General features: G+C 56.0%; 43 protein-coding genes and 2 rRNA genes (1 of these 45 cut by a window edge). 10 read left to right on the plus strand and 35 right to left on the minus strand.

Going from position 1 to position 49,818, the window contains the following annotated elements:
* The 5 genes from tyrB to dnaB form a co-directional block, all read right to left on the minus strand.
* On the minus strand, positions 1 to 1,134 hold the 5' portion of the coding sequence (gene tyrB, locus C3451_RS17330) for an aromatic amino acid transaminase (RefSeq protein WP_022646748.1). Its footprint begins 60 nt before the window's first position; only the first 1,134 of its 1,194 coding nucleotides appear in the window; it begins with the start codon at positions 1,132 to 1,134; its stop codon lies off the left edge, out of view.
* 71 nt (positions 1,135 to 1,205) lie between these two features.
* Positions 1,206 to 2,219: an AAA family ATPase gene (locus C3451_RS17335; protein WP_038415072.1), complete on the minus strand. Its 1,014-nt coding sequence runs from the start codon at positions 2,217 to 2,219 to the stop codon at positions 1,206 to 1,208.
* A complete protein-coding gene (gene pnuC / locus C3451_RS17340) occupies positions 2,216 to 2,773 on the minus strand; it encodes a nicotinamide riboside transporter PnuC (protein WP_045620927.1) in 558 nt (185 codons plus the stop codon). The genes C3451_RS17335 and pnuC overlap by 4 nt, the downstream gene beginning before the upstream one ends.
* Positions 2,774 to 2,794: 21 nt before the next feature.
* On the minus strand, positions 2,795 to 3,874 hold the full coding sequence (alr, locus tag C3451_RS17345) for an alanine racemase (protein ID WP_032627027.1): 1,080 nt from the start codon (positions 3,872 to 3,874) through the stop codon (positions 2,795 to 2,797).
* A gap of 16 nt (positions 3,875 to 3,890) precedes the next feature.
* Entirely contained in the window at positions 3,891 to 5,303 is a 1,413-nt protein-coding gene (gene dnaB, locus C3451_RS17350; RefSeq protein WP_003860298.1) for a replicative DNA helicase, read from the minus strand.
* A 66-nt stretch (positions 5,304 to 5,369) separates the two neighbouring features.
* Between dnaB and C3451_RS17355 the strand changes: the two genes are divergently transcribed.
* Positions 5,370 to 6,353 (plus strand): quinone oxidoreductase, encoded by a 984-nt coding sequence (locus tag C3451_RS17355; protein ID WP_022646744.1) that lies wholly within the window; start codon positions 5,370 to 5,372, stop codon positions 6,351 to 6,353.
* Positions 6,354 to 6,538: 185 nt separating this feature from the next.
* Here the strand turns inward: C3451_RS17355 and pspG are convergent, their stop codons facing one another.
* The 4 genes from pspG to C3451_RS17375 form a co-directional block, all read right to left on the minus strand.
* On the minus strand, positions 6,539 to 6,781 hold the full coding sequence (gene pspG / locus C3451_RS17360; protein WP_017382623.1) for an envelope stress response protein PspG: 243 nt from the start codon (positions 6,779 to 6,781) through the stop codon (positions 6,539 to 6,541).
* A gap of 136 nt (positions 6,782 to 6,917) precedes the next feature.
* Entirely contained in the window at positions 6,918 to 7,913 is a 996-nt protein-coding gene (dusA, locus tag C3451_RS17365) for a tRNA dihydrouridine(20/20a) synthase DusA (RefSeq protein WP_003860304.1), read from the minus strand.
* A gap of 82 nt (positions 7,914 to 7,995) precedes the next feature.
* Complete coding sequence (gene traF, locus C3451_RS17370; protein WP_023299091.1) at positions 7,996 to 9,306, minus strand: conjugal transfer protein TraF; 1,311 nt, start codon at positions 9,304 to 9,306, stop codon at positions 7,996 to 7,998.
* 168 nt (positions 9,307 to 9,474) lie between these two features.
* Positions 9,475 to 9,963, minus strand: coding sequence for a cupin domain-containing protein (locus tag C3451_RS17375; protein WP_022646741.1), 489 nt, complete (start codon positions 9,961 to 9,963; stop codon positions 9,475 to 9,477).
* A gap of 117 nt (positions 9,964 to 10,080) precedes the next feature.
* Between C3451_RS17375 and zur the strand changes: the two genes are divergently transcribed.
* Entirely contained in the window at positions 10,081 to 10,593 is a 513-nt protein-coding gene (gene zur, locus C3451_RS17380; RefSeq protein ID WP_006810484.1) for a zinc uptake transcriptional repressor Zur, read from the plus strand.
* Between the two features lie 47 nt (positions 10,594 to 10,640).
* On the opposite strand, the gene C3451_RS17385 is transcribed toward zur, so the two are convergent.
* The 4 genes from C3451_RS17385 to C3451_RS17400 form a co-directional block, all read right to left on the minus strand.
* The gene (locus C3451_RS17385; protein ID WP_003860314.1) at positions 10,641 to 10,850 is read right to left on the minus strand and encodes a CsbD family protein; all 210 of its coding nucleotides are present in this window, start codon (positions 10,848 to 10,850) and stop codon (positions 10,641 to 10,643) included.
* Positions 10,851 to 10,969: 119 nt separating this feature from the next.
* Positions 10,970 to 12,307 (minus strand): MATE family efflux transporter DinF, encoded by a 1,338-nt coding sequence (dinF, locus tag C3451_RS17390; RefSeq protein ID WP_045620925.1) that lies wholly within the window; start codon positions 12,305 to 12,307, stop codon positions 10,970 to 10,972.
* Between the two features lie 63 nt (positions 12,308 to 12,370).
* Positions 12,371 to 12,979: a transcriptional repressor LexA gene (lexA, locus tag C3451_RS17395; RefSeq protein WP_003860318.1), complete on the minus strand. Its 609-nt coding sequence runs from the start codon at positions 12,977 to 12,979 to the stop codon at positions 12,371 to 12,373.
* Positions 12,980 to 13,087: 108 nt separating this feature from the next.
* The gene (locus C3451_RS17400) at positions 13,088 to 13,456 is read right to left on the minus strand and encodes a diacylglycerol kinase (RefSeq protein ID WP_006810487.1); all 369 of its coding nucleotides are present in this window, start codon (positions 13,454 to 13,456) and stop codon (positions 13,088 to 13,090) included.
* Between the two features lie 154 nt (positions 13,457 to 13,610).
* On the opposite strand from C3451_RS17400, the gene plsB reads away from it, so the two are divergent.
* On the plus strand, positions 13,611 to 16,031 hold the full coding sequence (plsB, locus tag C3451_RS17405; protein ID WP_124304358.1) for a glycerol-3-phosphate 1-O-acyltransferase PlsB: 2,421 nt from the start codon (positions 13,611 to 13,613) through the stop codon (positions 16,029 to 16,031).
* An 89-nt stretch (positions 16,032 to 16,120) separates the two neighbouring features.
* On the opposite strand, the gene ubiA is transcribed toward plsB, so the two are convergent.
* The 5 genes from ubiA to malK all read right to left on the minus strand — a co-directional run bounded on the left by ubiA (position 16,121) and on the right by malK (position 21,242).
* On the minus strand, positions 16,121 to 16,990 hold the full coding sequence (gene ubiA, locus C3451_RS17410; RefSeq protein ID WP_022646737.1) for a 4-hydroxybenzoate octaprenyltransferase: 870 nt from the start codon (positions 16,988 to 16,990) through the stop codon (positions 16,121 to 16,123).
* Positions 16,991 to 17,002: 12 nt separating this feature from the next.
* Positions 17,003 to 17,500, minus strand: a complete 498-nt coding sequence (gene ubiC / locus C3451_RS17415; protein ID WP_022646736.1) for a chorismate lyase — start codon at positions 17,498 to 17,500, stop codon at positions 17,003 to 17,005.
* A gap of 172 nt (positions 17,501 to 17,672) precedes the next feature.
* Complete coding sequence (gene malM, locus C3451_RS17420; protein ID WP_022646735.1) at positions 17,673 to 18,611, minus strand: maltose operon protein MalM; 939 nt, start codon at positions 18,609 to 18,611, stop codon at positions 17,673 to 17,675.
* Between the two features lie 111 nt (positions 18,612 to 18,722).
* On the minus strand, positions 18,723 to 20,090 hold the full coding sequence (locus tag C3451_RS17425) for a maltoporin (RefSeq protein ID WP_032621777.1): 1,368 nt from the start codon (positions 20,088 to 20,090) through the stop codon (positions 18,723 to 18,725).
* Between the two features lie 42 nt (positions 20,091 to 20,132).
* Positions 20,133 to 21,242, minus strand: a complete 1,110-nt coding sequence (gene malK / locus C3451_RS17430; protein ID WP_003860329.1) for a maltose/maltodextrin ABC transporter ATP-binding protein MalK — start codon at positions 21,240 to 21,242, stop codon at positions 20,133 to 20,135.
* A 371-nt stretch (positions 21,243 to 21,613) separates the two neighbouring features.
* Here malK and malE point away from each other — a divergent pair, with 371 nt between their 5' ends.
* The 3 genes from malE to malG all read left to right on the plus strand — a co-directional run bounded on the left by malE (position 21,614) and on the right by malG (position 25,375).
* Positions 21,614 to 22,804: a maltose/maltodextrin ABC transporter substrate-binding protein MalE gene (gene malE / locus C3451_RS17435; protein ID WP_022646733.1), complete on the plus strand. Its 1,191-nt coding sequence runs from the start codon at positions 21,614 to 21,616 to the stop codon at positions 22,802 to 22,804.
* Between the two features lie 121 nt (positions 22,805 to 22,925).
* Positions 22,926 to 24,470 (plus strand): maltose ABC transporter permease MalF, encoded by a 1,545-nt coding sequence (gene malF / locus C3451_RS17440; protein WP_023299085.1) that lies wholly within the window; start codon positions 22,926 to 22,928, stop codon positions 24,468 to 24,470.
* A gap of 14 nt (positions 24,471 to 24,484) precedes the next feature.
* Positions 24,485 to 25,375 carry a maltose ABC transporter permease MalG gene (malG, locus tag C3451_RS17445; protein WP_003860332.1) on the plus strand — a complete coding sequence of 297 codons (891 nt, stop codon included), beginning with the start codon at positions 24,485 to 24,487 and terminating at the stop codon, positions 25,373 to 25,375.
* 96 nt (positions 25,376 to 25,471) lie between these two features.
* Here the strand turns inward: malG and psiE are convergent, their stop codons facing one another.
* From psiE to pgi, 6 genes are all read right to left on the minus strand, one after another.
* Positions 25,472 to 25,882 (minus strand): phosphate-starvation-inducible protein PsiE, encoded by a 411-nt coding sequence (gene psiE / locus C3451_RS17450; protein ID WP_000202963.1) that lies wholly within the window; start codon positions 25,880 to 25,882, stop codon positions 25,472 to 25,474.
* A 178-nt stretch (positions 25,883 to 26,060) separates the two neighbouring features.
* Positions 26,061 to 28,157, minus strand: coding sequence for a YjbH domain-containing protein (locus C3451_RS17455; protein ID WP_023299084.1), 2,097 nt, complete (start codon positions 28,155 to 28,157; stop codon positions 26,061 to 26,063).
* Positions 28,157 to 28,894 (minus strand): capsule biosynthesis GfcC D2 domain-containing protein, encoded by a 738-nt coding sequence (locus C3451_RS17460; protein ID WP_063139318.1) that lies wholly within the window; start codon positions 28,892 to 28,894, stop codon positions 28,157 to 28,159. Before C3451_RS17460 ends, C3451_RS17455 begins: the two co-directional genes overlap by 1 nt.
* Positions 28,891 to 29,529 carry a YjbF family lipoprotein gene (locus C3451_RS17465; RefSeq protein WP_003860339.1) on the minus strand — a complete coding sequence of 213 codons (639 nt, stop codon included), beginning with the start codon at positions 29,527 to 29,529 and terminating at the stop codon, positions 28,891 to 28,893. The genes C3451_RS17460 and C3451_RS17465 overlap by 4 nt, the downstream gene beginning before the upstream one ends.
* A gap of 63 nt (positions 29,530 to 29,592) precedes the next feature.
* Complete coding sequence (yjbE, locus tag C3451_RS17470; protein ID WP_045620923.1) at positions 29,593 to 29,835, minus strand: exopolysaccharide production protein YjbE; 243 nt, start codon at positions 29,833 to 29,835, stop codon at positions 29,593 to 29,595.
* Positions 29,836 to 30,201: 366 nt separating this feature from the next.
* Positions 30,202 to 31,851, minus strand: a complete 1,650-nt coding sequence (gene pgi, locus C3451_RS17475; protein WP_022646728.1) for a glucose-6-phosphate isomerase — start codon at positions 31,849 to 31,851, stop codon at positions 30,202 to 30,204.
* Positions 31,852 to 32,225: 374 nt separating this feature from the next.
* On the opposite strand from pgi, the gene lysC reads away from it, so the two are divergent.
* The 3 genes from lysC (at position 32,226) to C3451_RS17490 (ending at position 34,936) form a co-directional block, all read left to right on the plus strand.
* On the plus strand, positions 32,226 to 33,575 hold the full coding sequence (lysC, locus tag C3451_RS17480; RefSeq protein ID WP_022646727.1) for a lysine-sensitive aspartokinase 3: 1,350 nt from the start codon (positions 32,226 to 32,228) through the stop codon (positions 33,573 to 33,575).
* A 93-nt stretch (positions 33,576 to 33,668) separates the two neighbouring features.
* Positions 33,669 to 34,613 (plus strand): ketopantoate/pantoate/pantothenate transporter PanS, encoded by a 945-nt coding sequence (gene panS / locus C3451_RS17485; RefSeq protein WP_045620922.1) that lies wholly within the window; start codon positions 33,669 to 33,671, stop codon positions 34,611 to 34,613.
* A 50-nt stretch (positions 34,614 to 34,663) separates the two neighbouring features.
* Positions 34,664 to 34,936, plus strand: coding sequence for a DUF3811 domain-containing protein (locus tag C3451_RS17490; RefSeq protein ID WP_045620921.1), 273 nt, complete (start codon positions 34,664 to 34,666; stop codon positions 34,934 to 34,936).
* Here C3451_RS17490 and rluF read toward each other — a convergent pair whose 3' ends face one another.
* The 5 genes from rluF to metH all read right to left on the minus strand — a co-directional run bounded on the left by rluF (position 34,937) and on the right by metH (position 41,857).
* Entirely contained in the window at positions 34,937 to 35,809 is an 873-nt protein-coding gene (gene rluF / locus C3451_RS17495) for a 23S rRNA pseudouridine(2604) synthase RluF (RefSeq protein WP_022646725.1), read from the minus strand. It abuts the gene before it with no gap.
* Positions 35,810 to 35,863: 54 nt separating this feature from the next.
* Positions 35,864 to 36,037, minus strand: coding sequence for a CcdB family protein (locus C3451_RS17500; protein ID WP_080339265.1), 174 nt, complete (start codon positions 36,035 to 36,037; stop codon positions 35,864 to 35,866).
* On the minus strand, positions 36,037 to 36,330 hold the full coding sequence (locus tag C3451_RS17505; protein WP_045620920.1) for a type II toxin-antitoxin system CcdA family antitoxin: 294 nt from the start codon (positions 36,328 to 36,330) through the stop codon (positions 36,037 to 36,039). The genes C3451_RS17500 and C3451_RS17505 overlap by 1 nt, the downstream gene beginning before the upstream one ends.
* 95 nt (positions 36,331 to 36,425) lie before the next feature.
* Positions 36,426 to 38,057: a Na/Pi cotransporter family protein gene (locus C3451_RS17510; RefSeq protein ID WP_022646722.1), complete on the minus strand. Its 1,632-nt coding sequence runs from the start codon at positions 38,055 to 38,057 to the stop codon at positions 36,426 to 36,428.
* 116 nt (positions 38,058 to 38,173) lie between these two features.
* Positions 38,174 to 41,857: a methionine synthase gene (metH, locus tag C3451_RS17515; protein ID WP_022646721.1), complete on the minus strand. Its 3,684-nt coding sequence runs from the start codon at positions 41,855 to 41,857 to the stop codon at positions 38,174 to 38,176.
* A 193-nt stretch (positions 41,858 to 42,050) separates the two neighbouring features.
* On the opposite strand from metH, the gene iclR reads away from it, so the two are divergent.
* Positions 42,051 to 42,878 carry a glyoxylate bypass operon transcriptional repressor IclR gene (iclR, locus tag C3451_RS17520; protein WP_074142973.1) on the plus strand — a complete coding sequence of 276 codons (828 nt, stop codon included), beginning with the start codon at positions 42,051 to 42,053 and terminating at the stop codon, positions 42,876 to 42,878.
* A gap of 505 nt (positions 42,879 to 43,383) precedes the next feature.
* Here the strand turns inward: iclR and aceK are convergent.
* The 6 genes from aceK to C3451_RS17550 all read right to left on the minus strand — a co-directional run.
* The gene (gene aceK, locus C3451_RS17525; protein ID WP_045622437.1) at positions 43,384 to 45,123 is read right to left on the minus strand and encodes a bifunctional isocitrate dehydrogenase kinase/phosphatase; all 1,740 of its coding nucleotides are present in this window, start codon (positions 45,121 to 45,123) and stop codon (positions 43,384 to 43,386) included.
* A 48-nt stretch (positions 45,124 to 45,171) separates the two neighbouring features.
* Positions 45,172 to 46,476, minus strand: coding sequence for an isocitrate lyase (gene aceA, locus C3451_RS17530; protein WP_023299080.1), 1,305 nt, complete (start codon positions 46,474 to 46,476; stop codon positions 45,172 to 45,174).
* 31 nt (positions 46,477 to 46,507) lie between these two features.
* Complete coding sequence (aceB, locus tag C3451_RS17535) at positions 46,508 to 48,109, minus strand: malate synthase A (RefSeq protein ID WP_023299079.1); 1,602 nt, start codon at positions 48,107 to 48,109, stop codon at positions 46,508 to 46,510.
* 270 nt (positions 48,110 to 48,379) lie between these two features.
* A complete protein-coding gene (metA, locus tag C3451_RS17540; protein WP_022646716.1) occupies positions 48,380 to 49,309 on the minus strand; it encodes a homoserine O-succinyltransferase in 930 nt (309 codons plus the stop codon).
* 224 nt (positions 49,310 to 49,533) lie between these two features.
* Positions 49,534 to 49,649, minus strand: a 5S ribosomal RNA gene (rrf, locus tag C3451_RS17545).
* Between the two features lie 71 nt (positions 49,650 to 49,720).
* Positions 49,721 to 49,818: ribosomal RNA gene (locus tag C3451_RS17550) — 23S ribosomal RNA — on the minus strand; the annotation flags it as partial.

Consider the following 49,818-nt stretch of genomic DNA (forward strand, 5'->3'; position numbering starts at 1 on the left):
CACACACATACGGCCGCTGGCGATCAGGTAGACACCGAACTCTTCGCGCAGGCGATCGACCTGCGCTGCGCTCAGTCCGGTATAGCTGAACATCCCGCGCTGCTTGAGAAGATAATCAAAGTTATGTCCAGGCACGGCCTCTTTCAGAACGTTAACCAGCTCCTGACGCATCGACAGGATGCGCTTACGCATGCCTTCCACTTCCGCAAGCCAGGTGGCTTTCAGCTGATCATCGCCCAGTACGGTCGCGACCACCTGCGCACCAAAGTTCGGCGGGCTGGAGTAAATACGGCGGACCGTCGCTTTCAACTGACCGAGTACGCGTCCCGCGGCTTCGGCGTCTTCACACACCACGGACAGACCGCCGACGCGCTCGCCGTAGAGGGAGAAGATTTTTGAGAAAGAGTTGCTGACCAGCGCAGGCAGACCCGCGCTGGCAATCGCGCGAATGGCGTAGGCGTCCTCCTCCATGCCCGCCCCAAAGCCCTGATAGGCGATGTCGAGGAACGGGATCAGGTTACGCGCCTTCAGTACCTCGATCACCGCATCCCACTGGGCATTGGTGAGGTCCGCACCGGTCGGGTTATGGCAGCACGGATGCAGCAATACGATACTGCGCTCCGGCAGGGTGTTCAGTTTTTCCAGCAGCGCATCAACGCGTACGCCGTTGGTTTCGCTGTCGAACCATGGATAGGTCGCAACCTTAAAGCCCGCGCCTTCAAAGATGGCCACGTGGTTTTCCCACGTCGGGTCGCTGACCCACACGCCGGAATCCGGGAAGTACTTTTTCAGGAAATCTGCGCCTACCTTCAGCGCACCCGAGCCACCCAGCGTCTGGATAGTCGCCACGCGCTTTTGCGCGAGCACCGCGTGATCCGCACCAAACAGCAGCGGCGCAATGGTATTACGGTAGGTATTTAACCCTTCCATCGGCAGATAAAGCGAAGCCCCGTGCGGGGTTGCGTTAAGACGCGCTTCGGCTTCGGCAACGGCTTTCAGTTGAGGAATGATGCCGTCCTCGTTGTAATAAAGACCGATGCTGAGGTTCACTTTGTCGCTGCGAGGATCTTCTTTGAAACGCTCCATCAAGGAGAGGATAGGGTCGCCGGCGTAGGCGTCTACTTTCTGAAACACGCGATGTTCTCCGGATTGTTATGAGGCAGGATTTTCAACAATAAACCGGAAGCAGGAGAAGGTCGAGAAGGTTATGAAAACCGTTTCTGGATATGCCCACGAATTTGTTCGATACGCTCAGACGTCGACCCTGTGACGCGTAAATACGGGATGTTTCGGCGCGCCAGTTCAGCGATATACCACGACTGCTGCCTGCGGCGAAACGCCGCGCCTTGCCTGGTACCGTCCTGTACAAAGGGAAATTCATCGCCGCACAGTACAACCAGCGAGTAGTCCCGCCCGGCTAAGTCGTGCAGCGCCTGAGGCGCCGAGCCATACTGGTCGAGGGTATAAAACAGCGTGGTTAAGGGCGACGTATCACAAATCAGATAAGGCGCCGTGCTGGCTGCGTCCTCACGCCGCACCTGCTCGCGCGCAATATGCAGGAGATCGTCGCATTCCAGTACTCCGTTCTTTTCTTCCCAGTATTCGCGCCCGAACTCAGCGACATAGGGCGCGTTAAGCGCTGCTGCCAACGCCCGGGAAAGCGTGCTTTTGCCCGTCGACTCGCCGCCCAATAAGCAAATTCGAAAGACAAAACTCCGGTAAACCTCCGCCGAGAGCATCTCGCGGTAGCGATGAACATCAGAGCGAATAAGCGTGCCTGAGGGCGCATCAGGGCCCTCCGGGCGCTGAAGCCGCACGTGCGTGACCGGTTTGCCAAAACGCTGGCTTAATACGCGGGCAAAGCCATCGCCGTAATCCTCCGCAGTGAATACGGCGTCCGGTCGGCAGTGAAAGAAGCGTTCGCACAGGGTAGCCACGTAGTGTCGGTGGCGATCGGCATCTGCGTCGTTGGGCGGCGGCGGTTCAATATCATGGCCCGCCGCGATCTCTGGCGAAAACACCAGGTGACGACACCGCGGGAAACGCGTCTGTAGCCACTGAAGGCGCTTTTCGGGTTCGCACCCCGGCATTTCCGGTAGCGAATAGCTGATGATAAACACCGTCTCGCACCGGGCAAGCGCAGCGTTGATAAGCAATTCATGTCCTGCGTGTAAGGGCGCGAACTTGCCGACAATCAGACCCTCTGCGTAAGGTTTCATCGCGCGCGGATCTCCTTACGCCATTGATATAAACCGTGCCAGGCGTTAAACCAGAACACCAGATACAGAACCGCGGTCAAATGCAGGCCCCTCATCGCATACAGCGGCACGGCAAGGGTATTGACGGCAAGCCAGACGTACCAGTTCTCCAGGCGTCGGCCCATTAGCATGAACTGCGCCAGGATGCTGAAGGTTAAAATAATGGAGTCCAGCCAGGGCGCCCAGGCGTTGGTATACCGATGCAATAAAAGCCCGTACAGCGCCGCTACTGCCACGGCACAGGCCAGCAGAAGGAGAAAATGTCTGGGGTGGGTTCGCCGCACCGGCAATACCTCTCCGCGGTTTCCTTTCAGCCAGTGCACCCAACCCGTTATGCTCGTGATAATGAAAAAGAGCTGTAGGGTAACATCGGCATAGAGCTGCACTGAATAGAAGACCCAGGCGTATAGCCCGCTGCCGAGAATACCGATCCACCACGTGTTGATATTGTTTCTGGCCGCCAGCCAGACAGAGAGCGCATAGGCCAGACAAGCAGCCATTTCAGATGGTGGCATATCCCTTCCCGGATACTGTGATTAGTCGACGTATTTCATCGCTACCCTTGAGGTTAGGCGCGTGATAAGTTCGTAAGCACTCACTTTTGTTATTTCAGCAATACGCTCTACCGGCAGGCCTTCGCCCCACATCACCGCATCGTCCCCCGCTTTATCCTGCGCGTCGGGTCCCAGATCGACACAAATCATGTCCATCGCCACACGGCCGACAATCTTCACTTCGCGACCATTGACCAGTACCGGCGTACCCGTTGGCGCGGCGCGCGGATAGCCGTCGCCGTAGCCCATCGCTACCACGCCAAGCCGCGTGTCGCGCTCACTCGTCCAGGTGCCGCCGTAACCTACCGGCTCGCCTGCTTTGTGCTCACGCACGGCAATCAGCTTTGAAACCAGCGACATCACCGGCTTAAAGCCGAAGTCCGGTCCCCAGGGTTTGTTCTCAAGCGGGGAAACGCCATACAGGATAATCCCCGGACGCGCCCAGTCGAAGTGCGACTGCGGCCACAGCAGAAGGCCGCCGGACGCCGCAATGGAGCGCATCCCCGGTTTGCCTTCGCAGAAGGTGGTGAAGATATCAAGCTGCTGTTCCGTTGCGCCGCATTCAGGCTCATCGGCGCGGGCAAAGTGGCTGACGATATTCACCGGTTGACGCACGTTCTTGCACTGGCACAGCCGCTGATAAAACGCTTCGGCATTCTCCGGGCGCACGCCCAGGCGGTGCATGCCCGTGTCGAGCTTCATCCACACGGTGACCGGCTCGCTCAGTTCGGCCGTTTCCAGCGCGGCCAGCTGTTCTTCGTTATGCACCGCCGTGTGCAGGTGCTGATCGGCAATGGTCGGCAGGTCCGAGGCTTCAAAAAAGCCTTCGAGGAGCAGAATCGGTTGCGTAATTCCACCTGCGCGCAGGCGGAGAGCTTCTTCGAGACGGGCGACGCCAAAAGCGTCGGCATCGGGGAGCGTTCGCGCGGTCTCAAGAAGACCGTGTCCGTAAGCGTTCGCTTTCACGACTGCAACGAGCTTACTGGCGGGCGCCAGTTCTCGCAGACGTTGCAGGTTGTGTCGCAGAGCGCGGCGGTTAATCACAACAGTTGCCGCTTGCATTTGAATTCCTTAGAAATTACTCATCATCATATTGAGGACCGGCATAGTTGTCGAAACGCGACCACTGGCCGTTAAAGGTCAGACGTACCGTACCGATGGGGCCGTTACGTTGCTTACCAATAATAATTTCGGCGATCCCTTTCAGATCGCTGTTCTCGTGATAAACCTCATCACGGTAGATGAACATGATTAAGTCGGCATCCTGCTCGATGGAGCCGGATTCACGCAGGTCGGAGTTGACCGGGCGCTTGTCTGCACGTTGTTCCAGAGAACGGTTTAGCTGCGACAGCGCCACCACCGGCACGTGCAGCTCTTTGGCTAACGCTTTGAGCGAGCGGGAAATTTCGGCAATCTCCAGCGTACGGTTGTCGGAAAGCGACGGAACACGCATCAGCTGGAGGTAGTCAATCATGATAAGGCCGATGCCACCGTGTTCACGGGCGATACGGCGCGCGCGGGAGCGCACTTCCGTCGGCGTCAGGCCGGAGGAGTCATCAATATAGATGTTCCGTTTTTCCAGCAAAATCCCCATGGTGCCGGAGATCCGCGCCCAGTCCTCATCGTCGAGCTGACCGGTACGGATGCGGGTCTGATCCACGCGCGACAGGGATGCCAGAGAACGCATCATGATCTGTTCTGAGGGCATCTCAAGACTGAAGATAAGAACCGGTTTATCCTGCAACATCGCCGCGTTTTCGACGAGGTTCATCGCAAATGTCGTTTTACCCATCGACGGACGCGCCGCGACGATAATCAAATCCGATGGCTGAAGACCTGCCGTTTTCTTGTTGAGATCGTCATAACCGGTGTTCACCCCCGTCACGCCATCGTGCGGCTGCTGGAAAAGCTGCTCAATACGCGCAACGGTGGCGTCGAGCACATCGGCGATGTTTTTCGGGCCTTCGTCTTTGTTCGCACGGCTTTCGGCGATTTTAAAGACACGGGACTCGGCAAGATCAAGTAGATCTTCGCTGGTGCGCCCCTGGGGATCGAAACCGGCCTCGGCGATCTCATTCGCCACCGAGATCATCTCGCGGACAACGGCACGTTCACGGACGATATCAGCGTAAGCGCTGATATTCGCGGCACTTGGCGTGTTTTTTGACAGTTCTGCCAGATAGGCAAACCCGCCGACACTGTCGAGCTGTCCCAGACGCTCCAGCGATTCTGCGAGTGTAATCAGGTCGATCGGGCTGCCCGACTCCTGCAAACGCGCCATTTCAGTAAAGATGTGGCGGTGCGGGCGGGTATAGAAGTCTTCCGCAACAACGCGCTCGGCGACGTCGTCCCAGCGTTCGTTATCCAGCATTAAACCGCCCAACACCGACTGTTCCGCTTCAATCGAGTGCGGCGGGACTTTTAACCCGGCGACCTGATAATCACGTTCACGGGGTTCAGTCTGTTTGTTGAAGGGTTTGTTTCCTGCCATAGTGAATGGAGTTACCGAGATAAAGAGTGGGTCGAAAGATTACCATAATTTTCTAACGGAGGGAGCATGGCAACACGCATTGAGTTCCAGAAACATGGCGGGCCAGACGTACTGCAAGCCGTGGAGTTTACCCCCACGGCACCTGGCGAGAACGAAATCCAGGTTGAAAACAAAGCGATCGGCATTAACTACATCGATACCTATATTCGCGGCGGTCTCTATCCGCCTCCGTCGATGCCGAGCGGACTGGGCACCGAGGCGGCCGGTATCGTCAGCAAAGTGGGCAGCGCGGTTAAGCACATTAAGGAAGGCGATCGCGTGGTGTACGCGCAGTCGGCGCTGGGCGCTTACAGCTCCATCCATAACGTTCCGGCCGAGAAAGCGGCGCTTTTGCCAAATGCGATCGGCTTCGAGCAGGCTGCCGCCTCATTCCTGAAAGGGCTGACGGTCTATTATCTGCTGCGCAAAACCTACGAAATTAAGCCTGACGAGCAATTCCTGTTTCACGCAGCCGCAGGTGGCGTAGGGCTGATTGCCTGCCAGTGGGCGAAAGCCCTGGGGGCGAAGCTGATCGGCACCACAGGCAGCGCGCAAAAAGCGCAGCGCGCGCTGGACGCGGGCGCATGGCAGGTGATCAACTACCGGGAAGAGAGCATCGTTGAGCGGCTGAAAGAGATCACTGGTGGCAAAAAGGTACGCGTGGTGTATGACTCGGTGGGGAAAGACACCTGGGAATCTTCGCTGGACTGCCTGCAACGTCGCGGGCTGATGGTGAGCTTCGGTAACGCCTCCGGGGCTGTCACCGGCGTGAACCTGGGCATTCTGAATCAGAAAGGGTCACTGTATGTCACCCGCCCTTCCCTGCAAGGTTACATCACTAATCGGGAAGAACTTGAGGAAGCCAGCAACGAGCTGTTCTCGCTGATCGCCAGCGGGGTGATCAAAGTGGATGTGGCAGAAGCGCAGAAATATCCGCTGACCGATGCGCAACGTGCGCATGAGGTGCTGGAGAGCCGGGCAACCCAGGGCTCAAGTCTGTTAATTCCCTGAGCCATAAAAAGAAATTGGGCTTCCCATGGGAAGCCCTTTCTTTTTTTTAGTTCGGCTGTATGTAGGGTACAGCTCGATGAATTCTTTAGCGGCAGCCATAGTGACAGATTCGATAAGTAAATCCTATTCTGTTCTAAAGATTGCTGCCGGAAAAGTTGCAGGTATGTGACGTACCCCTCAATACCTTAGTAACGGAAGCGGTTATTACGCTGATAAGTCGGCAGTTTTGGTGATTTAATCGCCCGTATGGCCCATACCACCGCAATCGCCAGAAGTAACCACGGCAAGAGTTTAATCGTCAGGGCAAATAAACCGCCGACAAACATCACCACCGTGGCCACAACGAGCGCGGCCAGAATACCGAGCAGCGACACGCCCGTGACCATCAGCATGATAAAGAAGCCAATCACAAAAAGTAGTTCCAGCATGGTGCTCTCCCACGAGTTCCCGAATGATGCTGCGATCATTACAAGAATCATGCCAAAAATAAGTTGTTGATCTGAAAGCAAAACGCCCCGCAATGTGTTGCAGGGCGTGGCGTATTTGACCATCTTTTAGCGAAATTTAACGTTTATCCGCAACCAGACGCAGCGCGTGTTCCAGTACCTCAATATCCGCACCGGCTTTATGCGCGTTCTCGCTGAGATAACGACGCCACTGGCGCGCACCAGGAATGCCCTGGAACAGGCCAAGCATATGGCGGGTAATGTGGCCCAGATACGTACCATGACTCAGCTCGCGCTCAATGTACGGATACATGGCGCGCACTACGGCCACGGGATCGGTGTCAGCACCCTCAACGCCAAAGATTTCCCGGTCAACCGTCGCCAGAATGCCCGGATTCTGATACGCCTCGCGTCCGACCATCACGCCATCCATATGTTCGAGGTGCGCTTTGGCCTCGTCCAGCGACTTAATACCGCCATTGATCGACATGGTCAGGTGTGGGAAGTCGCGTTTCAGCTGGTACACGCGCGGGTAGTCCAGCGGCGGGATCTCGCGGTTTTCTTTCGGGCTGAGGCCTGAGAGCCAGGCTTTACGGGCGTGGATGATAAACATCTCGCATTCACCCTTCCCTGATACCGTGTTGATGAAATCACACAGAAACTCATAGCTATCCTGGTCGTCTATGCCGATACGGGTTTTGACCGTGACCGGGATAGAGACGACGTCGCGCATCGCTTTGATGCAGTCCGCCACCAGGTGCGCATTTCCCATCAGACACGCGCCGAACATGCCGTTTTGCACACGGTCGGACGGACAACCGACGTTGAGGTTAATCTCGTCATAGCCGCGTTCTTCGGCCAGCTTCGCGCACTGCGCCAGCGCAGCCGGATCGCTGCCACCGAGTTGCAGCGCAACCGGATGCTCCTCTTCGCTGTACGCCAGATAGTCGCCTTTGCCGTGAATAATTGCGCCGGTAGTGACCATTTCGGTGTATAGCAGCGTATGGCGGGAGAGCTGACGCAGGAAATAGCGGCAATGTCTGTCCGTCCAGTCGAGCATTGGCGCAATGGAAAAACGGTGTGCAGGGAAAGCGGTCTGGAATTCTGACGACATGGCGAACTTTTAAGCATCTGGTGGAAAAGGGGCGCTACTATAGCACAAAGAAAAGCCGGAGGCGCAGCGCCTCCGGTGTACTTTAGAACGTCATGCTCAACTGTGCCCCTGCGCCCCAGGTCTCGTCTTCGCCATAAAGCCCCATCAGGTCAACATGGACGGAGTTGAACGGCGCAAAACCGACACCGCCGGTAAAGACGTTGCTGTCGTTCCCCTTCATATCCGCACGATAACCGGCGCGCACTGCCAGCCAGCTCAGCGGCGTGACTTCAGCACCAATGCCGGCGTATTGGGAGGTATCTTCGCTTTTAAAGCCCTTGGTTTCGGTCAGATCCCCGTCCGCGGTCAGCGTCACCAGATCGTTGTGCCAGGCGGCCCCGGCAGTGACCAGCGGACGGATCTGATAGGTGTCTTTATAACTCACCACCTCTCCTGTGCGCCCGTTGCGAATGCGGATATCTTTGGTATCGATATCGCGCGACATCAGGTTTTGCCCGCTCACGCCGACCGTCCAGTTTTCACCGAAATCAGCAGCAATACCGGCATCGACGTTGAAGCCAGTGTCGTCGGTACGGTAGCGGCTGTCGTTCCACTTATTACTGTCGTAATCGTAGATTGAGGTAGTGTAGTTATAGAGCCAGGTTTTTTGCAGCTTCGGCGTGACGCCAACGGAAACCGGAACGCCGCCAAGATCGAACTGACGGGCTACCGCAATACCGTAGTCGGACACAATCGCCGCCCGACCAGACGCCGTAGAGTTAAGGTTTTTGGTGATCTGATCGGAACCGTTTAGCGCGGCATCCAGCGCCACACCGGCAGCCACCGCATCGCTTCGTTGTATACCGCGCAGATAATCAATGTCCTGCTGATCGATTGAAGAGCTGACGCGGCCATGTGCATAGCCTTTGGCCATAAAGGCCACGGAAAGGACATCGTTAGGGATACTGACGGCAATCCCCGCCCCTGCGGTGGCGTGTGCGGTTTTGCCTTTCAGGTAGTCCAGCTCATCAGCGAGATCTTTCGCTGCGCCCTGGAACTGATTGATCGAACCTAATGGATTCGTGATGATATCAATGGGGGTCAGACTATCAACCACGTCCTTGTAATGATTGATTTTATCGTTAATGGTATCAATCTCGTCCTGAAGATTGTCTTCATCGGTCACCTGCACGCCAACGGACGGCAAAATGACCGTCACATCATCCTCGGGCTTAGATTTTGCCAGTAACGCGGGGTTGATTAACGCCCCGCTGCCATAGCTCCCTGCCGCGACACCCGTTCCGCCCATTGCGTCGCTACGCGCTTCCGTCCAGGTATTGGCTGCTCCCGCCTGATTTGCCATAAAAAAGGAGACAGCAATGCTAACCATCGAAAATTTAAAATGTTTTTTCACAGTGTGCTCGTAAATAGTTTGTTATTAGTTAACCCTGTCTGTTATCACCCAAACAGGAACGAACTATTGCTGTGAATAAGTACAAAAAGACCCGCTATTTCCCTAAGTTAAATTCCATCCCGGCCTGTTCTAATGTGTGACGACCATCAATATTTATAGAAGAGGAAATTATTTTCGCCCAGGTTTTCCATCGTGCGGGCCAAAAAACTGAGGCGGATGGTCTACCCAGTGGTCTTCGCGCGTCACGGCATACACCGGATTGAGGGGATAGTAGATGCGGTTATGTTTTTTATTAGCCTCACCCACCACCAGTAAGCGCACCTCTTCATCGGTGTTGTTGATAAAGGTATGGCACACGCCCGTGCCGGCAGGAAATCCCACGCTGTCTCCGGGTTCAAGCTTCCACAGATAACCATTGATCCAGGCCTCAGGGTAACCCTCCAGAACGTAAACAAACTCCTCTTCGTCGCTTTCCGCATGCGGATAAGAAGTACGGCGTCCGGGCGGCAGCCGTTCATGGTGAATACCAATGCGGCCGAGACCCAGCTTGCGGGCCAGCGGCGCGCCAATAGAAAACCGTTCATTGCTGTCCGGATACGTTGCGTCATCGGCGCCTTCCACGTCCCGCCAGTGCCGAATACAGTCAGGTCTTTTCATCATGCGATCTCCCGATTTGCGATGCGTCAGGTATAGCACAGCCCGGCGGATCTCGGTGTTTTTAGCAGAACATGATAAAGTGAGGGTTTTCACCCCTTACCACATCCGAGGTGCCCGATGGACAAGTCCACAAAAGAGCTGTTAGCGCAAGCTGAAAAGCTCTGTGCGCAACGCAATGTGCGCCTGACCCCGCAGCGCCTTGAGGTACTGCGTCTGATGAGCCTGCAACAGGGTGCCATCAGCGCTTACGATCTGCTCGACCTGCTGCGTGAAAGCGAGCCGCAGGCAAAACCGCCGACCGTCTATCGGGCGCTGGATTTTCTGCTGGAGCAAGGGTTTGTGCATAAAGTGGAATCAACAAACAGCTATGTGCTGTGCCATCTTTTTGACCAGCCTACTCACACGTCCGCCATGTTTATCTGCGATCGCTGTGGCGTGGTGAAGGAAGAGTGTGCGGAAGGTGTGGAAGATATTATGCATACGCTGGCAGCCAGAATGGGCTTTGCGCTGCGCCATAACGTGATCGAAGCCCACGGCTTATGTTCTGCCTGCGTGGAGGTGGAGTCATGCCGTCATCAGGATGCCTGTCAGCACGATCACTCTATCCTGGTGAAGAAAAAGCCGCGTTAAGGCCAAAGAAAAAGGCGGCTCAGAGCCGCCCTTGGGGATAGTGCCGGTTACCAGCGGTAGTCGTTACGGGTTTCCCAGTCTTTGACTTCATTTTCCGCCTGATCTTTTTCGTAACCGTAGCGCTCCTGGATTTTACCTACCAGCTGATCGCGCTTACCTTCAATGACGGTCATATCGTCATCTGTCAGCTTACCCCACTGTTCTTTCGCTTTACCTTTGAATTGCTTCCAGTTGCCGCCGATTTCATCTTTATTCATAATCGTGTCCTCGTGTTAAGCGTCTATGAGTATCGTCCGCTTCGTTCTTTTCTGCTGGACGTGATTATTATTATAGTTAAGGATTCGGCATTTATTTTTATATTCGGAATCTTTAACCGTTACGATATATCGTGCGGGGCTGGAAACCAGGTATTGTTTCGCCAGTGACGACGCCAGATAACGGCCAGCGAAAGGCCACGCAGTGAGAGAAACACCGCCAGCGCGAGCCACAGACCATGATTGCCGAGATACGGCAAGGTCAGCAGCGTCAGGCCGAACCCCGCCGCAGCGACGGCCATGCTGTTGCGCATCTCCGCCCCGCGCGTCGCACCAATAAACATGCCGTCCAGCAAATAGCACCACACACCCACCACCGGTAATACTACCAGCCAGAGGATGTAGCGATCGGCCAGCTCACGTAGCGCGGGCAACGAGGTGAGAAGCGCGACAATATGCCCACCAAAACAGGCGTAAACCAGAGCAAAGACCAGCGCCACCAGACCCGCCTGACGACAGGCTGCACGCCAGACTTCGCGTAACTGGCCGCTTTCACGCGCGCCATAAGCCTGCCCTGAATGCGCCTCGACGGCGTAAGCAAAACCATCCAGCGCGTAAGCGGTAAAGGTCAGTAACGTCATGAGCACTGCGTTGACGGCGACGATCTCAGGCCCAAGACGCGCACCAAAAACGGTTAATGCGCCGAAGCAGAGTTGCAGCAGGAGCGAACGGAGCATGATGTCGCGATTAAGCGCCAGCAGCTTACGCATATTGCCGCGCCAGGCCGATTTCAGCAGATCCAGGGTGATACCGCGCATCGCCAGCACGCGCCAGACCATCCCCAAACCGATCAGCAGCGTCCCGTACTCGGCAATTGCCGTAGCCAGCGCCGCGCCCCGGACGTTCATGTGCAGCCCCATTACCAGCCAGAGATCGAGGACAATATTGAGAAGGTTACCCACCACAAGCAGGATCACCGGCGCGCGGGCATACTGCACGCCCAGCAGCCAGCCCAGCAGGACCAGGTTTGCAAGTGAAGCGGGCGCGCTGAGCCAGCGAATTTCGAGGAACCGACGGGCTTGTTCCAGTACGGCATCGCTGCCGCCTACAATATGGAGCGCAAGATCAATCAGTGGCGTACGCAACAGAACGATTAACGCGCCAGCACCGAACGCCAGAATGAGCGGCTGAACCAGCGCACGCGCCAGACGCAGGGGATCTTTTGCACCATACGCCTGGGCCGTCAGGCCTGTCGTACTCATGCGCAGAAAAAGTAGCAGCATAAAGAGGAAGCTGGTCGCCGTTGCGCCGATCGCGACGCCGCCGAGATAAATCGGCGAATCGAGATGCCCGATAACTGCCGTATCCACCAGCCCCAGCAGAGGAACGGTAATATTGGAAAAAATCATCGGTAGCGCAAGACGCCACAACGCCTTATCGGCAGAAGTTAGCAATGCCATGGAAATTACCGGAATCAGAAAACAGGCCAGGCTGTAGAGGAACTACAGCCTGTCAGGAAGAGATTACAGCCATTCACCGTTGCGGATAACGCCGACCGCCAGCCCTTCAATAGAGAAGCTCTGCTCGCGGAGATCCACCACAATCGGGGAGAATTCATTGTTTTCAGGCAGAAGCTGCACGGTATTGCCTTGTTTTTTCAGGCGCTTAACCGTCACTTCATCATCAATGCGCGCCACCACGACTTGCCCGTTACGCACGTCCTGCGTTTTGTGTACCGCCAGCAGATCGCCATCCAGAATACCGATATCTTTCATGGACATTCCGCTAACGCGCAGCAGGAAATCGGCGCTCGGCTTGAACATGCCTGGGTCAACCTGATAGTGCCCTTCGATGTGCTGCTGCGCCAGCAGAGGTTCACCTGCGGCTACGCGGCCCACCAGCGGAATACCGCTCTCTTCTTCCACCAGCAGACGGATGCCGCGTGAGGCGCCGGAAACAATCTCAATCACGCCCTTACGCGCAAGCGCCTTAAGGTGCTCTTCGGCAGCATTAGGAGAACGGAAGCCCAGACGCTGCGCAATTTCTGCACGCGTGGGTGGCATACCCGTCTGGCCGATATGATCCCGAATGAGATCAAACACCTCTTGCTGCCTGGTCGTTAACGCTTTCATACCGCCCCCTGGGTGTATATACAGTTATGCTGTGAGTATATACAGTCCAAGGCGATTTTGGAACCAAAAACTGCACAAAAAACCAGGGACTTAATTATTCCTCGAGGCTCATCGGAAATGCGACCAAAGTAGCGTGACCCAGGTGATCGCCGCCGTGATAATCGACAGCAGTACGGCAGCGGAACCCATGTCTTTCGCCCGGCCAGACAGTTCATGGAATTCCGACCCGATTCGGTCAACAACGGCCTCAATAGCGCTATTCAGAATTTCCACTATCATCACCAGAAGGACAGATCCGATGAGCAGTACGCGGGTGATAGCATCAACATCAAGGAAGCAGGCGATGACAACGGCAACGATTGCGGCAACCGCTTCCTGGCGGAAAGCGGCTTCATTAACCCATGCGGCGCGGAAACCTTTCCATGAATAACCGGCAGCTTTAATGATTCGAGTTAACCCAGTGGTATTATTGGCCATTAAAAGAACCTTTTATGATAAATAGCGTCAGTAACTAAAGCCGCAGCGCGTTTTGCTGCGACCTGAAGTATGACGGGTAACAACAGAAATTTTGCGCGCTTTCTGTTATCCTTGCGCCGCAATTGCATTATTAACCAGAGGCTTTACATCGTTTATGTCCGGCTGGCCACGAATTTACTACAAATTACTTAATTTACCATTAAGCGTACTGGTAAAAAGTAAGTCTATCCCAGCAGAACCTGCGCTGGAATTAGGGCTCGATACGTCGCGCCCTATTATGTACGTTTTGCCTTATAACTCGAAGGCAGACCTGCTAACGCTTCGCGCTCAATGTCTGGCGCACGATTTACCTGACCCGCTTGAACCGCTGGAAGTCGACGGTACGCTGCTGCCGCGCTACGTGTTCATCCATGGCGGACCGCGCGTGTTCACCTATTACACGCCGAAAGAAGAGTCCATTAAGCTGTTCCATGATTACCTCGATCTGCACCGCAGCAACCCCGATCTGGACGTGCAGATGGTGCCGGTGTCGGTGATGTTTGGCCGTCGTCCGGGGCGTGAAAAAGGGGAAGAGAACCCGCCGCTGCGTATGCTCAACGGCATTCAGAAATTCTTCGCCGTCTCATGGCTGGGACGCGACAGCTTTGTTCGCTTCTCGCCTTCCGTTTCACTGCGCCGCATGGCGGATGAACACGGTACTGACAAAATCATTGCGCAAAAGCTGGCGCGCGTTGCGCGTATGCACTTTGCACGTCAGCGTCTGGCGGCCGTTGGGCCACGTCTCCCGGCGCGTCAGGATCTGTTTAACAAGCTGCTGGCTTCCAAAGCGATTGCCCGTGCCGTAGAAGACGAAGCGCGCAGCAAGAAGATTTCGCACGAGAAAGCGCAGCAGAACGCAATCGCGCTGATGGAAGAGATCGCCGCGAACTTCTCCTACGAGATGATTCGTCTCTCTGACCGTATTCTCGGTTTCACGTGGAACCGCCTCTATCAGGGGATTAACGTCCACAACGCCGAGCGCGTGCGTCAGTTAGCGCATGACGGCCACGAGATTGTCTATGTGCCCTGCCACCGCAGCCACATGGACTACCTGCTGCTCTCTTACGTGCTCTATCACCAGGGCCTGGTGCCGCCGCATATTGCTGCCGGTATCAACCTGAACTTCTGGCCAGCAGGTCCGATTTTCCGCCGTCTGGGTGCGTTCTTCATTCGTCGTACCTTCAAGGGTAACAAGCTCTACTCCACCGTCTTCAGGGAGTATCTGGGCGAGCTGTTCAGCCGCGGTTATTCCGTGGAGTACTTTGTTGAAGGCGGTCGCTCCCGTACCGGTCGTCTGCTCGATCCGAAGACCGGCACGCTGTCGATGACCATTCAGGCCATGCTGCGTGGCGGTACGCGTCCTATCACGCTGGTGCCTATTTACATCGGTTATGAACACGTGATGGAAGTGGGCACCTACGCGAAAGAGCTGCGCGGTGCGACCAAAGAGAAAGAGAGTCTGCCGCAGATGCTGCGTGGTCTGAGTAAATTGCGCAACCTCGGTCAGGGCTACGTGAACTTTGGCGAGCCCCTGCCCCTGATGACATATCTGAACCATCATGTTCCGGAGTGGCGCGAGTCTATTGATCCTATCGAAGCGGTACGTCCGGCCTGGCTGACGCCAACGGTCAACGGCATTGCATCCGAGCTGATGGTACGCATCAACAATGCTGGTGCGGCAAACGCCATGAACCTGTGTTGTACCGCGCTTCTGGCCTCTCGCCAGCGTTCACTGACCCGTGAACAGCTGACCGAGCAGATTGATTGCTATCTGGATATCATGCGCAACGTGCCGTATTCCGTGGATTCGACCGTGCCGTCTGCCACCGCCAGCGAATTGATCGATCACGCGTTGCAGATGAACAAGTTCGAAGTCGAGAAAGATACGATTGGTGACATCATCATTCTGCCGCGCGAGCAGGCCGTGCTGATGACCTACTACCGTAATAACATCACTCACATGCTGATGCTGCCGTCACTGATGGCTGCCATTATTACCCAGCACCGCCGTATTTCGCGTCAGGAGCTGCTGCGCCATATTCAGGCCATCTATCCGATGCTGAAAGCGGAGCTGTTCCTGCGCTGGAGTAAGGATGAGCTGGCGGCAGAGCTCGATAAAATGTCCGCAGAGATGCGTCGTCAGGGGCTGATTACCATCAGTGATGACGAACTGCATATCAATCCGTCACGTTCCCGAACCTTGCAGCTCCTGGCTTCCGGTGCGCGTGAGACGTTGCAGCGCTACGCCATTACCTTCTGGTTATTGAGTGCTAACCCGTCAATCAACCGCGGTACGCTGGAAAAAGAGAGTCGGACGCTGGCCCAGCGCCTGTCCGTTCTGCATGGCATTAACGCCCCGGAATTCTTCGACAAAGCGGTATTCAGCTCCCTGGTGCTGACGCTGCGCGACGATGGTTACATTAGCGATACGGGCGATGCTGAGCCGGAAGAGACGATGAAGGTTTACCAGATGCTGGCAGAGCTGATTACCGCGGATGTGCGTTTAACGATTGAGAGTTCGACGCAGGGCGAGTGATGTTAAAGCCGGGTGGCGCTAACGCTTACCCGGCCTACATATTCTGCTAAATCGTAGGCCGGGTAAGGCGAAGCCGCCACCCGGTTTTTTTATGACCAGTAACTCATCGCCAGCCCCATAAACAGCACCAGCCCGACGTAGTTATTATTCAGAAACGCTTTAAAGCAGGCTTCACGCTCGCGCTTCACGATCAGCTTCTGCTGATACGCAAACAGCAGACCCGCCACCAGCACGGACCAGTAAAACTCCCAGTTCAGCCCGTTCAGGCGACCAATCGCCACCATCAGCGCCAGCACCGCCACCTGCAATATGCCGATGATCAGTTTGTCGTGACGGCCAAACAGGATCGCCGTCGATTTGATGCCAATCTTGAGATCGTCATCGCGATCGACCATCGCGTATTGGGTATCGTACGCAACGGCCCAGAGAATATTCGCCAGGAACATCAGCCAGCAGCTGAGCGGAACGGACTCGCTGACCGCGGCAAACGCCATGGGAATCGACCAGCCAAACGCCGCACCCAATACCACCTGCGGCAGATGGGTGTATCGCTTCATAAATGGGTAGACCCAGGCCAGCGCCAGAGCAGCGACGGACAGCAGAATGGTCATGGTGTTAAGGGTTAACACCAGCATGAAAGAGAGAAGCACCAGCACCACAAACAGGATGCGCGCCTCTTTCCCGGTCACCTGACCGCTCGGCAAAGGACGATTCGCGGTGCGCTTAACATGTCCATCAAATTTCCGGTCAGCATAGTCGTTAACCACACAGCCCGCAGCGCGCATCAGCCAGACACCCGCCACAAACACCGCCAGGATCCACAGCGGCGGTACGCCCGGCGTGGCAACCCACAGCGCCCATAAGGTCGGCCACAGCAGCAGCAGCGCGCCAATGGGTTTATCAGTACGCATCAGGCGGTGATAGGCCAGCAGCTTATTCTGCGTCAGACTCCACTCCATTTTTTCTCCCTCTTAATACAACGGCGATGCAGGCAAAAAGAGTTCCGTCAGTATTAACGGCTTGCCACTCAAACGAAGGCGGGAACGGCGCCCCCACAAATCGGCATCGCAACCAATTTCAATAAAATCACGGGTCAGTTCAGACGAGGTGAACAGATATCGCCCCAGCGGCGTTTTGCCGAGGCGTTGCAGTGCCAGCTCCGGCCCGGAAAGTGTAGACTCAGGAACCACCGTTCGCCCGGCAAGCCACGGCTCGCCATCCGCACAGAGTAAAATTTCACGCAGCCAGTAGCGTTCTTCCTGCGGCAGCAGCGGCAGCTCGCTGGCAATCTCCGCAGGCGAGACAAACCCTTCCTGAATCATCGTCACCGTGACCGTTTTACCCTGTTGCTCAAAACGTTTTGTCATGGAATCTTCCAGCAGCAGCCAGTCCAGCTGTTCCGGGTCAAGCGCAGGGATGTGGTCGAAATAGCGTAGCGCACGCAGCTGCGTTAGCGCGGGGTGTGACATGCCAGACTCTCCGATACATAACGTAAAAGCATTGTATCGCAGATTGGCAAAATGAGGACGGACAAACAGAATTTAACGATCACTATCGCAACAAAGGTGCAACTTAGCCAAAAAAAGTGCGCCCGCGAAGGCGCACCAAACGACTAACAAAATCAGCACTGTGGGGAGACGGTTACCCCTTGCCTTTTACACTGCTGATAAAGGTGGAACGGGCAGTGGTTGAACCTAAACGCTCGGCTTCATCAAGCAGTTTCAGCGCTTTATCGACATCGCCGTTTTTAACTGCCTGCTTGATGGCGTTGTTAAAGTAAGTTTCAGTATCGTTAAGCACCGGCTCGGCTTTTTTCGCCGGGGCCGGGGCTGCGGCTGGTGCTGCGGCCGGCGCGGCATACACAGGCGCGGCAGTATTACCCACCGTTACCGGACCCGGGCCAGATGAGCCAAACAGTGGGCCTACGAGTACGCTGGAGCTGCTGTTGGTTTTCACCTTCAGCTTAAGCAGGCCGTCGGTGGTATGGCGCGCAATCGGATCGGGAATATCGGGAATGGCGTTACCAACCCCTTTGGCATAGGCTTTTGCCGGATCGAGCAGAGTGGTGGTTTGCTGCAAATCTTTTTCAGTGGTGAAGACCAGTACGTAGAGCTTTTGCTGCCCGAGCGCCGGGGTCAGACGCATTACCCCTTCCAGGCGGTCCGCGCTCATTACACCCGGCTCTTGATAGGTAAAATAGCTGCTGGGGAAATAGGCGGAAGGCGTCATGTTCTGATCGAGGATCAGAACGTTCGGCGCAAAAACGCTGGTCTGTTTGTTAACTTCACTGGATAAAGTCAACGTTAGCTCACCGATATTAGCCGGTACGCTATAGGCGGCTACCGGCCCGGTAATGCCAGCCACATTGAGCTGTTGGCCACCCGTCGCAAGCTGTGTGCTCTGCGTTTTGGACTGATCCACCGGCGTCCAGGTTAATTGCTGTAGAGCGGCTGTCGGAATGGCAGGCGCTGCGCTGGTATTCTGCGGGACATAATTGACGTCAGCGAGCGTGACGCCAGGCACACAGGCCAGCAGACCCGCTGACAGGCACAGCGCGACGAGATTTTTCTTCATTTTCATTGTTATCACCTCAGAAAGCGTAAGCACTGCGGTGGCCAGGCAATAGCGCGCAGTACCTCAGGAATTGAGGGGCTCTCGCCCCCCAGATTACATCGTCAGATCAGGATGCGGTTACCACCAGATTTCCATCTGGGCGCCGAAGGAGAACTCATCGTCATCGCCGCGGCTGGTAGAGAATCGACCGTTACCGGTGGAGTCAGAGATCGCGTAACGGGTGGCATCGCCGTTACCGTTCTTCGCGTAGCCCCATTTCTCATCCCACTTCGCGTAGGTTGCGAAGACACGGATGGCCGGACGAGACCAGATGCTGTCGCCAGCCTGCCACTGTTGCGCCAGGGTGATTTTGTACTGGCTGTTGCGATCGCCGGTTTCCTGGGATTTGACGTTGTCGTAGCCCACTTCCAGCAGGGTGCTCATGATTGGCGTCCATTTGTACATCGGACGTACACCCACGGTCCACCAGTCACTCCCCTGGTTATCATCCATGTCGAGTTTCTGGTACATACCGACATACATCAGGTCCCACTTGTCGGCCAGGGTGATTGCACCGTGGTCCAGGATGCGCCAGAGGCTGCCGTTGTTGTTAATCACATCGTTGGCGTAATTGGTCGTCGTGCCATCAGGATTCGTGATGGTAAAGCTGGAAGAACCATAGGAACCCTGGCTCAGACCTTTACCCTGCGTGGTCATTGAGTCCATCGCATACTGCAGCACAAACTTGTTGTAGCCTTTCAGCATGCTCTGGGTATGTTCAGCGGTGAACATCCAGCCATCTTTCGACGCGCCGTCGGCAAGATCATAGCCGTCGGTCGTGTTCGCGCGGCCATAATCCACACCCAGTTCCAGCACGCCGTCCGGGTTAGTTTCCAGGCCCGCTAAACGCACGTCAAATACGTCGTTCGCGGTATCTTTGGTACGGTCATAGATGTTCTGGCTGCTGAAGGCATAAGAACCGCCAGCTTCCTGGGAACGCGTCGCTGCCAGAGACAGTTTACCGAAGCCCAGATCGATGTTTTCAATACCGGCACCAGGACCAGAGATATCCCAGTAGTAGAAGTCGATCATGTGTACGTCATGACGCTGATAGAAGCGCTTACCGGCCCAGATGGTAGAGCCAGGCAGCCATTCAATCAGGTTTTTACCCTGCACGTTAGCTTCACGGAACGCCGGATCGGTACCTTCCCAGTCATTCTGCTGTGCCACGGAGTACGCTACGTTGGTGTCGAAATAGAAGCTCTTGTCGCCTTCTTTCCACACTTCCTGGCCCAGTTTCAGTTCGGCGTAGGTTTCACATTCGTTACCGAGACGGTATTTACTTTGTGCGCCTGTTGCCTGGAAACATTGTTGTTCACCGCCACTACCCGTCCAGCCGATACCAGAACGAGCATAACCATGGAAATCCACTGCCAGTGCCTGAGCAGACATTACGCCCGCTGCGACGGCAACTGCCAAAGGAAGTTTGCGCAGAGTAATCATTATTCTATCTCCTGAGATCATTGCTTTTCTTTGTAATTGGAATGCTTAAACGCCTGGCTCTTTGTGCAACCGACGACATGCAGTGCCATCCTCACGGAACAGATGGCAACGCTCTGGCGGCAAACCGATAGCGAATGTGGCACCCTCTTCTACCAACACCACGTCATTCTGGCGGTAGACCAGGTTCTGACGGATGGCGGGGATCTGGATATGAATCTGTGTTTCGTGACCAAGCTGTTCGACGACCTGAACTTCACCTTCCAGCGTCACATCAGCGATGTGGCTCGGCAGTAAATGCTCAGGGCGGATACCGAGGGACATATTGGCCCCCACCTGTACGTTGGCGCTGTCGACCGGCAGCCAGACTTGCTGACGGTTTGGCAGCTCCACCTGTACCTGTTCGATTGCCGTCGCGGTCACTTTTACGGGCAGGAAGTTCATCTTTGGCGAGCCAATAAAGCCCGCAACAAAGCGGTCTGCCGGGTAGTGATACAGCTCCAGCGGTTTGCCCACCTGCGCCACGCGACCGGCGTCCAGTACCACGATTTTGTCGGCCAGCGTCATCGCTTCGACCTGATCGTGGGTGACGTAAATCATCGTGCGTCCAAGACGCTTGTGCAGACGGGAGATTTCGATACGCATCTGGACGCGCAGGGCGGCATCCAGGTTAGAGAGAGGTTCATCGAGCAGGAACACGCGCGGCTCGGCCACCAGCGTACGGCCGATCGCCACACGCTGACGCTGACCACCGGAGAGCGCCTTCGGTTTACGCTCCAGCAGATGTGCCAGCTGGAGCACTTCCGCCACCTGGGTGACGCGCTGGTTAATGGTCTCTTTTTTCGCGCCGGCCAGCTTCAGGCCAAAGGACATGTTCTCGGCAACGGAAAGATGCGGATAAAGCGCATAAGACTGGAACACCATGCCCACGCCGCGTTCAGCTGGCGGGATGTCGTTCATTCGGGTATCACCAATAAATAAATCGCCACTGGTGATGGTTTCAAGACCGGCAATCATACGCAGCAGAGTAGATTTACCACAGCCTGATGGACCAACGAACACCACAAACTCACCTTCGTGGATGTCCAGATTGATGTCTTTTGACACCACAACGTCGCCCCAGGCTTTCGTTACATTACGCAGCTGTACGCTCGCCATGCCCTTCTCCCTTCGTTACAACCTGTCACCGACAGAAACATTCAAGATAAGTTCACTATGCGTGTTCCATTACTTTCGTGAATCCTCCACCCCCCGGCTTTTTTATGGGGGAGGAGGCGGGAGGATGAGAGAGCAGGCTCTGCGACCGCAGCGGAGGGGCTAAGGCGAAAATCGTGAAGCGGCCTGCAAAATTCAGTGGGTTTTTATGTGCGCCAGCACTCATAACTTAAATTTATGTTACAGGGATCACACAAACAGGGGGTGGGGCGTAGGGACTGGGAGGATGGAAAGAGGATGTCAAATAAGGAGACTGAGTCACGTTGAACCACCTTATGTATCCACGAGCACATCACCAATAAAGGATGGCAGATATGAAGATCAAGACTGGCGCACGCGTTTTCGCATTGTCCGCCCTCGCAGCAATGATGATTTCCGCACCGGCTCTCGCCAAAATTGAAGAGGGTAAGCTGGTTATCTGGATTAACGGCGACAAGGGCTATAACGGTCTGGCCGAAGTGGGCAAAAAATTCGAGAAAGACACCGGTATCAAAGTCACCGTAGAACACCCGGACAAACTGGAAGAGAAGTTCCCGCAGGTTGCGGCAACCGGCGATGGTCCGGACATTATCTTCTGGGCGCATGACCGTTTCGGGGGCTACGCGCAGTCTGGCCTGCTGGCAGAAGTTACGCCAGACAAAGCCTTCCAGGACAAACTGTTCCCGTTCACCTGGGATGCCGTTCGCTATAACGGCAAGCTGATCGCTTACCCAATCGCGGTTGAAGCCCTGTCACTGATTTACAACAAAGACCTGGTGCCAAATCCACCGAAAACCTGGGAAGAGATCCCTGCTCTGGATAAAGAGCTGAAGGCGAAAGGTAAATCCGCTCTGATGTTCAACCTGCAAGAGCCGTACTTCACCTGGCCGCTGATTGCTGCCGACGGCGGCTACGCGTTCAAGTTTGAAAACGGCAAATATGACGTGAAAGACGTGGGCGTGGACAACGCGGGCGCGAAAAAAGGCCTGACCTTCCTGGTTGACCTGATTAAGAACAAACACATGAACGCGGATACCGACTACTCCATCGCGGAAGCGGCGTTCAACAAAGGCGAAACCGCGATGACCATCAACGGTCCGTGGGCCTGGACCAACATCGACAAGAGCAAAGTCAACTACGGCGTGACCCTGCTGCCAACCTTCAACGGCAAGCCGTCTAAACCGTTTGTTGGCGTGCTGAGCGCGGGTATCAACGCCGCCAGCCCGAACAAAGAGCTGGCGAAAGAGTTCCTGGAAAACTACCTGCTGACCGATCAGGGTCTGGATGAAGTGAACAAGGACAAACCGCTGGGCGCCGTTGCGCTGAAATCCTTCCAGGATCAGTTAGCGAAAGATCCACGCATTGCGGCCACCATGGATAACGCCCAGAAAGGCGAAATCATGCCGAACATCCCACAGATGGCTGCGTTCTGGTACGCCACCCGTACCGCCGTCATCAACGCTGCAAGCGGTCGCCAGACTGTTGATGCCGCGCTGAAAGATGCTCAGGGTCGTATTACTAAGTAAGTCTGAAAAACGGCGGGTGGCGCGTGCGCTTACCCGCCCTACGACTACGGCACGATCCGTAGGTCAGGTAAGCGCAGCGCCACCTGACGATAAGTTTCCACCGTTGTAGAGGAAGAACCCCATGGATGTCATTAAAAAGAAACGCTGGTGGCAAAGCGACGCACTGAAGTGGTCAGTGATAGGTCTGCTGTGTCTGCTGGTGGGTTACCTTGTTGTTTTAATGTACGTGCAAGGGGAATACCTTTTTGCCATCATGACGCTGATTTTAAGCTCGGTTGGCCTGTATATTTTCGCCAACCGTAAAGCGTATGCCTGGCGCTATGTCTACCCCGGTGTTGCCGGGATGGGGCTGTTTGTCCTCTTTCCGCTGATCTGCACCATCGCGATTGCCTTTACTAACTACAGCAGCACCAACCAGCTCGCGCAGGAGCGTGCCACCCAGGTGCTTCTGGATCGTTCTTATCAGGCGGGTAAAACCTTTAACTTCGGCCTGTATCCTGCGGGAGATGAGTGGAAGTTAGCGCTCACTGACGGTGAGAGCGGCAAAAACTATCTTTCCGACGCGTTCAAATTTGGCGGCGAGCAGAAGCTGGTCTTAAAAGAGGCCGCGGCCCTGCCGGAAGGTGAACGTGCCAACCTGCGTATCATCACTCAAAATCGCCAGGCGCTGACCCAGCTCACCGCCGTGCTGCCCGATGACAGCAAAGTAACCATGAGCTCGCTGCGCCAGTTTTCCGGCACGCAGCCGCTTTATACTCTGGCGGATGACGGCACGCTGACCAACAACCAGAGCGGCGTAAAATACCGCCCGAACAACGATATCGGTTTCTATCAGTCGGTGAATGCCGACGGCAGCTGGGGCGACGACAAGCTCAGCCCGGGCTATACCGTTACCATCGGCTGGGATAACTTTACCCGCGTGTTTACCGACGAAGGCATCCAGAAACCGTTCTTCGCCATCTTCGTCTGGACGGTAGTCTTCTCCATCCTGACCGTGATCCTGACCGTGGCCGTGGGCATGGTGCTGGCCTGTCTGGTCCAGTGGGAATCCCTGAAAGGGAAAGCGATTTACCGCGTGCTGCTGATTCTGCCGTACGCCGTGCCGTCGTTCATCTCGATTCTGATTTTCAAAGGGTTGTTTAACCAGAGCTTCGGTGAAATCAACATGATGCTGAGCGCGCTGTTCGGCATCAAACCGGCCTGGTTCAGCGACCCGACCACCGCTCGCTCGATGATTATCATCGTGAACACCTGGCTCGGTTATCCGTACATGATGATCCTGTGCATGGGGCTGCTGAAGGCCATCCCGGACGACCTGTACGAAGCCTCGGCGATGGACGGCGCGGGTCCGTTCCAGAACTTCTTCAAAATTACCCTGCCGCTGCTCATTAAGCCGCTGACGCCGCTGATGATTGCCAGCTTCGCCTTTAACTTTAACAACTTCGTGCTGATTCAGCTGTTGACCAACGGCGGTCCGGACCGTCTCGGCACCACCACGCCGGCAGGCTATACCGACCTGCTCGTGAGCTACACCTACCGTATCGCCTTCGAAGGCGGCGGCGGTCAGGACTTCGGACTGGCGGCGGCGATTGCCACCCTGATCTTCCTGCTGGTGGGCGCCCTGGCGATCGTGAACCTGAAAGCTACACGTATGAAATTTGACTAAGGAGGGCACTGAACATGGCTATGGTACAACCCAAATCTCAGAAACTGCGCCTCCTCGCGACGCACTTAGGCCTGCTGATTTTCATCGCGGCGATCATGTTCCCGCTGCTGATGGTTATCGCCATCTCCCTGCGTTCGGGGAACTTCGCCACCGGGAGCCTAATCCCGGATGAAATCTCCTGGGAGCACTGGAAACTCGCGCTGGGCTTCAGTGTGGAACACGCGGATGGCCGAGTCACTCCGCCGCCGTTCCCGGTGCTGCTGTGGTTGTGGAACTCGGTAAAAGTGGCGACCATTACTGCCATCGGCATCGTGACGCTCTCCACCACCTGTGCTTACGCCTTCGCCCGTATGCGTTTCCCGGGCAAAGCGACGCTGCTGAAAGGGATGCTGATTTTCCAGATGTTCCCGGCGGTGCTGTCACTGGTGGCGTTGTATGCCCTGTTTGATCGTCTTGGCCAGTACGTGCCGTTTATCGGCCTGAACACCCACGGCGGCGTGATCTTCGCCTATCTTGGCGGCATCGCCCTGCATGTGTGGACCATCAAGGGCTATTTCGAAACCATCGATGGTTCACTGGAAGAAGCCGCCGCGCTGGATGGCGCCACCCCGTGGCAGGCGTTCCGCCTGGTGCTGCTGCCGCTGTCGGTGCCGATTCTGGCGGTGGTGTTCATCCTGTCGTTTATCGCGGCGATCACCGAAGTACCGGTCGCCTCTCTGTTGCTGCGCGATGTGAACAGCTACACCCTGGCCGTCGGTATGCAGCAATACCTCAACCCGCAAAACTACCTGTGGGGCGACTTTGCCGCGGCGGCCGTACTCTCTGCCATCCCGATTACCGTGGTGTTCCTGCTGGCCCAGCGCTGGCTGGTCAACGGCCTGACGGCGGGCGGTGTGAAAGGTTAAGTTTCATCTGTTATGCCACTGCAACCCTCAACTTTAGACGTATTGTATTGAACCAACTTGTGACTGTTGTTAGGCGCTCTTCGGAGCGCCCTTTTTTTATTCGCGTTTCAGCCGCTTTGAGTTGCACAGCCAGAGGGTGATCACCAGCAGCAGGATCGCCGCCGAGTAGATCAGCACGTCGAGCGGGGATTTATGATCGACGATGATCAGCCGCACAATGGCGGTGATGCCAATATAGACAAAATAGCGCAGCGGGAAGTGAAAGCCGGACTGAAAGTACTTCACAATCAGGGCGATAAATTCAAAGTAGAGAAAGTAGACCACCAGGCCTTCCACCAGCGCGTATTTGCTGGTTTGCTCAGGTGCGAACAGCACATCCGCCAGATGCACCGTCTCTTTACCCAGAAACACGACCAGGATCAGGCCAAGGCTCAGCAGACCGAGGTTCAGCACGGTCTGGAGTATCGTTGAGATAAACTCAACACGCGGACGAGTCAGGGATGTCATACAGCACCTCATTCTCCAGGGCGAGGTTCCTGTATAACGCAAAAATGTGACGGGGATCTATATTTTTTGTTTATGTTTTGTCCACATGAACATTCTTGCCGGGCGGCACTGCGTTTGCCCGGCCTACAAAAATATTCTTGTAGGCCCGGTAAGCGCAGCGCCACCGGGCAAACAAGCATCAGCGGAAGTTAATGTTCTTATCGCTGGTCATATCATACAGCTGGAACTTACGTCCAAGCTGCTGACCGCCGTCGCGCGTCAGCGGCGTCCAGCCCACTGCCGCACGGCTGCGGGTTGGGCCTGACGAGAACAGATCCAGCGGAATCGACACGTACACCCCTTTGGTGAAGTCCCCTTCCCCGTACTCGTCTGGCGAAACGTTGGTGATGGTGGCATAACCGCCTACCACTACGCCGCTGTCGAAGTGTTTGGAGATATCCAGCGTGCCGCCCTTATCGCCCGCCAGGTACTGCCCGACGCTGGCTTTCACCAGCACATCCTGTGCGAACGACGGCGTCCAGTAGGCGGTCAGGTGGCCGGTTTTGACGCTGTAGTCGGTGAACTTCATCATGTCCTGCGCGCTGCGCCAGTCACGCTGTTTCACGTAGTTGGCATCAATCCCAAACGCCCAGTTGCTGTCGACGGGACGATAAAGCACCTCCGCCCCCGCGCCGCCGAACATGGTTTCCAGATAGCCACCGTAAACCTGGCCGTAGAAGCCGTTACCGAAGTACTGGAAGTAGTTGGCCTGCAGGTTATTCACGTAGATATCGTTCTGCACATATTCGCGAACGCGGGTACGCACGCGCGGCAGTTTTGAATCGTTCGGCGGGTTGGTGTAGTTAAATTTGTCGTAGTTGTTGGCAAGGTTGCCGAACAGACTACCGGTGGTCAACAGGTGGTCGGTCACCCACAGATCCGCCGTCGCCATCGCGCCCAGCTGATACATGTAGAAGTTTTCCGGCCCACCCACGGACTGGTTCAGCACCGGATCGATATGGAAATCGAAGCGGGATTTATCGATATACCAGCCCTGCTCGGTGCTCTCTGGCACCACCGGCTCAACGCGTTTTTGCACCAGCTCGGTTTCATGTCCCAGCGGTTCGCCTTCAAGATGACGCTTAAGGCTGGCAACATCGGTTTCAGTGGTGACCTGCGGCAGGTTGAGACGGTTCTCCGTCACGCGGATCGTGCGGATCCCCTCCGGCAGATCGTTCATGACGATCCGGTTGGCGCGCTCGATCCCTTCGCGGGAGTCGCGGTATTTTACCTGCTCGCCGGTGACGTACAGCGTATCGCCTTTGGTCTGGATCTTCGGATCCGCCAGGCCTGCGTTATATTTCAGCAGCGTCAGCTGGTTCGCTACCACGGAGTGCTGAATGATCGCATCCTGCGGCTCCGGCTGGTATTTGGGCCGCGGGTTATCATTGTAGCGCGGCCGCATGTCGTTAAAGTTGGTGCGCAGCGTAAAGCCAAACATCAGGGTATTACCGCGCTCATAGCTGAGGTTAACGTCGGCCCAGTCGGTGACGCGGTAAATGGCGCCGACGTTAAACTTGCTCTTCTGCTCAATCTTGCCGGCAAAATCTTCGCTGTAGTTATTGCCTTCGTACTCCAGCTTCAGGCGCAGCGGCTGCCATGGCGTTTGATACTCTACGCCTCCAAACAGCGAGGCCGGGCCGTGGAACATCTGGTCGCCGTTGATGGAACCCGCTTTTTTATAGCTGTTATCGCGGTAGCAGTATTTGTCGCTGTAGGTACAGAACGGGTTGGTTACGTTGCCGCTGGTGCCGAGGTAGCCCCAGCCAAGACCCAGCGAGAAATCAAACGGTCCCCAGGCTTTGCTGGCAACGATGTATTCCGCATCAAACAGGCCGGTCCCGCCAATGTCTTTCGCCCCGACGGAGACCTGCGGCATCCAGTAGCTCTCTTCCCACAGGCGCAGCTTCACGTCGAAGGCTTTGTCTTTATAGGTCTGATCGCCGGAGAAGGCGTCCACGCTGCTGTACTGTTTTGTACGCACGTCGGTGTAGCGCAGCGTGGTCTCCAGCCAGGGGAACAGCTGCACGGACGCAGAGTAGTAACGGTACTGATCGTTATCGCGATAGTTAAGGCTGATTTCCCCCTCGCGGGCCATACGCGCGGTCGGGGTTTGCAGTAAGCCCACGCCGCCAAAATCGGACTGCGACGGGCCGATGGGTGCCGGATACGTTTCTGCATGACAGGCGGCACTCACGCACAGTGCAAGCATGCTGTAGAGATAGGTTTTTTTCATTATTCCGGTATCCGCTGTATCAGGGAGCGAAGGATATCGGCATTAAGCCCGTCATACGCTTTCGTCCAGAAATGGTCGGCAAAACCGACAAAAATGATGCTGCCTGGCATAGGTTCGATATGGCGTTTATTCCAGTAAGCCACCGGCGCTTTCTGCGTATGCCCGTCCGGATAGACCACCCAGGCATAGCTGTTATCCGCACCGCTGAGCAAGCTTTGCTCGTCGAGATAGCTCACGACGTCCCGGCCCGGCGTAAACGGCTTTTTGCCAGGGCTGCTGATAAGCCCCATCACGGTGACGGTGGAAGGCTGAGCTGGCAGCCACAGGGTATAGTCCCCTTCCAGCGACGGATTGCCGTTTTCGGCGACGCGCACCTCATCCGGATCGAGATTCACCTTCTGGCGACCCGTCACCTTAACCGCCTGAAGCTGCTGACGCAGGCTAGTAATGGCCGCGGCATCGTCAGCATCTTCCTGTTGTGCCAGCCCGCTCAGTCGGGCGAGCAGCCCCTGATGTTTTTGTTCCGCTACAATCGTCGCCTGACGCTCGCTGATAACCGCCCCGGTCCACCAGCTTTTCGCCAGCCTCGGCTGCCCCACCAGATCGAGCAGATGCCCGGCATTGGTTAAGGTTTTAGGTTTTTCGCTGTCCGGGGTGTAGACCTGTACCGTTCCCGCAGACCACGCCAGCGGCGAGGCCAGGCTGGCGAGAAGCGCAACGTGAATGAACATTTTCATGATTTCGCCGCCTTGATCAGGGTGGTCTTCACCGGGAAGAAACCGGCACCGAGATACTGTAAGGACTGGCGGATTTGCCCCTCTTCGTCCACCCAGAAGCGGTTATGCCAGGTGGCCTGATCGGTTGTCACCTCTTCATCCAGCACGCGCACCTGCGTTTCGTCGCTGCCCACTTTGACGCTGTCCGTACCATCCCAGCGGAAGGTGGAGCGGGCCGTGGCGTAGCGCACCTGTTTGTGCTCGGTCCAGCCCATTGTGCGCGTCCAGCTTGCGCCATCGACGATCTGATTCGGCTTGATGAGCGGATCTTCAGCCAGGTTGTTTACCTCAAGCAGGTTGTCGCCGCCGAGCAACGTTTTCACGATTCGGGAATGCTGAGTCACGATGGTGGCCTGATCCTGAGTCACCCATTTCTGCTGCCCGTTTTCATCGAAAGCGAGCACCACAAACAGTTGCGGACCATCGTTTAGCTGCATGTACTGGCTGGCATACGGCATGTTCTGAAGTTCGTCATCGGTCAGATGCACGCCCGGCGTGCCGAACATGCTGTCCCACAGTGAGTGGCCCAGCCCTTTGGTGGTAGCTGAGCACGCCTGCAACAGCAGGCAAATCAGGATGATTGCAGGTCGCTTCACGACTCTTCTCCGAAGGGGCGAAATAACCACACCGAAGTGTGGTTATGATTAAAACACCCGGTATTACTGGGTGCTGGTCGTCGTAGTGGTCGTGGTTCCGGTATTGGAGCCATCACCGCCACCGGTTGCCGCCAGCGCGACACCCACGGCTGAACTTACGGCGCTGGTGCTGGCTGCGGTAGAACTCCCCGCAGACGCAGACGTCGCTGCCGACCCTGCTGCTTCCCCGACCTGGACCGGAGCTGCATAGACAGACGTCGCCGCAAGCGCAGATATGACAAAAATGCCATACAGTACTTTCTTCATAACAATTTCCCTTCAATGAATGAATGGAGATTTGCCCGAAAAGAAATTCAGGCGGATTCGAGTATACACAACTAAAGCAGTGGGTTTACCGTGGGGGTAAATAGGGATGAGGTTTTCAGACTAATGGTTAAAAATGAAAAGAAAAAAGAATTATTGAAATAGATAACCATTCATTATCAAACAGTTATAATATAACCCCATTAAAGTATCACTCCGTATTTTCTTAAAATAACCCTCAGCAATTAACGGGGTAACCGTGTTTTTCGGATTAAACTCAGATTCAGAATTTGAGATATCTAACAGACATCAGGAATTATCCGATAAAAAAATGCCGGCATATCGCCGGCATTGTTCATGACATATTTATTACGCACGCCATGCTTTATAACGGTTAATCAGACCATTGGTGGAGCTGTCGTGGCTATCGATTGCTTTATCGTCACCCAGCTCTGGCAGAATGCGGTTTGCCAGCTGTTTGCCCAGCTCAACGCCCCACTGGTCAAAGGTGAAGATGTTCAGAATAGCGCCCTGAGTGAAGATCTTGTGCTCGTAGAGGGCAATCAGCGCGCCCAGGCTGAACGGCGTAATTTCACGCAGCAGAATGGAGTTAGTTGGACGGTTGCCTTCGAACACTTTGAACGGCACAACGTGTTCCAGCGTAGCCGGATCTTTACCCTGGTCACGGTACTCCTGCTCAACCACCTCGCGGGATTTACCGAACGCCAGCGCTTCGGTCTGGGCGAAGAAGTTAGACAGCAGCTTCGGATGGTGGTCGGAAAGCGGGTTGTGCGTAATCGCCGGGGCGATGAAATCGCACGGTACCATTTTGGTGCCCTGATGGATCAGCTGGTAGAACGCGTGCTGACCGTTGGTGCCCGGCTCGCCCCAGATGATTGGGCCAGTCTGATAATCCACCGCGTTACCGTTACGGTCAACGTACTTGCCGTTGGATTCCATGTTGCCCTGCTGGAAGTAGGCCGCAAAGCGGTGCATATACTGGTCGTACGGCAGAATCGCTTCGGTTTCAGCGCCGAAGAAGTTGTTGTACCAGATCCCGATCAGCGCCAGCAGCACCGGCAGGTTTTTCTCAGGCGCGGTGGTGGAGAAGTGTTTGTCCATCGCGTGCGCGCCGGAGAGCAGCTCAACGAAGTTGTCGAAGCCGACGGACAGGATGATGGACAGACCGATCGCAGACCACAGTGAGTAGCGGCCACCCACCCAGTCCCAGAATTCAAACATGTTCGCAGTATCAATACCGAACTCACCCACCGCTTTACCGTTGGTGGACAGCGCCGCGAAGTGTTTCGCCACGTGCTTTTCGTCGCCCGCGGTTTTCAGGAACCAGTCGCGCGCGCTGTGGGCGTTGGTCATGGTTTCCTGAGTGGTGAAGGTTTTAGACGCCACCAGGAACAGCGTGGTTTCCGGGTTCACCTTTTTCAGCACTTCAGCGATGTGAGTCCCATCGACGTTGGACACGAAGTGCATGTTGAGATGGTTTTTGTACGGGCGCAGCGCCTCGGTCACCATGAACGGGCCGAGGTCAGAGCCGCCGATACCGATGTTTACGACGTCGGTGATCGCTTTGCCGGTGTAGCCTTTCCACTGACCTGAGATGATCGCTTCAGAGAAGGTTTTCATCTTTTCCAGCACCGCGTTCACTTCCGGCATCACATCTTTGCCGTCAACGATAATTGGAGTATTGCTACGGTTGCGCAGCGCCACGTGCAGCACGGCACGGTCTTCGGTGCGGTTGATCTTCTCACCGGAGAACATGGATTTGATGGCATCTGCCAGCTCAGTCTCTTTCGCCAGATCTTGCAGCTTCGCCAGCGTCTCTTCGGTGATACGGTTCTTGGAGAAATCCACCAGCATCAGGTCATCGAAGGTGGCGGAAAACTTGCTGAAACGATCGGCATCTTTCGCGAACAGATCCGCGATAGTGACGTCTTTCATTTCATCAAAATGTTTCTGTAGTGCCTGCCATGCAGCGGTCTGCGTTGGGTTGATGTTTTTCATAGCAATACTCTTCTGATTTGAGAATTGTGACTGCGGTCGATTGTAGCGCCTGCAAATAAAAATTGTGATGGTTTTTATGCCATTGCCCTGGTCTGCATCAAACGCAGGTGAAAAGACCCGAAAAGTATAGCTGCTGTCGCGCCCTTCCGGCGTGGCGAAATGTTGGTCAAAAAGGGGTAAAAAGGAGCATAAAATATGGGCCTGTTATAAGTCCTGTTTCTGAGGGGTACCCCCCCATGAAAAATCCGCATAATCCCAGCATTGACAGGACCTCCCCCGCATTTTATTTATAGGGCCGTATTTTGCGCCTGCACCTGTTCTCGCTTCATTCTTGTGCCAAGGTCGCTCTATTCATTCCCTGACACGAGGTTGTTATGACGAGTTTTGTGGTCGCCAAGTTTGGCGGCACCAGTGTGGCAGACTACGCTGCCATGAACCGCAGCGCCGATGTGGTGCTGGCCGATCCGAATACCCGCCTGGTGGTGCTCTCCGCCTCAGCCGGCGTGACGAACCTGCTGGTTTCTTTGTCTGAAGGACTGGAAGCGACCGAGCGTTTCGTGAAGCTGGATGCACTGCGCAAAATTCAGTTCGACATCCTTGAGCGTCTGCAAAACCCGAACGTCATTCGTGAGGAAGTGGAACGCCTGCTGGAAAATATCACTACCCTGGCAGAAGCCGCTTCACTGGCAACCTCTACCGCCCTAACCGATGAACTGGTCAGCCACGGCGAACTGATGTCCACCCTGCTGTTCGTTGAGATCATGCGCGAGCGCAATATTCAGGCGCAGTGGTTCGACGTGCGTAAAGTAATGCGCACCAGCGACCGCTTTGGCCGCGCCGAGCCGGACGTTGAAGCTTTGGCAGAGCTCACTAACCAGCAGCTTGCCCCGCGTCTGGATGAAGGCATAGTGATCACCCAGGGCTTTATCGGCAGCGAAGCCAAAGGGCGCACAACCACGCTGGGCCGTGGCGGCAGCGACTATACCGCCGCCCTGCTGGGTGAAGCCCTGCATGCCACCCGCGTGGATATCTGGACGGACGTGCCGGGCATTTACACCACCGACCCGCGCGTGGTCTCTGCGGCAAAACGCATTGACGTGATCGCCTTTGAAGAAGCGGCTGAAATGGCCACCTTCGGCGCGAAAGTGCTGCATCCGGCCACGCTGCTGCCCGCCGTGCGCAGCGACATTCCGGTCTTCGTTGGCTCCAGTAAAGATCCAAAGGCGGGCGGGACGCTGGTCTGCAAGAAAACCGAGAACCCGCCGCTGTTCCGCGCGCTGGCCCTGCGTCGTAAGCAGACGCTGGTTACCCTGCACAGCCATAATATGCTGCACTCCCGCGGATTCCTGGCGGAAGTGTTTGGCATCCTGGCGCGCCACAATATCTCCGTGGACCTGATCACCACGTCAGAAGTCAGCATTGCGCTGACGCTCGACACCACCGGCTCCACCTCTACCGGCGACACCCTGCTGACGCAGTCGCTGCTGATTGAGCTTTCCGAGCTGTGCCGCGTGGAGGTGGAAGAAGATCTGGCGCTGGTTGCCATCATCGGTAATAAGCTGTCGCGCGCGTGCGGCGTGGGCAAAGAGGTGTTCGGCGTGCTCGACCCGTTCAGCATCCGCATGATTTGCTACGGCGCGTCCAGCTACAACCTCTGCTTCCTGGTCCCTGCCGATCAGGCCGAGCAGGTTGTGCAGAAACTTCATCAGAATTTGTTTGAATAAAATTCGTTAGCACGATAAACATTATCCATAAGCCGGGCACAGACCCGGCTTTTTTATAACAAAACAACACGACAATACTGCAAGGAATTCACTATGCTCTCCGCTATCACCCGGCTGTTCCCGTTATGGGCGCTGCTGCTCTCCGTACTCGCGTATTACACTCCCACCATGTTCACGGGCATTGGTCCGTGGGTCACCACGCTACTGATGCTGATTATGTTCGGCATGGGCGTGCATCTAAAAATTGACGATTTCAAACGCGTGCTGTCTCGCCCGGCACCGGTTGCCGCAGGGATTTTCCTGCACTACCTGGTGATGCCGCTCGCGGCCTGGCTGCTGGCGATGGCCTTTAAGATGCCGCCCGACCTTTCCGCCGGGATGGTGCTGGTGGGGAGCGTCGCCAGCGGCACGGCATCTAACGTCATGATCTATCTGGCGAAAGGCGATGTGGCGCTCTCAGTCACTATCTCTTCCGTTTCCACGCTGGTGGGCGTGATTGCCACGCCGCTGTTAACCCGCCTGTACGTGGACGCGCATATCCAGGTGGATGTGATGGGCATGCTGCTCAGCATTCTGCAAATCGTGGTAATCCCGATTGCGCTGGGACTGGTGATCCACCATCTCTTCCCGCGGGTGGTGAAAGCGGTTGAGCCGTATCTGCCCGCGTTTTCGATGGGCTGCATTCTTGCCATTATCAGCGCCGTGGTAGCCGGTTCCGCATCGCACATTGCTTCGGTGGGCTTTGTAGTGATCGTCGCGGTTGTGCTGCATAACACCATTGGTCTGCTGGGCGGATACTGGGGTGGAAAGCTGTTTGGTTTCGACGAATCCACCTGCCGCACGCTGGCGATCGAAGTGGGGATGCAGAACTCTGGCCTGGCGGCGGCGCTGGGTAAAATTTACTTCTCACCGCTGGCGGCGCTACCGGGAGCGCTGTTCTCCGTCTGGCACAACCTGTCCGGTTCGCTGTTAGCAGGGTACTGGTCCGGTAAGCCGATTGATGACCAACCGAAAAAAGATGCGGTGAAACAGGGTTAATTGAGCCGGCTTGCTTTACACTGAAGCCTCCCCATCAGGAGGCTTCAGCAATGGCTACACCACGTTTGACCCAGAAAGACATGACCGAAGCCGAGCAGCGCGAACTTAAAACGCTTCTCGACCGCGCCCGCATCGCGCATGGCCGCACGCTGACGAACGCCGAAACCAATCAGGTTAAAAAAGAGTACATCGATAAGCTGATGGCGCAACGTGATGCCGCGGCGAAAAAAGCCCGCAAGCTGAAAAAAGAGCTGGCGTATAAACCCGACGCAGAGGCGACTTTTTCCTGGTCCGCCAGCACATCAACCCGTGGAAGGCGCTAATCAGCGCCCTTTCTTTTTGCGCCCCGGCTGGGTAAAGCGTTTTCCGTTGCCCGGCTTGCCTCGCCCTTTCTCTTCCGCCTGCGGTGCCTTCACCACCGGACGCTTAATCGCCTGCGTTTTCGGTTTGGCTTTAGCTTTCGGCTTCGCTTCGGACGAGGAGTTCTCGATAAGTTTGAACAGCTCGATCAGCTCGTCATCCGTTAAGTCACGCCACTCGCCCAGCGGGATGCCAGACAGGCTGACGTTCATGATGCGCGTGCGTTCCAGCTTCGTCACTTCATAACCGAAGTACTCGCACATGCGGCGGATCTGGCGGTTCAGGCCCTGAACCAGCGTGATGCGGAACGCGAACGGTGCTTCTTTTTTGACTTTACACTTCTTCGTCACGGTGCCCAGAATCGGCACGCCAGCGCCCATTCCGCGGATAAACTCGTCCGTCACCGGCTTGTTCACCGTCACGATGTACTCTTTCTCGTGGTCGTTACCGGCACGCAGAATTTTGTTGACCAGATCGCCGTGGTTGGTGAGGAAAATCAGCCCCTGAGAGTCTTTATCCAGACGGCCAATCGGGAAAATGCGGCTGCTGTGGTTCACGAAATCAACAATGTTGTCCCGCTCGCCATCTTCCGTGGTGCTGACAATCCCAACCGGTTTGTTCAACGCGATAAACACTAGGTCTTCGGCATCACGCGGTTCGATGACCTGACCATTCACTTTCACCACATCGCCAGGTACCACTTGATCACCAATGGTGGCGCGTTTGCCGTTAAGAAACACGTTACCCTGTTCAATGTAACGGTCAGCCTCGCGACGTGAGCAGATCCCGCTCTCGCTAATGTATTTGTTTAATCGGGTTGATTGAGTTGGCAGCATAGTTTCTCCTGTGAAGGGCGAAATATACCTTACCTTGCGCCTGACAAAAAAGTCCTAGTAACCGCTGATCAGAAAATCGAGTGCATCCCGCAATGAAGCACTGCTGTTAGTAAGATCGGCAACGCGTTCACCTAACTCTTTTAGCGATATGCCTGCCATCATGTACATCATCACCACGCAGGGTTTTCCCGCGATCTCAACGGCGGGAGCGACCAGTACATGCTTCATCAGAACGACCTCTGAAAGTCACTAAAGGAGCCGTTTTCATCAACCCACTGGTTAATGGCGTCCATAGAAGCTTTATTTTCTTCAAGCCACTCTGCGCGCCGATGTTCACGAAATTGCTCCTGCAAAGCCGCCGTTAGCACGGCAGAAAGGTTAAGTTTAAGCCTTCGCGCCTCTTCAAGAATGTCCGGCGACAGGGAAACATTCACTGATTTTTTAATGCTATTAGCACCGCGCATGAGAACCCCCATTGGAATGCGCATGAACTGGCGAAGTGTAGCGTAATAATTGAGCATCTCCTATTCCCTTAAAAATGTAAGGGTTGAAGAATAAATTGCTCTTTATGGGGAGTCACGCCTCACAAAACCGTTTTGCGAGGCGCTTTCAGAGATTAATACTCATCCCGCTCATCATCTTCATCCGGCTGCTCCATCACGCTGTACGCCACCGCGCAGAACAACGAGTTGAGACGTTTCATATCTCCCAGCAGCCCCAGGTGGAGCGAGCTGGTTTCGATACTCTGCACGTTCTGCTGGTGCAGACGCTCAACGTGGGCGTGCGAGTAGCGCCGGTTGAGGATGCGGAAACGGTGCTTGTTGCGGCGCAGGCGGCGCGCGCTCGGCACGTCGCTGGAGAAGAAGACCGACATCGCCAGCTTCAGGTTGCTGACCAGCTGTTCGTGCAGCGCTTCCAGTTCTTTCAGCCCTTCAACAGAAAACGCCCGACGTGCGGCCAGGGATTTGTCTGCGATTTCACTGCCCATACGCTCGACAATATCCGAAGCCTGCTCCAGGTTAAGCGACATCTCAATGATTTCCGCCCAGCGGCGCGACTCCTCTTCCGCCAGCTCGTCCTGCGGGATCCGCGCCAGATAGAGCTTGATGGCGGTATACAGCACGTTGATATCGTCCGCCAGCCTGCGCAGCTCTTTTTCTTCGCGCGGCTCGCCGTGCATCACCTTTTGCAACCCTTCCAGCATGGTTTCCATCGCGTCACCCATGCGCAGCGTTTCGCGGGCGGCATTCGCGATGGCCAGCGCGGGCGTGTCCAGCACCGAGGTGTCCAGATGCTTCGGTTTAAGGCGCGCGTCCAGCTCCGGTTCATCACGAATTAGCCGCTCGCAGAAGCGGGCCATCGGCGCGGCAAACGGCACCATCGCCAGACAGCGTACCAGGTTGTAGAAGACGTGGAAGTAGATCACCAGCTCCGCTTTCGGCAGAGAGAGGTTGTCCATCAGGTTCGCCAGCGGGTGCACAAACGGCAGAATGATCAGGCTACCCACCAGCTTGAAGAGCAAACTCCCCAGTGCCACCCGGCGGGCGGCAGCATTGGCTGCGCTGTTGTTGAGCATCGCCAGCAGGCCAGAGCCAAGATTCGCACCGATGACCAGGCATAGCGCCACCGGGAAAGAGATCGCGCCCGCAGCGGTTAAGGTCGCCGTCAGGAGGACCGCTGCCAGGCTGGAGTAGCTGACAATGGCAAACACCGCGCCGATCAGCGCATCCAGCATAATATCGCCGGTTAACGAGGCGAAAATGACCTGCACACCGTTGGCCTGGGTGATCGGCGTGACAGCCTGCACAATCAGCTCCAGCGCCAGCAGGATCAGCCCGAGGCCAATACCGACGCGGCCAAGCTGCCCGGCACGGCTTTGCTTACGGCCGAGGAAGAAAATGACGCCAATAAAAATCAGCAGCGGCGACAGCCAGGAGAGATCGAAGGTCAGGATACGTGCCATCAGCGCGGTACCGACGTCGGCGCCAAGGACAATCACCAGCGCCGGGGCGAGCGCCACCAGATCCTGCGCCACGAACGAGGTGACGAGCATGGTGGTGGCGTTGCTGCTTTGCACCAGCGCCGTGACGCCAATACCCGCACAGAAGGCGAGCGGCTTCTTCTCAACGCTGCCGCTGAGAACGGTACGTAAACGTGCGCCAAACACGCGCATCACGCCGGTACGAACGATATGGGTGCCCCATACCAGCAGTGCGACTGCGGAGAGCAGGTGTAACAATGTCAACACAGTGGGTTTTCCTCCTTATCGTTATTCATTTTCCTTAGGTTCAGTATAAGGGTTTAAACGTAAGAAAGAGACAAGGCACCATAGCGGTGCCCTGTTTGTTGTAAGGAAAAGTGACGTTAGTCTGCGTCGTAGCCTAAATTCGGCGCCAGCCAGCGTTCCACCTCTGACACGCTCATGCCTTTTCGCAGGGCGTAGTCTTCAATCTGATCCCGCTGAAGCTGTGCCACGGCGAAGTACTTGCTGTCCGGGTGGCTGAAATACCAGCCGGAAACGGACGCGCCCGGCCACATGGCGAACGACTCGGTAAGTTTCATGCCGGTATGCGCTTCCACGTCGAGCAGTTTCCAGATAGTGCCCTTCTCGGTGTGTTCCGGGCAGGCCGGATATCCCGGCGCCGGACGAATGCCCTGGTAGTTTTCGCGGATCAGCTCCTCGTTGCTGAGATTCTCATTCGCGGCGTAGCCCCAGTGCACCTTACGTACGCGCTCGTGCAGATACTCGGCAAAGGCTTCCGCCAGGCGATCGGCAATCGCTTTCACCATGATTTTGTTGTAATCATCGTGCTGTGCGTCGTACGCGTCCGCCAGCGCGTCTTCTTCCAGACCACCGGTTACGGCAAAGGCGCCGATATAGTCGGCTTTACCGGAGAGTTTCGGCGCGACGAAATCCGCCAGGCAGTAGTTGGCAAAGCCCACTTTCTCGGTTTGCTGGCGCAGATGGTGGCTCACGGCCAGCACATGGGTGCGGGTTTCATCGCGGTAGATTTCTATGTCGTCACCCACACGGTTCGCCGGGAACAGCCCCACCACGCCGCGCGGGTTGAGGGCTTTCTCTGCGCTCAGTCTGTCGAGCATATCGTTGGCATCTTTAAAAAGGCGTTTCGCCTCTTCGCCTACTACCTCATCTTCAAGAATGCGCGGATATTTGCCCGCCAGCGACCAGGTCATGAAGAACGGCGTCCAGTCGATGTAGTTACGCAGCGTTTCGATGCTGGCCGTCACGTCCTGCACGCCCAGACGGTGCGCGACCGGCGGCGTATAGCTGGACCAGTCGAACGCCAGATCGTTATCGCGTGCCGCCTGAAGCGAAACCGGCGGCGTGCGCGGTTTCTTACGTCCATGCTGAATGCGGACGGTTTCATACTCTTTGCGGGTGCGGGCGACAAAGTCATCGCGCTGGGTGTCAGACAGCAGCGCGGAGACCACGCCCACGGTGCGCGAGGCGTTTTGGACATACACCGTCGGCCCACTGTAGTTCTGCTCGATTTTCACTGCGGTGTGGGCTTTCGAGGTGGTTGCCCCGCCAATCAGCAGTGGAATAGTGAAGCCCTGGCGCTCCATCTCTTTTGCCACGTTGACCATTTCGTCCAGCGACGGCGTAATCAGCCCGGAAAGACCAATCAGATCCGCATTCACTTCGCGAGCGGTCCTGAGGATTTTATCCGCCGGGACCATCACGCCAAGATCGATAATTTCGTAGTTATTGCATTGCAGTACCACGCCGACAATGTTTTTGCCAATGTCGTGCACATCGCCCTTCACGGTGGCAATGACCATCTTACCGTTACTGGAGCCCTTCTCTTTGCTGGCTTCGATAAACGGCTCAAGATAAGCCACGGCCTGCTTCATGACACGGGCGGATTTCACCACCTGCGGCAGGAACATTTTGCCCTCGCCGAACAGATCGCCGACCACGTTCATGCCGTCCATCAGCGGCCCTTCGATCACTTCAATCGGACGGGCTGCCTGCTGACGCGCTTCCTCGGTATCCTGCTCAATGAACTCAGTAATGCCTTTTACCAGCGAGTATTCCAGACGCTTTCTCACATCCCAGGAACGCCATTCGGCCTGCTGAACGTTGGCTGATTCGTCAGCTTTACTGCCGCGGTATTTTTCCGCCAGATCCAGCATGCGTTCGGTGGCGTCGTCGCGACGGTTGAGGATTACATCTTCTACTGCGTCGCGTAGTTCTGCGGGCAGGTCGTCGTAAATCGCCAGCTGTCCGGCGTTAACGATCCCCATGTCCATCCCGTTGCGGATGGCATAGTAGAGGAACACGGCGTGGATGGCCTCACGCACCGGGTCGTTGCCGCGGAACGAGAACGAGACGTTCGACACGCCGCCGGAAATTAGCGCATGCGGTAGCTCGCGTTTGATGTCTTCACACGCGCCGATAAAGTCCTGGGCGTAGTTGTTGTGCTCTTCAATGCCGGTTGCGACAGCAAAGATGTTCGGGTCGAAAATAATGTCTTCCGGCGGGAAGCCCACCTCTTCGGTCAGAATTTTGTACGCGCGGCGGCAAATCTCAATTTTGCGCTCGCGGGTATCGGCCTGGCCCACTTCATCGAAGGCCATCACCACCACGGCGGCCCCGTAGCGACGCACCAGCTTCGCGTGGTGGATAAAGGTATCGACGCCCTCTTTCATTGAGATGGAGTTAACGATGCCTTTGCCCTGAATGCACTTCAGCCCCTTTTCGATGACGTCCCATTTGGAGGAGTCAATCATGATCGGCACGCGGGCGATATCCGGCTCACCGGCAATCAGGTTGAGGAAACGCACCATCGCCGCTTCGGCGTCGAGCATCCCCTCGTCCATGTTGATATCGATGATCTGCGCCCCGCTTTCTACCTGCTGGCGAGCAACGTCCAGCGCTTCGCTGTACTTCTCTTCTTTGATCAGGCGCTTGAACTTCGCAGAACCGGTGACGTTGGTACGTTCACCCACGTTCACAAACAGGCTGTCGTCGCCGATGGTCAACGGCTCAAGGCCGGACAGACGGCAGGCTACCGGAAGCTCGGGTAGCTTGCGCGGTGCAAGCCCGGCGACGGCGCGGCTCATGGCGGCGATGTGCTCTGGCGTGGTGCCGCAGCAGCCGCCGACGATGTTGAGGAAGCCAGATTCGGCCCACTCGCGGATTTGCGCCGCCATGGTATCGGCATCCAGATCATACTCACCGAACGCGTTCGGCAGACCGGCGTTCGGGTGGGCGGTGACGTAGCACTCTGCGATGCGCGAAAGCTCCTGCACGTACTGGCGCAGCTCGTCCGGCCCCAGCGCGCAGTTCAGGCCGAAGGAGAGCGCTTCGGCATGGCGCAGAGAGTTATAAAACGCTTCGGTTGTCTGGCCGGAAAGCGTGCGCCCCGAGGCATCGGTGATGGTGCCGGAAATCATGATCGGCAGGTCAACGCCCAGCGCCTCGAACTCCTCTTTCACCGCGTAAATTGCGGCTTTGGCGTTGAGAGTGTCGAATACGGTTTCAATCAGGATCAGGTCGGAACCGCCTTCCACCAGCGCTTTAGTGGACTCACGATACGCGGCCACCAGTTGGTCAAAGGTGATATTGCGGAAGGCTGGATCGTTCACGTCCGGAGAAATCGACGCGGTGCGGTTGGTCGGGCCCAGCACCCCGGCAACATAGCGCGGCTTGTCCGGCGTGCGGGCCGTCCACTCGTCGGCGCAGGCGCGGGCGAGTTTCGCCGCTTCAAAGTTGATCTCCGCCGACAGGGATTCCATCTGGTAATCCGCCATGGCGATGGTTGTCGAGTTGAAGGTGTTGGTTTCTACAATATCCGCACCCGCTTCGAAGTAGGCGTTGTGGATATCCCTGATGACAGAGGGTTTGCTCAACACCAGCAGGTCATTGTTTCCTTTCAGGTCACAAGGCCAGTCGGCAAAGCGCTCTCCACGGAAATCGTCTTCACTCAGACGATAGCCCTGGATCATGGTGCCCATGCCGCCGTCCAGCACCAGAATTCGTTCATTTAACTGCGCACGCAGTTGCTCTACTTTGCTGCTCACACTTGCTCCCGACAACGTTCAACATGGCCAAAAGGCTGCGTTCCATACTGGCATAATCTCTAAGGGTCGAAAAGTCACACAGCGGTAACATGAGACATGTTCACTATCACTCCTCCGATCAGTCAGGAAAGCGGTTGCAAAACCACCAAATAAAACGAAAATGATTTCCACGATACAGAAAAAGGAGTTCGTCATGGTTACGACCGTTCCCGCTAAACGCGGCAGAAAAGCTGCTGCAACCACCGCTGCACAACCTGGCGGACAGGTTCAATCCCTGACGCGCGGCCTGAAGCTGCTGGAATGGATAGCCGAATCGCATGGTAGCGTGGCCCTGACAGAGCTGGCGCAGCAGGCTGGCCTGCCGAACTCCACCACGCACCGTCTGCTGACCACCATGCAGCAGCTGGGCTTCGTGCGTCAGGTGGGCGAGCTGGGACACTGGGCGGTGGGCGCACATGCGTTTATTGTCGGCAGCAGCTTCCTGCAAAGCCGCAACCTGCTGGCGATTGTCCACCCGATTCTGCGCAAGCTGATGGAGGAGTCCGGCGAGACGGTAAACCTGGCCGTGCTGGATCAGAGCGATCATCAGGCGATTATCATCGACCAGGTGCAGTGTACGCAGCTGATGCGCATGTCCGCACCGATTGGCGGCAAGCTGCCGATGCATGCCTCTGGCGCAGGGAAAGCGTTTCTCTCGCAGCTTAGCGAAGAGCAGGTGACGGGTCTGCTGCACCGTAAAGGTCTGCACGCCTACACACACGCCACCCTGGTGTCGCCGGTGCATCTGAAAGAAGATCTGGCTCTGACCCGCAAGCGCGGCTATTCGTTTGATGACGAAGAACATGCCCTCGGGCTGCGCTGCCTCGCGTCCTGTATTTTCGACGAACACCGCGAGCCGTTTGCCGCCATCTCCATCTCCGGGCCGATTTCACGTATGACCGACGACCGCGTCACCGAGCTGGGTGCGCTGGTGATTAAGGCCGCGAAAGAGGTGACGCTGGCGTATGGTGGGATTCGCTAGGATTGAGGGCGGTCTGGTGCCCTCACCCCGGCCCTCTCCCACAGGGCTGAGGGTTGCCCACAAATTAATGCGAGCACTGAGCAATCCCCTCGCCCCTCCGGGGAGAGGGTTAGGGTGAGGGGAACATACGGCGGTGGTGGTCATTCCGTTCACTTTATGTTCCTTGCTACTCTGTAACGACATGACCGGTGAACGTGCCAGGGTGGCTCAGTCGCCACCACCCTGGCGACCCGGGCTCCCGGCGGTAAATCGCCGCTTCGCGGTGCCCTCGGCTTATTCCTTCCGGCTTATCGGGTACGGGCGGAGGCAACGTCCCTGTAAAGCCGCCCTCTCGGCGCATCCCTGCGCCTCGCCCCGGCCTGCAGGAAACGCCTCAGCGATTTACAGCCGGACCAGGGCATCGCTGACAGCCCTCAGTCATTTAGAAAGCAACTTTATTGCTTCTGCATAAAAAAATTACTGGGGATCCCTCAGCCCACAGGGAGAGGGAGAAAACATGATGCCCTTACCCTGCGGGAGAGGGAGAAAAGCGGATGCAAAACCGCTGCTTGCGGCGGTAAGCGTAGACATCTTCCACGTGCCCGTTTTTAATCCGCGTTTGCAGCCCGCGCCAGTAGCTGGCGCGGAACAGATCGGCATGCATCTCTTCAAATAACGGCCCGATGCGTGGGTCCGCACACAGCCAGTGGCGAAACTCCTCCGGAAACACATCGCCCGGCGAGACGCTGTACCACGGCTCGCTGGACAGTTCATCTTCCGGGTAGCGCGGCGGCGGGATATCGCGGAAGTTCACCTCGGTCATGTAGCAAATTTCATCGTAATCGTAGAACACCACCCGCCCGTGACGGGTGACGCCGAAGTTTTTAAACAGCATATCCCCGGGGAAAATATTGGCAGCGGCGAGCTGGCGGATGGCGTTGCCGTACTCTTCGATGGCATCACGTAAAGCCTGGCCCTCTGACTGTTCCAGCCAGATATTTAGCGGCACCATACGGCGCTCAATGTAGAGATGGCTGATCGCAATCTTATCGCCAAGATCGGTAATTTTCGTCGGCGCTTCCTGCATGAGCAGCGTCATTAGCGCCGGATCGACCTGCTGCTTATCCAGCACAAAGTTTTCAAACTCCTGGGTATCGGCCATTCGCCCGACGCGATCGTGCTCTTTTACCAGCTGATAGCAGGCACGGACGTGGAATGCGGTCATCTCTTTCTGCGGGGCGAATTTATCCTTAATCACCTTAAACACCCGATCAAAGCCCGGCAGCGTGAAGACCAGCATCACCATGCCGCGGATACCCGGCGCTTCGATAAACTGCTCATCAGCCGTGGTGACATAACGCAGGTATTCCCGATAACTCTCCGTTTTGGCATGCTTCTGACAGCCAATCGCCATATACAGCTCGGCGGTGGTTTTGCCCGGCAGGATCTCGCGCAGCCACTCCACCAGGGCGGCGGGCAGCGGGGCGTAGACCATGAAATAGGAGCGGGCGAAGCCAAATACGATACTCGCCTCAGCGCTGGTAGTCAGGCAGGTATCGACAAACAGTTCGCCGTCGTCGGTACGGTGAATGGGCAGCAGAAACGGCACGATGGCTGTCGGCGTAACCAGTTTGCCCACCAGCCAGGCGGCCTTATTGCGGTAGAAAAGCTCGTTGGCAACCTGCAAATGGCTGCGGCTGAGCACCGCCTCACCGAAGGTTTCACTGAGATACGCGTGGATATAGCCGATATCCCGGGGTTTATTCTGCCACGGCAGGCGCAGCGGCAAATCCGTTAAGACGCGGTGCAGGAGCTTTTCCCAGCCGCGATCGGGAAAGAAATCTTTCGCCAGCGGACGCGGAATGGTACGGAAGCGTCGCTCGGGCTGGGAGCTGAAGATAAATAACCGCTCAGGAGATAATGAGCGGTGGTCAAATAACCGGCAATAGACGGAGTTGAAAAAGCTCTCCGCAATCTCGAAGCGCGGGTAGTCGGGTAACAGATGGGTGTAATGCTCTTTCACGCGCAGTAAAAATTCCGCATCCGGGCTTTTACCGTCGGTGATACAGCGCAGTTGTTCCACCACCAGACCTACGTGGTGATCATAAAGATGGATACGCTGCTTCATGGCCTGCTGAACCGCATGCCAGTCGGCGTGCTCAAAACGCTGTTGCGCGCCAGAGGTAACTTCCAGAAAGCGGCCATACTGGGCATCGAAGCCCTGCAAAATAGTTTGGGCTATCAGTAATTCCAGACCACGCGACATATATTCCCCTCACCCCAACCCTCTCCCCGAGGGGGAGAGGGGGAAAGATCAGAACTGTGCTTCTTCCGTTGAGCCCGTTAATGCCGTGACGGAGGAAGTCCCGCCCTGAATAATCGTGGTCACATTATCGAAATAGCCGGTTCCCACCTCCTGCTGGTGCGAAACGAAGGTGTAACCCTCTTTGCCCGCCGCAAATTCTGGCTGCTGTACCTTCTCAACATAGTGCTTCATGCCTTCGCCCTGTGCGTAGGCATGCGCCAGGTCGAACATGTTGAACCACATGCTGTGGATACCCGCCAGGGTGATGAACTGGTACTTGTAGCCCATATCCGACAGCTGCTGCTGGAAGCTGGCGATGGTCGTGTCGTCCAGATTTTTTTGCCAGTTGAAGGACGGTGAACAGTTATAGGCCAGCAGCTTGCCCGGATATTTCGCATGAATCGCATCGGCAAAGCGCTTCGCCAGCGCCAGATCCGGCGTGGAGGTTTCACACCAGACCAGGTCGGCGTAAGGGGCATACGCCAGGCCGCGGCTGATCGCCTGTTCAATACCGGCATGCGTGCGATAGAACCCTTCGCTGGTGCGTTCGCCGGTGATGAATTCGCTGTCGTACGGGTCGCAGTCAGAGGTGATCAGGTCCGCTGCGTCCGCATCGGTACGAGCAATGACCAGCGTCGGCACGCCGAGCACGTCAGCAGCCAGACGCGCGGCAACCAGCTTCTGGATCGCTTCCTGAGTTGGCACCAGCACTTTCCCGCCCATATGCCCACACTTCTTCACCGACGCCAGCTGATCTTCAAAGTGTACGGCCGCTGCACCGGCCTCAATCATCGATTTCATCAGCTCAAAGGCGTTCAGCACGCCGCCGAAACCGGCTTCCGCATCGGCGACGATCGGCAGGAAATAATCAGTAAAGCGCGGATCGTGGGGCTCAATGCCCGCCGCCCACTGGATCTGATCCGCACGGCGGAAGGTATTGTTGATCCGATCTACCACTGACGGCACCGAGTTCGCCGGATAAAGAGATTGATCCGGATACATGCTGGAGGCCAGGTTAGCATCCGCCGCGACCTGCCAGCCGGAAAGATAGATAGCTTCAATGCCGGCCTTCGCCTGCTGCAATGCCTGACCGCCAGTCAGTGCGCCGAGGCTGTTGATATAACCTTTTTTAGACCCCCCGTGCAGCAGATCCCACATTTTCGCCGCGCCGTTCTGCGCCAGCGTACACTCCGGGTTAACCGAGCCGCGTAACTTCACCACTTCCTCTGCGCTGTACGGACGGCGAATGCCTTCCCAGCGCGGTTGGGTCCACTCTTTTTGTAACTCTTCGATCTGTTGGGTACGGGTTTTCATGTGCAGATGCTCCATATTGTTATGTGGTGAATTACGCCAGGAAGCGGTAGCCCGGCAGGGTCAGGAAGTCGATTAAGTCATCAGAGGTGGTGATTTGCTCCATCAGGCGCGCAGCGTCATTAAAACGCCCGCTGCTGAAGCGGTGCTCGCCCAGTTCGTCCTGGATGACCCGCATCTCTTCGGCCAGCATCTGACGGAACAGGGCTTTGGTGACCGGTTTGCCGTTGCTGAGCGTTTTTTGATGATGGATCCACTGCCAGATGGAGGTACGTGAAATTTCCGCCGTGGCGGCATCTTCCATCAGACCGTAGATCGGCACGCAGCCGTTGCCGGAGATCCATGCCTCGATGTACTGCACGGCGACGCGAATATTGGCGCGCATGCCCTCTTCCGTACGCTCGCCCGCACACGGCGCAAGCAACTGTTCTTCTGCGATTGGCGCATCGTCTTCACGGGTGACAAACAGCTGGTTTTTGTTGTCGCCGAGTACGCGGTTGAAGACCTCCATCGCCGTGTCGGCCAGACCGGGGTGGGCAATCCACGTCCCGTCGTGGCCGTTACGGGCTTCCAGCTCTTTATCGGCTTTCACCTTGTTGAGCACCTGGTTGTTACGCTCTGCGTCTTTGCTCGGGATAAACGCCGCCATGCCGCCCATCGCAAAGGCGCCGCGTTTGTGGCAGGTCTTAATCAGCAGGCGCGAGTAGGCGCTGAGGAACGGTTTATCCATGGTGACAACCTGACGATCCGGCAATACCCGGTCGGCATGGTTTTTCAGGGTTTTGATGTAGCTGAAGATGTAATCCCAGCGGCCGCAGTTCAGGCCCACAATATGGTCACGCAGCGCATGGAGGATCTCATGCATCTGGAATACGGCTGGCAGGGTTTCAATCAGCAGCGTAGCCTTAATGGTGCCGCGCGGCAGGCTGAAGCGGTCTTCTGCGTAGCTGAAGACTTCACTCCACCACGCCGCTTCCTGCCAGGACTGGGTTTTCGGCAGATAGAAATAGGGGCCGCTGCCTTTCGCCAGCAGGTTTTTATGGTTGTGGAAGAAGTACAGCGCAAAGTCGAACAGGCTGCCCGGAATGGCTTCTCCGCGCCAGGTGACGTGTTTTTCAGGCAAATGCAGACCGCGTACGCGGCAGATCAGCACCGCCGGATTCGGTTTGAGCTGGTAAATTTTACCGGCTTCGTTGGTATAGCTGATGGTGCCGTTGACGGCGTCGCGCAGGTTGATCTGCCCGTCGATAACTTTCTGCCAGTCCGGCGCGAGGGAATCTTCGAAGTCCGCCATAAATACTTTGACGTTGGCATTCATGGCGTTAATCACCATTTTGCGCTCTACCGGGCCGGTGATCTCTACGCGACGATCCTGTAAATCTTCAGGGATTCCGCGAATTTTCCATTCACCATGACGAATGGAAGCGGTTTCCGAAATAAACCCTGGCAACTTGCCGTTATCGATCTCCTGCTGTTGATGAATGCGTGCCGCCAGCAGTTTATTACGCTGTGGCGTAAAGCGAGTCACCAGTTCAGTCAGAAACTCTACCGCTTCTGCCGTCAAAACTTGCTGTTCTTGCTCACCATTCGGCTGGGTAAAGGTCAGTTCATCGACCGTTGTTGCCTGTTGAGTCATCGTTCTGCTCCTCATCAAAGATCCAAAATCACGCCCCCGATGCGAGCGAAAGATCGTTGTGTAGTTTTCGCTCAGCAGAATTAAGACTATCTATAATTTTTCCAAAATCAAAAACAATTTCCATTTTAATTCATATCCAATCACAACTGTATGATTAATATGGGATTAAAGTTTTTCACGATGTTGAGTTGGTTTTCGGAAATAAAAAAGGCACCCGAAGGTGCCTGATGTGAATAGCTGAAACGCTTTAGGATCGTTTAATGCAGACGATTACTCCAGCGTCGGATTCATGTGGCGCAGATCGTACGGCGTAATCTGGTAGACGTAATAGTTGAGCCAGTTAGTGAACAGCAGATTTCCGTGACTACGCCAGGTTGCCCGAGGCGTGTTTTGCGGATCGTTTTTCGGGAAATAGTTGTACGGGACATCCGGATTCAGACCCGCTTCAACGTCACGAAAATACTCTGACGCGAGGGTATGCGGATCGTACTCAGGATGGCCGGTAACGAACGCGATGCGTTTGTCTTTACTGGCGAACAGGTAGGCATCGCCGTCTTCCGTTTCGGCCAGGATTTCCAGGTCGGTGTAATCGCGGATCAGCTGTGCCGGAAAATCGGCGTAGCGAGAATGCGGAGCCAGGAAAGTGTCATCGAAACCACGCGTCAGCAGCGCATGCGGGTGAAGAATGTGGTGTTCGTATACGCCAGAAAGTTTGTCGCTGCGGGTTTGCTTGGGAATACCATACAGGATATTCAATGCGGCCTGTACCGCCCAACAGACAAATAAGGTGGACGTGACGTGATCTTTTGCCCACTCCAGCACCTGCCTGATCTGTGGCCAGTAGGCAACGTCATTAAATTCCACCAGACCCAGCGGTGCGCCGGTGACGATCAGTCCATCGAAATTCTCATCGCGAATATCTTCAAAATTACAGTAGAAGTTATTCAGATGCTCAGCAGGCGTGTTGCGTGACTCACGGGCGTCAATGCGCAGCAGCTGGATATCAACCTGAAGCGGAGAGTTGGAGAGCAAACGCAGGAACTGGTTCTCCGTTTCGATCTTTTTTGGCATCAGATTGAGAATAAGCACCTTCAGCGGGCGAATTTCCTGACCTGTCGCACGCGAAGCCGTCATGACGAAGACATTCTCTTCACGCAAGAAATTGACGGCTGGTAGCTCGTCCTGCACCCGAATCGGCATAACCTTAAATCCTCACAGCATACGTATAAACGTTTAGACATCCAGACAGCCAACGATACCCAGAAACGGGCTTAATGTCGAGTCTGCAAGCGAAAGGTGAGAAAGTTTCAAGGAGGGGATGGTGCGGTTTGATGCCCTCACCCCGGCCCTCTCCCACTGGGAGAGGGAGAAAAACAAAAGCAAAAAACCCCGCACCTTCCGGTACGGGGTTCTTTCTGATTGATGCCTGGCAGTTCCCTACTCTCACATGGGGAGACCCCACACTACCATCGGCGCTACGGCGTTTCACTTCTGAGTTCGGCATGGGGTCAGGTGGGACCACCGCGCTACAGCCGCCAGGCAAATTCTGTTAATCTGTATCAGGCTGAAAATCGTGTCTGTCTCTCTTCGCCAAAACAGCTTCGGCGTTGTAAGGTTAAGCCTCACGGTTCATTAGTATCGGTTAGCTCAACGCATCGCTGCGCTTACACACCCGACCTATCAACGTCGTCGTCTTCAACGTTCCTTCA

This window comes from Enterobacter sp. 301B (assembly GCF_003850715.1).
GTDB classification, from domain to species: Bacteria; Pseudomonadota; Gammaproteobacteria; order Enterobacterales; family Enterobacteriaceae; genus Enterobacter; species Enterobacter intestinihominis.

Excerpts from the sequence above, each read along its gene's own strand:
- C3451_RS17335 (WP_038415072.1), bottom strand. The coding sequence starts at position 2,219 with ATGAAACCTTACGCAGAGGGTCTGATTGTCGGCAAGTTCGCGCCCTTA.
- pnuC (WP_045620927.1), bottom strand. The coding sequence starts at position 2,773 with ATGCCACCATCTGAAATGGCTGCTTGTCTGGCCTATGCGCTCTCTGTC.
- alr (WP_032627027.1), bottom strand. The coding sequence starts at position 3,874 with ATGCAAGCGGCAACTGTTGTGATTAACCGCCGCGCTCTGCGACACAAC.
- dnaB (WP_003860298.1), bottom strand. The coding sequence starts at position 5,303 with ATGGCAGGAAACAAACCCTTCAACAAACAGACTGAACCCCGTGAACGT.
- C3451_RS17355 (WP_022646744.1), top strand. The coding sequence starts at position 5,370 with ATGGCAACACGCATTGAGTTCCAGAAACATGGCGGGCCAGACGTACTG.
- pspG (WP_017382623.1), bottom strand. The coding sequence starts at position 6,781 with ATGCTGGAACTACTTTTTGTGATTGGCTTCTTTATCATGCTGATGGTC.
- dusA (WP_003860304.1), bottom strand. The coding sequence starts at position 7,913 with ATGTCGTCAGAATTCCAGACCGCTTTCCCTGCACACCGTTTTTCCATT.
- C3451_RS17375 (WP_022646741.1), bottom strand. The coding sequence starts at position 9,963 with ATGAAAAGACCTGACTGTATTCGGCACTGGCGGGACGTGGAAGGCGCC.
- zur (WP_006810484.1), top strand. The coding sequence starts at position 10,081 with ATGGACAAGTCCACAAAAGAGCTGTTAGCGCAAGCTGAAAAGCTCTGT.
- C3451_RS17385 (WP_003860314.1), bottom strand. The coding sequence starts at position 10,850 with ATGAATAAAGATGAAATCGGCGGCAACTGGAAGCAATTCAAAGGTAAA.
- dinF (WP_045620925.1), bottom strand. The coding sequence starts at position 12,307 with ATGGCATTGCTAACTTCTGCCGATAAGGCGTTGTGGCGTCTTGCGCTA.
- lexA (WP_003860318.1), bottom strand. The coding sequence starts at position 12,979 with ATGAAAGCGTTAACGACCAGGCAGCAAGAGGTGTTTGATCTCATTCGG.
- C3451_RS17400 (WP_006810487.1), bottom strand. The coding sequence starts at position 13,456 with ATGGCCAATAATACCACTGGGTTAACTCGAATCATTAAAGCTGCCGGT.
- plsB (WP_124304358.1), top strand. The coding sequence starts at position 13,611 with ATGTCCGGCTGGCCACGAATTTACTACAAATTACTTAATTTACCATTA.
- ubiA (WP_022646737.1), bottom strand. The coding sequence starts at position 16,990 with ATGGAGTGGAGTCTGACGCAGAATAAGCTGCTGGCCTATCACCGCCTG.
- ubiC (WP_022646736.1), bottom strand. The coding sequence starts at position 17,500 with ATGTCACACCCCGCGCTAACGCAGCTGCGTGCGCTACGCTATTTCGAC.
- malM (WP_022646735.1), bottom strand. The coding sequence starts at position 18,611 with ATGAAAATGAAGAAAAATCTCGTCGCGCTGTGCCTGTCAGCGGGTCTG.
- malK (WP_003860329.1), bottom strand. The coding sequence starts at position 21,242 with ATGGCGAGCGTACAGCTGCGTAATGTAACGAAAGCCTGGGGCGACGTT.
- malE (WP_022646733.1), top strand. The coding sequence starts at position 21,614 with ATGAAGATCAAGACTGGCGCACGCGTTTTCGCATTGTCCGCCCTCGCA.
- malF (WP_023299085.1), top strand. The coding sequence starts at position 22,926 with ATGGATGTCATTAAAAAGAAACGCTGGTGGCAAAGCGACGCACTGAAG.
- malG (WP_003860332.1), top strand. The coding sequence starts at position 24,485 with ATGGCTATGGTACAACCCAAATCTCAGAAACTGCGCCTCCTCGCGACG.
- psiE (WP_000202963.1), bottom strand. The coding sequence starts at position 25,882 with ATGACATCCCTGACTCGTCCGCGTGTTGAGTTTATCTCAACGATACTC.
- C3451_RS17455 (WP_023299084.1), bottom strand. The coding sequence starts at position 28,157 with ATGAAAAAAACCTATCTCTACAGCATGCTTGCACTGTGCGTGAGTGCC.
- C3451_RS17460 (WP_063139318.1), bottom strand. The coding sequence starts at position 28,894 with ATGAAAATGTTCATTCACGTTGCGCTTCTCGCCAGCCTGGCCTCGCCG.
- yjbE (WP_045620923.1), bottom strand. The coding sequence starts at position 29,835 with ATGAAGAAAGTACTGTATGGCATTTTTGTCATATCTGCGCTTGCGGCG.
- pgi (WP_022646728.1), bottom strand. The coding sequence starts at position 31,851 with ATGAAAAACATCAACCCAACGCAGACCGCTGCATGGCAGGCACTACAG.
- lysC (WP_022646727.1), top strand. The coding sequence starts at position 32,226 with ATGACGAGTTTTGTGGTCGCCAAGTTTGGCGGCACCAGTGTGGCAGAC.
- panS (WP_045620922.1), top strand. The coding sequence starts at position 33,669 with ATGCTCTCCGCTATCACCCGGCTGTTCCCGTTATGGGCGCTGCTGCTC.
- C3451_RS17490 (WP_045620921.1), top strand. The coding sequence starts at position 34,664 with ATGGCTACACCACGTTTGACCCAGAAAGACATGACCGAAGCCGAGCAG.
- rluF (WP_022646725.1), bottom strand. The coding sequence starts at position 35,809 with ATGCTGCCAACTCAATCAACCCGATTAAACAAATACATTAGCGAGAGC.
- C3451_RS17500 (WP_080339265.1), bottom strand. The coding sequence starts at position 36,037 with ATGAAGCATGTACTGGTCGCTCCCGCCGTTGAGATCGCGGGAAAACCC.
- C3451_RS17505 (WP_045620920.1), bottom strand. The coding sequence starts at position 36,330 with ATGCTCAATTATTACGCTACACTTCGCCAGTTCATGCGCATTCCAATG.
- iclR (WP_074142973.1), top strand. The coding sequence starts at position 42,051 with ATGGTTACGACCGTTCCCGCTAAACGCGGCAGAAAAGCTGCTGCAACC.
- aceK (WP_045622437.1), bottom strand. The coding sequence starts at position 45,123 with ATGTCGCGTGGTCTGGAATTACTGATAGCCCAAACTATTTTGCAGGGC.
- aceA (WP_023299080.1), bottom strand. The coding sequence starts at position 46,476 with ATGAAAACCCGTACCCAACAGATCGAAGAGTTACAAAAAGAGTGGACC.
- aceB (WP_023299079.1), bottom strand. The coding sequence starts at position 48,109 with ATGACTCAACAGGCAACAACGGTCGATGAACTGACCTTTACCCAGCCG.
- metA (WP_022646716.1), bottom strand. The coding sequence starts at position 49,309 with ATGCCGATTCGGGTGCAGGACGAGCTACCAGCCGTCAATTTCTTGCGT.